Here is a 57,671-nt window from a genome sequence, read left to right as displayed (position 1 = left end):
ATGTAATTTAATGAATATGATCTGTTTTTGGCTATCGACAATAATTTTCCAGTCAAAAAAAGAAGCGCGCATTTTTAACTGTTCTGACAAGTAATCACTTAATTTTTTCATAAGGGCTCCTTAAAATTTAGCCTATACTAAGTATTTTAACATATTTTTAAAATATAATCTTCATTTTTTGAATAATTGTTCAAAAGCAGGCAATTGTTTAAAAACATTTGATAATTTATCTTCAAAAATAAGATTGGCACCATATGTCTGTCCTAGAGGGGTTTTGTTAATTAATGTAAAATATTTCCCATGAAAATAACGAATCAAACCAGCAGCTGGATAGACAACAAGTGATGTTCCTCCGACAATCAACATATCGGCTTTGGCTATCGCTTCGATTGATTGCATTAAGGGTTGAGTTGGGAGCTGCTCTTCATAAAGAGTAACATCTGGTTTCACAATACCATGACAATGCGGACAGCGTGGAATTTTATTGTCATCTTTTTTTAGTTCTTTTAAAGGAACATATGCTCCACATTGTGTACAATGATTATCAAAAATCGTGCCATGTAGCTCCTGAACATCGGACGAGCCAGCTTGTGAATGAAGGCCGTCAATATTTTGCGTCACAACTGTTACCTTGCGAAATCGCTCTAACTCAGCTAATTTTTTGTGCACGATATTAGGCTGTGCCTCTTCAAATACTAAATGCTCAAAATAATAATCAAAAAACTCTTTTGGATGCGCTTCATAAAAAGAATGCGAAATTATCGCTTCAACGGGCACTTCATATGGAGAATCTTCACGATAGAGTCCTTTTGCTGAGCGAAAGTCTGGAATACCACTTTCTGTCGACACCCCTGCTCCGCCGAAGAAAACAATCCGCTGACTATCTTTCAACTGTTGTGCAAATTGTTCAATTTTATTCATTATGATTCTCCTTTTAAAAAAAGACTCACTTAAAGCTAGGAAACTAGTCGATCAGTGAGTCAATATCTATTAATTCTCATCATCTAAATTCAATACCGCCATAAATGCTTCTTGAGGAACTTCTACGCTACCAATATTTTTCATGCGTTTTTTACCTTTTTTCTGTTTCTCTAGAAGTTTTTGGCGTCGTGTTACGTCTCCACCATATAACTTGGCAGTAACATCTTTGCGATAAGCTTTGACTGTTGAACGCGCCACGATATGATGACCAATCGCCGCTTGAATAGGCACTTCAAATTGTTGACGCGGAATTGTTTTTCGTAATTGATCAACAATTGCACGTCCTCTTTCATAGGAACTATCCTTATGAACTATGAAACTCAAGGCATCAACTGGCTCACCATGGATTAAGATATCCATTTTTACGAGATTACTTTCACGATAACCCGCTTCCTCATAACTTAATGAGGCATAGCCTTTAGTATTTGATTTTAGTCGATCAAAATAATCAAAGACAATCTCAGATAGTGGCAATAAATAGATAACATTCACACGAATATCATCCAAATATTCCATAGTTACGAATTCACCACGTTTTCTCTGTGAGATCTCCATGACAGCCCCTACATAATCATTAGGAACCGTTACAGTAGCTTTAACATATGGTTCTTGAATATGATCAATCTCTGTTGGCTTAGGCATCTCACTAGGGTTTGAGACTTCGACCATTGTACCGTCTGTCTTATTTACACGATAGATAACAGAGGGAGCTGTCGTAATCAGATCAATATCGAATTCTCGCTCCAAACGTTCTTGAATAACGTCCATATGTAGCATCCCTAGAAATCCACAACGGAATCCAAAGCCTAATGCATGCGATGTCTCAGGTTCATAATGTAATGATGCATCATTGAGTTGAAGGCGTTCAAGTGCCTCACGTAAATCTTCATAATCATCCGAACTTGATGGATAAAGTCCAGCAAACACCATAGGCGTCATCTGGCGATAGCCAGGTAATGCTTTTTCAGCAGGATTATCAACAAGTGTGATAGTATCCCCTACACGTGTGTCGCGGACTGTCTTAATATTAGCAGTAACATATCCTACCTCTCCAGCAGCTAAATAATCGCGAGCTACTGGCGTTGGTGAGAAGACACCCACTTCTGTTACTTCAAAACGTTTGCCCGATCCCATCAATTGAATGGCATCACCTGTTTGCAAAATGCCCTCTTTAATTCTTACACTTAACACAACTCCGCGATAAGAGTCATAAACAGAGTCAAAAATTAACGCTTGCAAAGGATTATCTATGTCTCCTTCTGGTGCTGGAACATATTTCACAATTTGTTCTAAGACATCTTCAATTCCAATCCCAGATTTAGCACTTGTCTGGACAGCATTCGCCGTATCTAGTCCAATAATCTCTTCAATTTGCATAGCGACTGCTTCGGGATCAGCAGCAGGTAAATCAATCTTATTAATGACTGGCAAAATTTCCAGATCATTATCTAGTGCTAGATAAACATTCGCCAAGGTCTGGGCTTCCACGCCTTGTGCCGCATCCACTATTAAGATGGCGCCTTCACAAGCCGCCAAGCTTCGAGAAACTTCATAAGTAAAATCGACATGTCCTGGGGTATCAATCAAATGCAAATAATAGGTCTCGCCATCTTTTGCTTTGTAGACAACTTCCACCGTATTTAATTTGATCGTAATGCCACGTTCACGTTCGAGTTCCATAGAATCGAGAATCTGGTCTTCCATTTCGCGATCGGCGATGGTATCCGTAAATTCAAGAATACGGTCAGCCAAAGTCGATTTCCCATGGTCTATATGAGCAATAATGGAGAAATTTCGCATATGTTTTTGTCGCTGGCGAATTTTTTCCTTGTCAATCATCTATTCACTTCTCCTTATTCAAAATCCATCACTTTACTATTATATCAATGTTTTTCATAACTTTCAATATGAAGCACAACCTCATAAAATGACCATAATCCACAATAGCACACCACATATAAAAAATCGACATTTGAACTTTATCATACCCAGCTCAAATGTCGACCAATTCAGAAATATTTTATTTTAATATTATACTTATTCTTTTTTTCTTAGATTGAATACTACAAGAAGGACACCCAATGCACCAAATAATCCAAAATATCGAACGGATTTAGTATGCATTCCTGTTTTTGGTAATATCATACCTTCTTGATGATCCTCTTCTCTTGGTGTCAATTCTTTTTTATTAGAATTTCTGCCAGTATTTAGATCAATAGGTTCTTTTTCAGCGACTATTACGGTAGCTTTTTTCGTTACAGTTGCACCGCCTTTATCTTTTAAAGTAAAGATGATCTTATATGTACCTACTTTTGTATGATCGAAGTTACCTGCATCAATTACAACATTATCCTTAAGGTCTGGACCATCTTCTGCATCTTCTGCTTTCACTATTAGCGTACGAAGGTCAAGTTCATCCCCCGCTATAATTGTCTTATCTGCCACTTCAAGTGTTGGGGTATGATTGAGGACCATTGCTTTTGGATTGACTATTACGGTAGCTTTTTTCGTAACAGTTGCACCATCTTTATCTGTCAAAGTAAAGGTGATCTCATATGTGCCTACTTTTGTATGATCGAAGTTGCCTGCATCAATTACAACATTATCCTTAAGGTCAGGACCATCTTCTGCATCTTCTGCTTTCACTATTAGCGTATGGAGGTCTAACTCGTCCCCGCTATAATTGTCTTATCTGCCACTTCAAGTGTTGGAGGGGTGTTATCTTCAACCACACTCACTGTAACCCTCACTGTAGCCCACGGATGTTCTAAGGTTGAGGTCCCCCAGTGAGACTTAGTTACTGCCAATTCCACCCTTGTCTGTTGACCGGGACGGTTCAAGGCTTTCACTTTATTAAATGCGTCATCGCCCAGCTCAATATATTTAGTTAAATCAGTATCAAGCTCGTCCGTTGCAGAAGCTTTCACAAGTTTCAATACATCTTCTTTTGTGAGAGTAGCAATCTTGCTTAATTCAATAGTCGCATCCGAAGCTTTAATCCACGGTAACCCAATACCAACTACAGAAATATCAGTCTCATGCACTCCCCCCAACTATCAACTCCTGTAAAAGTCAATGGACCGTCATATTTTACTCTGAATACATTGGGGTTAGAACGGCTTCCCCAGTTCTTATCATTCACATTGAACTTTTGGCCTCTTACACTAATACTTTTAATCGTTCCTTCGTACCCATTATGCCCGATAAATTCCGCCCAAACCGAAACATATCGCGCATATTCACCACGCACCTTCTCTATTTCGTAATCAAACACTATCTTACCACGATGAATATATATGGAACCATTTGAATTGTCCTGTACTTTGTTAATATCCTCTAGATTTTCAAGTGAGTCAATGCCTATCTTAGCAGAAGAACCCAAAGGGTCCACTCGATTATCCTCGAGAGTTTGTTGATGATGGAATACATTGAGCAACTGATCTTCTTCAGCATCAGGTGTGGCTTGGACAATATCTTTTTGCAACGCCAATATTGCAACCAGCATCAACAATAGCATCGTTAAGTACTTTCTAATCTTTTTCATATCCATCTTTACCTTTCTATATATTTTAAGTAGGATGAATTACTTTTTATAAATTAAAAAAGTTATATCCATTATATATATATATATAGAAAGCAATATATTTTTAGAAAACTTTTATCTTTTTTTAAATGATCTCTATTTATTTTCGTCATTTTATTTTGGCTTGTTATTTTATAATTTCAAAAATACACATTTTAATCTGACCTCTAATCCCATTAAAAGTCGGTGTATCATGCTTCTTAGGCTTTATGATTTAAATAATGTTCATTTACTTTTAGTAATTTTTTATAGTAAAATTATTATCCTTTTTCGCTACTTTAATTTTCTGCCTATCACTCTTATAATGCGACACAAAAAAACCCACAACTTTAGTCGATAATTTTCGTTCAATTGATGAAAATCATTCACATTGTTGTGGGTTTTCTTTTATTTTTTAAATGCATCTTTTACTTTTGAAAAGAATGATTCTGGTTCTTCTTGAATATCATGCAAGTCACTTGCTTTAGCAAATAAACGTACCGCTTCCAGTTGCTTTTCATTTAGTTTTTTTGGAACTTCAACATTCACTGTGACCAGCTGATCGCCTACGGTTCCCGTTCGGAAGCTAGGACCGCCTTGACCTTTCATTCGTAGCATCGTACCTGAAGCAGTTCCAGCTGGGATTTTTAATTTTGCTTTTCCATTGACAGTCGGAACTTCAATAACATCACCGAGTGCTGCTTGAGCAAAATTAATTGTTAAAGTGTAATAAATATTGGATCCGTCACGATCAAAGATATCTGATGGTTTCACGCGGAAGACGACATATAAGTCCCCATAAGGTCCATTATTTTTTCCTGCATTACCTTGTCCGCGCAAACGAATTTGTTGTCCTGTCTCAACTCCAGCGGGCACTTTAATTTTAACTTGGTGGGAAGTGGATTGCAGACCCTCCCCATGGCAGGTTGAGCATTTGTCTTTAATGACTTTGCCTTGGCCATTACATACTGGACATGTTCTCTGTGTCATAATACGACCAAATGGCGTATCTTGTTGGATATTCACTCTACCCTGACCATGACATTCCGAACAGACTTCTGGATGTGTACCAGGTTTTGCACCGGATCCTGAACAAGTCTTGCACTGATCTAGGCGAGCATAGGTAATGACTTCTTCTTTTCCAAAGATAGCTTCTTCAAATGTTAAATCCATAACATATTCTAAGTCCGAACCAAGTTGTGGCTTTGTGGGATCATAGCTTGATTGACCACCACCAAATAAGTCACTGAAAATATCACCAAATCCAGAAAAAGCGTCACCACCGCCACCAAAATTACCGAATCCGCCATAATTACCATAACCGCCACCTGCTCCACCATAACCAGAATTTACTCCGGCATGGCCGTATTGGTCATAGGCAGCTCTTTTATTTTCGTCTGAGAGTACTTCATATGCTTCGGTAATTTCTTTGAATTTTTCTTCGGCGCCTTCTTCTTTATTGATATCGGGGTGATATTTTTTTGATAATTTGCGGTAAGCCCGCTTAATTTCTTGATCACTTGCATCACGACCGACGCCTAAAATATCATAAAAATCTGCTTTTTCAGCCAACAAAATCCCTCGCTTACTTCCATCAATTGTTCGGAAGAATTATCATAAATATTGAGCCAAAAGAAAGCTTCTGGCTCAATATTATATTATTCTTCGTCATCTACCTCTTCAAAATCAGCATCAACAACATTATCTTTTTGATTTGCTGTCTGGTCAGTAGCCGTATTGCCAGCATTTTCTTGTTGTTGTGCCGCTTGCGCTTGTTCATAAAGTTTTACTGTCAAGTTTTGAACAATTTCGCTTAATGCATCGCGTTTTTCTTTAATTTCTTCATTATTATTTGCATCCAGTGCTTTTTGAAGTGCATCGCGTGCTTCTTCAGCTTTTTTAATTTCTGATTCGTCTACTTTGCCTTCTAAGTCTTTCAAGGTTTTTTCGACTTGGAAAACTAATTGTTCACTTTCATTACGTAACTCGACTTCTTCTTTTCGTTTTTTGTCTGCTTCCGCATTAGCTTCTGCATCTTTTACCATACGTTCGATTTCTGAATCATCTAAGCCACTTGAAGATTTAATCGTAATATTTTGCTGTTTACCAGTTCCTTTATCTTGAGCAGATACTTTTACAATTCCATCTTTATCAATATCAAAAGTAACTTCAATTTGAGGGATACCACGTGGGGCAGGTGGAATATCCGTTAGTTGGAATCTGCCTAAAGTTTTATTATCAGCAGCCATTGAGCGTTCCCCTTGAAGCACATGAATGTCTACTGCAGGCTGATTATCTGCTGCCGTTGAAAAGATTTGCGACTTGCTCGTAGGAATCGTCGTGTTGCGGTCAATTAATTTTGTAAATACGCCACCCATCGTTTCAATTCCTAAAGAAAGTGGTGTAACATCTAGCAATACGACATCTTTCACATCACCAGAAATAACGCCCCCTTGAACTGCAGCTCCCATCGCAACAACTTCGTCTGGGTTTACAGAACGGTTCGGTTCTTTGCCAGTTTCTTGTTTGACAGCTTCGATAACTGCAGGAATACGTGTAGAACCACCAACGAGAATTACTTCATCAATTTCGCTAGTTGTAATTCCAGCATCTTTAATAGCTTGACGTAATGGTTGTTTTGTACGTTCAACAAGTTCATGGGTTAATTCATCAAATTTTGCACGTGTCAATGTAACTTCCAAATGTAGTGGTCCTGCTTCGCCTGCTGAGATAAATGGTAGGCTAATTTGTGTTGAGCTTGTGCTTGAAAGTTCTTTTTTCGCACTTTCAGCTGCATCTTTTAGGCGTTGGAGTGCCATTTTATCTTGAGATAAATCAATACCATTATCTTTTTTGAATTCGGCTACTAAATATTCGATAATTTTCTCATCAAAGTCATCGCCACCAAGTTTATTGTCACCCGCTGTCGATAGCACATCAAAGACACCGTCACCTAATTCCAATACAGAAACGTCAAAAGTTCCTCCACCTAAGTCAAAGACTAAAACTTTTTCTTCAACATCTACTTTTTCTAGTCCATAAGCCAAACTTGCAGCAGTCGGTTCATTCACGATACGGTCCACTTTTAATCCCGCAATAATTCCAGCATCGCGTGTTGCTTGACGCTGTGAGTCATTAAAGTATGCTGGAACAGTAATAACTGCATTCGTTACTTTTTCTCCCAAATAGTCTTCAGCATAACCTTTTAGATGTTGTAAAATAAATGCCGAAATTTCTTGTGGTGTATACTCTTTTCCATCAATATTCACTTTATGATCCGTTCCCATGTATCGTTTGATTGACATGACAGTATTCGGATTCGTAATGGCTTGGCGTTTTGCAACTTCTCCAACTTGAATTTCACCATTTTTAAAAGCGACAACTGATGGTGTCGTACGATTTCCTTCATTGTTTGCGATAATTTTAGGTTCTCCACCTTCTAATACTGCAACGGCAGAGTTAGTTGTTCCTAAGTCAATACCAATAATTTTAGACATAATGCTCAAACTCCTTTTATCTATTTAATTCGTCACAGCAACTTTTGCTGCACGTAAAATGCGGTCATGAATCATATAACCTTCTTCAAAAACTTCTGCAATCACTCCAGAATCTTGTCCTTCTTTCGCTGCAACCATTGTATAGGCTTCATGAAAATTAGGATCAAAGGGTTCATTTAAACAGTCCATTTTTTTAACGCCTTGTGAATCTAGTGCCGTTAAAAAACCAGTACGTACCATTTCTATTCCATCTTTGAGTGCCTGACCTGACTCATCATCGACTTCTATCTCCAATGCGCGATTTAAATTATCCATAACAGGTAATATTGCCGAAGCCAGATCTTGGCTACGATATTTTGCATATTGTTCGCGCTCTTTTTGATTGCGCTTTATAATATTTTGAATTTCTGCTTGCAAACGCAAATTCTGATCTTCTAAATCATCAATTTTTTGTTCTAATTGTTCCAACTCATTCGTAACAATTTCCTCTTGCGGCGTTTGCTCGTTAGAAGCTTCAAGTTCATTATCTTTTACTCGCTCCTCAGATTCATCATGCTTTGGATTGATTTTCTTTTCAGACAATTTAATCCCTCACTTCTATTCACTATTTTTATGTTTTATATCGATCATCTTCATTAAAATAATCATTCATTAATTTTGCTTTTAATTCATCTTTTAAATAATTCATCATGCCAAGTGTCAGATCATAACTCATACGCGTCGGACCTAATATGGCAATCAGCCCTGTGCGATTTTCTTCTAAGTTATATGAAGTCGTCATCATCGACAGATCATCATATAATCGCGAAGAGAGCTCTGCACCAATCTGAATATTGACTTCCTGTTGGCGATCAAAAGGAAGCAGCAGTGACTTCAAACCACTCTCATTCTCAAGCAAACCATAAATATCCTTCACTTTTGCAGCATCAATTTCTTCCATAAAATCGAGAATATTACCTTTACCAGATATATAAATCTGATCATCTTCTTGCTTGTTCAATAAATATTTAATGACCGCAAATAATTTATTCTCATACTGTTTAGAAAATATCTTATCCAAAACTAGCGGAACTTCATGCTGCAGCTTGTTATATATTTCCCGTAAAGGTCGGCCTAGTAATAACTTACGCAACACGTTAGTTACAACTTGTAAATCTTTTTTGCTGACAGAACTTGGCCAGCGGAAGAGATGGCTTTTCAAATCAACCTCATCAAATTCCATAATGAGTAAAAATTGCTCATTGCTAACGGCCAGTAGCTTTAAGTCCGTTAAGATATTATCTTGGGATTGGGGACCTAAGATAATTACTGTATAATTCGTCAAACTTGAAAGCAATGAAGCCGTCTGATCGAACAAATCATTCAATGAATGTGTTGACGTTTGAATAAATTGAGTAATTTGTTGCTTTTCAGAAAGACTCGGCGCTTTAGGATGCATTAAATTGGCCACATAAAAACGGAAACCTTCTATCGAAGGAATTCGTCCACTTGAACTATGCATCTTTTCAATTAAGCCTAAATCTTCTAAATGACTCATCTCATTTCGAATAGTTGCCGAACTCACAGATAGTTGCTCATCTTGCGCTAGTACTTTACTGCCTACTGGTTCGCCCGTTAATGTGTAGATTTCGATTATTTTTTGAAGAATGAATAATTGTCTTGCAGTAAGCATATCAATACTTCCTCTCATACTATAAGCCAATTATCTCCAACAAATTAGCACTCAAATAATTTGAGTGCTAATTACAGTATTAATTTAACATGATTCATTAGCAGTGTCAATAGTTAGCTGCTAATTCATCTTATTTTTGAGCCATTTTTTTGAAAAAATTTCATCACATTCCAGCTGATGTATTAATTGATCAATTGATGCAAATTTTTGTTCTGGGCGAATATAATGGAGCCACTCTACTTCTACTTCTTCACCATAAATTTCATCTTTAAAATGGAATAAATGTACTTCAACTGTTTGAGAGTGATTAGGGCCAAATGTCACATTATAGCCAATTGATGCCATACCCTCATACCATATACCCTTTACTTTCATCCGTACGACATATACGCCCACTTCTGGAATCAGAGTATATGGATCCGACAAAATATTGGCCGTTGGGTAGCCGAGTTGTTTGCTACCACGATTTTTCCCATGGACTATTGTTCCAGATGTCTTATAGGGATAGCCCAGCGCTTCATTTGCGTCTTCTGGACGACCTTCTAATAAGTACTGACGAATAAGTGTAGAGCTCACATCTTTACCGTTTATAACTTGCTTTGGAACAGTCATAATCTCAAAGCGGTCCTGAGCATAATAAGCAAGATGTTCCATTGTAGCAATTTCTTTTTTTCCATAGGTGTAATCATATCCTGCAACAACTACCACACTATGCCAGTCAACAATATAGCGATCGACGAACTCTTGCGGTGTCTGATGGCCAAAGTCCGCAGTGAATTCCACTTCATATAGAATATCAATGCCAAGTTCAGCCATTTTTTCATATTTCAAATGTGGAGGAGTTAGCAAGGTCAGTTGACCATCTTCAAGTGGCTGATAGACCATTCGAGGTGGATGATTAAATGTCATTAGCGCAGCCTTAATACCTTTCTGGCGTGCAGTAGCAACTCCTTTAGCTATCACTGCTTGATGTCCGATATGAACACCATCAAAGTATCCTAAAATTAACACAATCGGCTCTTTTATTATTTGAGTAGGATCATAAGGATGTTTTAATTGAATTCGCTGCATTTATTCCACCTCTTGCGGGAAAACTTTTTTCGGCTTCATCCATTCCGGCCGACTCGGATGTTCAATATAAATTGCTGCCACATGCTGTGCATATGTCATCACTAATGGAAATGTTTTTTTACCAAAATAATCAATTGGCAGCACACTTCCATTTTTCACTTTAGAAAACGCTTCGTCCGTTAACTCAACTTGATCAAAACGATTCAATACTTTCTTTAAAGGTATAAAATATTGATGAACTGCTTCCATTCCTTGTTGTTGAATAATTTTTTCTAATTCTTCCAATGTAAGGGTTTGTGCCTGTGTAATATGTGAGGCAACTGTTCGCGTTAATTGGGACATATGAGCAGGATAACCTAACTTATCTCCCAAGTCTACTGCAAGGGTTCGTATATATGTCCCTTTTCCACATGACACATCAAATTGAAAACAAAGCGTATCAGAAGTTGGTCTGCTAATATCACTCGTTCGCTTAAATGAAAAAATGTCAACAAAACGGACGGGACGTTCAACAGGAATATTATGGCGAGCATATTCATATAATCGCTTGCCATTCACTCGAACAGCTGAATAAAGTGGCGGTGTCTGTGCTACATTCCCGATAAATGTCTGCATTGCTTGATCAATGGACGCTTCATTCACTTCTTTACCGACCGCTTTTCTTTCGACAATCTCGCCGCTGCTATCTTCCGTAGTGGTCGAAAAGCCAAGCGTTATCTCTCCTGAATAGCCTTTATTACCATCTAAAATAAATTCCAACGCTCTAGTTGAGGCACCCACTGCAATCAGTAACACGCCTTCAACATCAGGATCTAATGTTCCTCCATGTCCAACTTTTTTAGTATGAAATAAATGGCGTACTTTATTCACTACATCGTGGCTCGTCATTCCTTTAACTTTCCAAATTGGTAAAATTCCGTCCATACTTTCACTTCATTTCTGTATACTTCTTGTTTATTCTACCATAGTTCTTATGAATTCCCTTTGAATTTCTATCAAAAAAAGGAAGCCACAATGACTTCCTTTTATTATATTATTCATTTTCACTATGTAGTTGTTTGAGTAGTTGATCAATTCGATTGCCATACTCAAGCGACTCATCTCTGCGGAATAACAATTCTGGTGTATGATAGGTTGTCAAGTATTGCCCTAATTCCTTACGAATTAAGCCACTTGCTTGTTCTAGACCTTCTTGTGTTGCAGCTTTTTTCTTATCGCTATCGTCCAATGTACTATAAAAAACTTTTGCTTGTTGTAAGTCTCCTGTAACTTCTACATCTGTCAGTGTAACACCTTCTACACGTGGATCACGCACATTTTCATTTAAGATTTGTGTCACACGTTTCAAAATTTCTTGTGCAATTCTTCCTTGGCGATGGTTAGACATTTAATCACCTATTCCTATGTTATTGTCTTACAATTTCGACCATTTCATATGCTTCAATCTGGTCATCTACTTTTATATCATTATACCCTTCTATTGTAAGTCCACACTCGTAGCCATTAGAAACTTCACTGGCATCATTTTCAAAGCGTTTCAAACTGCCTAATTCACCCTCATAAATCACGATACCATTACGAATAAGGCGAACGGAGCTATTTCTGCGAATTACGCCATCATTTACATAGCAGCCCGCAATGGTTCCTAATTTCGAAACTTTATATGTTTCACGAACCGTTAAAGTTCCGATAACTTTTTCTTCATATTCTGGATCAAGCATGCCTTTCATAGCGGACTCGATTTGATCAATTGCATCATAGATAACACGATATGTACGAATTTCTACTTGCTCTTGTTCTGCAGCATCTTTTGCGATAGTCGTTGGACGAACGTTAAAACCTATGATGATACCATTGCTTGCACTTGCTAAAGTTACATCACTTTCGTTAATAGCGCCAACTCCTGTGTGAACAATATTCACTTTAACGCCCTCAACATCAATTTTTTGGAGCGAGCTGGCTAATGCCTCGGTAGAACCTTGAACATCTGCTTTTATGATGACATTAACTTCTTTCAGTTCGCCTTCTTCCAAACTTTCAAATAAGTTTTCAAGCGTAACTTTATTTGTATTCTTACGCATGGATTCAATCTCTTGCGTGGCACGTGCTTCACCAATTTGTCGTGCAGTTCGTTCATCTTCAAATACAACAAAACGATCTCCCGCTTGTGGCGTTTCGCTGAGCCCAGTAATTTCTACAGGAGTTGATGGTCCTGCATCTTTGATTCGGCGGCCTTTGTCATCAGTCATCGTACGCACTCGGCCAAATGCCGTCCCTACAACAATCGGATCCCCTTGGTGTAGCGTTCCTTGCTGGACAAGAACCGTTGCAATAGGGCCTTTCGCTTTATCTAATCTTGCTTCAAGAACAGTTCCTAATGCAAGACGTGATGGATCAGCTTTTAGCTCAGAAACTTCTGCCACCAAAATAATCATCTCGAGCAACTCTTCAATATTTTGATTAAATTTAGCAGATATTTCTACAAAAATGGTGTCCCCACCCCACTCTTCAGGAACAAGATTATATTCCATTAATTCTTGTTTTACCCGATCTGGATTGGCAGCTGGCTTATCAATTTTATTTACTGCTACAATTATCGGAACGTTTGCAGCTTTCGCATGGTTAATGGCTTCAACTGTCTGTGGCATGACACCATCATCAGCAGCAACAACAATAATAACGATATCCGTCACATCTGCTCCACGCGCACGCATTGTAGTAAATGCAGCATGCCCTGGGGTATCTAAGAATGTAATCGTTTCACCATGAACATTTAATTGGTATGCTCCAATATGTTGCGTAATTCCACCTGCTTCACCTTCCGCTACACTACTCTCGCGCAATGTATCAAGCAAGGTCGTTTTACCATGATCGACATGTCCCATAATTGTCACTGTTGCTGGACGCGACACTAATTTATCTTCGTCAACTTCTTGATCAAAATATGTATCGAAATCTGTCACATCTACTTCAACTTTTTCAATCGGCTCAATGCCATAATCTAGCAATAATAATTCAATTGCATCTTTTGAAAGTGAGTCATTTTGAGTAGCCATTACGCCAGATAAAAATAATTTCTTGACAAGTTCCGCTGGTTCACGATGAATTTTTTTAGATAATTCCGCTATATTCATTCCTTCTGTGTATTCAACAGATGTTGGTAGTGGTTTATCTTTTCTCGGAGTAGCTGGTGCTGGTCTTCCTTGATTTTTATTTCGTTTATTTTTGCGGCGATTTCCTGCTGGTCCACCATTAATACCACGAAATTGTCTGGATTGTTTTTTACTTTGGTTTTGTTTTTGGCGATCTTTTTTCAACTCTTGTCTTTCCTGCTCATTTGTCGTTCTCTTCGGATGCTGATTTTCTTTTTTCGACTTAGCCGATTCTTGTTTTTGTTTTGAACGATTATCATGAGGTTGCTTGGTAGATTTTTTATTTGCTTTTTTATTTCCCTTAGACATTTTATTCTTTTGGTTATGTTCTTCTTTAGGACGATTTGCTTTTGAGCGATTATCTTTTGAGATATTCTTTTTCTCAGCCTTCATTTCAGATTTGTTCTGAAAAGCTTGGCGTACTTTAATCATTTCATCATCTTCCATAGAAGACATGTGTGATTTAAATTGAATGCCCAATTCTTTTGCTTTTTTTAGGACATCTTTACTTTCAATATTGAGTTCTCTTGCAAATTCATAGACGCGTTTTTTGCTCATTGAATCACCTTTCTTTCACATCTGCAATTTTTTAAAGGATCTAGCAAATCCATCATCTGTGAATGCACATACCATCCTTTCCTTCCCAATGGCCCGACTTATATCGCATTGGGTAAAATGAATATAATAAGGAATCTTGTAATATTCACATTTATTTAAAAATTGCTTTCTCGTATTCTGACTGGCATCGGATGCAATGATTACTAATTTTGCTTTGCCACTTCGAATGGCTTCCAATACTACGGCACTTCCCGTTGTAAGTGCTCTTGCTCTCATTGCCAGTCCCAACAAATTTAATGCTTTTTGTTTATTTTTCATTTTGTCTCAATAATTCTCTTCTAGCGATTTGATAGTCAATATAATCAATCAATTCGTCATAAAATTCTTCTGTCACTTTTGCATTGAGTGCTTGCGCTAATGCATTTTTTTGTTTAGCTATTTTCGCTACTTCAACATCTAAACTCACATAAGCACCTCGACCATTTTTCTTACCCGTTGGATCAATTGACACACTTTGATCTGAATTTCTAACAATTCTCACTAACTCTTTTTTACTCTTGCGTTCAAAAGTCACGACACATTTTCTTAAAGGTTCTTTTTTCTTCATCGCAAAGTACCTCTATTCTTCTAATTCGTCATCCGTTTTATCTTGAATTGTCTCAAAAAAGTCTTTTGGCTCTTCTTGATCCTCTTCACCGAAATCGAAATCTGCAAGTGCTTCAAAAAATGGTGATATTTCTTCTGATGTATCAGCTGACATTTCTTCAATGACTACATCACTTTCTGAAAGTGGTTGGATATCAATTTTATAATCCGTTAATTTTGCCGCTAAGCGAACATTTTGTCCGCGACGTCCAATCGCAAGTGATAATTGATTGTCAGGAACTACGACTGTACATACTCTTTCTTCATGCTCATCGAATGTTACAGCTAAAACTTCTGCTGGATTTAGTGCATTTTTGATGAATATGGCGGGATCTTTGTCCCATTGTACGATGTCGATATTCTCACCATGAAGCTCATTTACAATTTGTTGTACGCGAGCACCCCGCGGTCCAACACAGGTACCTACTGGATCTACGTTAGCATCGTGAGCTGTCACCGCTAATTTAGAACGATCCCCTGCCTCTCGGGCAATAGAAACAATTTCAACAATACCTTCATAAATCTCAGGAACCTCTTGTTCAAATAGTCGTTTGATCAGCCCGGGATTAGTTCGGGAGACGAATATTTGTGGTCCGCGCATGGAATCTTCAACTTTACTAACGTAGACTTTAATGCGGTCATGAATATGATATTCTTCACCTGGCATTTGATCTCGGACAGACATTACCGCTTCAATTTTTCCAATATTTACATAGACAAATCGGCTGTCTATTCTTTCAACAGTACCATTAAGAAGTTCTCCTTCATATTCAATATATTCGTTATAGATCACATTTCTTTCTGCTTCACGTAATCTTTGCGTAATCACTTGCTTAGCTGTTTGTGCAGCAATTCGTCCAAATTGTTTAGGTGTAACTTCAAAACGAATAATATCTCCTGGTTCATAGGCACGATTCATTTCTTTTGCTTCTGCTAAAGATATTTCCAGTTGTGAATCCGTTACTTCTTCAACAACTTCTTTTAATTGATAAACTGCATATTCCCCTTTCGTTTCATCCAAAACGATTTCAACATTTTGGCTAGTGCCATAGTGTTTTTTATATGCAGATACTAGTGCGGCTTCTAAAGCTTCTTTTATAATTTCAATAGAAACACCTTTTTCTTGATTTAAAGCTTCGAACGCTTTCACTAAATTTTCGTTCATTCTTTGATACTCCTTGTTCTAAAATTTAATCGCTAGACGTGCTTTTGAAATTAATTTTCTTGGAATAGAAATTTCTTTTACTCGTGTTTTGTCTTGATAGCTGATTGTTAATGTCTCTGCTTGCAATTCTTCTAAAATACCTTCGTATGTATTTTGACCTTCAACAGCTTGATACAATGAGATATGAATGTAACTGCCAACTGCTTCGCGTAACTGCTCATCCGTTTTTAAAGGACGTTCTGCACCAGGCGAAGACACTTCTAAAAAATAAGCGTGTGGAATGGGATCTGGTTCTTCTTTGTCTAAAGCTGCACTCACCACTTCGCTGAATTGTGTACAGTCATTCAAACTCACGCCACCTTTTTTATCTATATATATGCGCAAATACCAATGGCTCCCTTCCTTGACATATTCAATATCAAAGATCGAAAAATCAAAGTTATGCGTCAAAGATTCAACAATATTCTTTACACGCTCAACAGTATTCAAAACATCCACCTCCTATTAGATTTGCTCGATAAAAAGAGTGAGACACAATTTATGCGCTCACTCCTCACTACTTTATCCTTTGCTTACATATACTACCACATGTAGCGAATATTATCAAATACTTCTAGTTATTTTAAAATAAACTAAGTTGGTTTTCATCGGGAAGATCTCCCGTTACATTGTGACGGTCCAAATACTCAATAACAGATCGCGTTACACGTGTACGTTGCATTAAATCTTCTTTCGACAGAAATTCACCATCTTTACGTGCTTCAACTACCGATTCTGCAGCACTCGCTCCAAAAGATGGCACCGCTCTGAATGGAGCTAGCAATGTTTTATCATCTTTAATGAGAAAATGATTTGCATCCGAAGTATTTAAATCAACCATTTCAAATGAAAATCCTCTTTCCAGCATTTCATTGGCAATTTCGAGTACAACGAGAAGGTTTTTCTCTTTGGCAGATGCATCATTGCCTTTGTGGTAAATTTCTTGAATTAGATTCTTAACGGCTGCTTTTCCATTACACATCGCCTCTAGCTCAAAGTCATTTGCACGAACTGAAAAATAAGCTGCATAATAATAGAGTGGATAGTGAACTTTAAAATAGGCAACTCTAAGAGCCATAATAATATATGCTGCGGCATGCGCTTTTGGAAACATATATTTTATCTTTAAGCAAGAATCAATATACCATTGCGGAACATCATGGTCTTTCATAATTTGAATCCATTCATCCGAAAGGCCTTTTCCTTTACGAACACTTTCCATAATACGAAAAGCGACCACCTCTTCAATACCCGCCTGACTTAAATAAACCATAATATCATCGCGGCAGCCGATCACTTCGGACAATGGAATATTATATTCATCAATTAGCAATTCAGCATTTCCTAACCATACATCCGTTCCATGCGAAAGACCAGAAATCTGTAACAATTCCGCAAATGTAGTAGGCAATGTCTTCTCTAACATTGAGCGAACAAAGTTTGTTCCAAACTCAGGAATTCCTAAAGTCCCCGTCTTAGAATAAATCTGTTCTGGAGTGACACCTAGCACTTCTGTTCCTTGAAATAACTTCATTACATCTGGATCATTCAATGGAATCGACTGTGGGTCAATTCCTGATAAATCTTGCAATACACGGATCATTGTCGGATCATCATGTCCTAGAATATCAAGTTTCAGCACATTATTGTCAATTGAGTGGAAATCAAAGTGCGTTGTTCGCCAATCTGCAGTTTGATCATTTGCTGGATATTGGACTGGTGTGAAGTCATAGACTTCCATATCTTCAGGAATAACAATAATTCCACCAGGGTGTTGGCCTGTAGTTCTTCGTGCTCCTGACACTCCTTTGGTTAAGCGGTCAATTTCAGCCTTATTATAATTTTTATGTAAGTCACGCTCATAACCTTTTACATAGCCAAAAGCCGTCTTATCGGCAATCGTTCCAATTGTTCCAGCTTTATAAACATGATCTTCACCAAATAATACTTTTGTATATTCATGGGCTGCTGCTTGATATTCCCCAGAGAAATTCAAATCAATATCGGGAACTTTTTCCCCATTGAATCCTAAAAATGTTTCAAATGGGATATTTTGACCATCGCGTTCCAACTCTTTATCACAATTTGGACATTTTTTAACAGGCAAATCAAAACCTGATCCGATTGAGCCGTCATTATAAAATTCAGAATAGTTACACGATGCGCAATGATAGTGCGGCGGTAGAGGATTCACTTCAGTAATTCCTGTCAAATTTGCTACAAAACTTGAACCGACAGACCCTCTGGAACCTACTAGATAACCATTTTCCATACTTTTATCCACTAATTTTTGGGCAATTAAATAAATAACTGCAAATCCATTCCCGATAATACTCGTTAATTCTTTGTCAATTCTTTTTTGAATAATTTCTGGTAAAGGATCGCCATATCGTCTTTTAGCTTCAGCATATGTTAGTTGCGTTATTTCTTCTTCAGCATTTGGCATTTTAGGTGTATATAGTTTAGACTTCACTGGAACAATGCCCTCATCTACGCGATCTGCAATATGTTGCGAATTCACAACAACAACTTCATAAGCTTTGTCATGACCTAAAAAAGAAAATTCATTTAGCATTTCTTCAGTCGTTTTAAAATCTAAATCAGGATAAACAATGTGCTTATCACCTGTTTGATGCAAAGTCGTTAAAATGATTTCACGATAAATTTTATCTTTTTCATCAAGATAGTGAACGTTGCCCGTTGCAACTGTTGGAATTTCTAGTTCTTCTCCTAAATGAACGATATTTTTAATAATGTCTTCCAAATCTGCTTCGTTACGAATTAACTCATTGGCAATAAGATTTTTATAGCTTCCTTTAGGCATAATTTCTAAATAGTCATAATTTTTTGCCACTCTTTTGGCTTCGTCATAACCCTTTTGCATCATTGCTTCAAAAACTTCACCTTCAGCACAAGCACTTCCTACTAGCAAGCCGTCACGAAACTTGTGAAAGACGGAGCGCGGAATACGCGGTACACGATAAAAATAATCAACATAAGAAGCTGACACTAATTTAAATAAATTTTTCAATCCTTTTTGTGTGTGAACAAGCAGTGTTGCATGATATGGACGACTTCTTTTATATGCATCACCTTCACCAATGTAATCATTCAATTGATTTAAATTTACAATATTAAAATCAGCTGCTGCTTCTTTTAAAAAGATATCCAATAATCGTCCTGTAGTTTCTGCATCATAAATTGCGCGGTGATGTTGTTCTAAATAGACATCATAACGCTTGGCCAAAGTATTTAAACGATGACTTTTAATATCTGGATGAAGCATACGTGAAAGAGCCAGAGTATCAATTACTGGTTCTGTTACTTCGTCAATCTTATATTTAGCATAGCCCGCATTCAAAAAGCCGATATCAAAACTAGCATTGTGTGCCACGATAATCGTATCTTTTGTAAAATCTTTAAACTCTTTTAACACTTGTTCTTCCGATTTTTCAGCATTTTGTACCATTTCATTCGTGATATTAGTTAAATTAATAGTAGTTTCTGAAAGTGGATGCCCTGGATCTATGAATTCTTGAAATGACTCGATAACATTTCCTTTGTACATTTTGACACCAGCTAATTCAATAATAGAATCATAGATTGCTGACAGTCCTGTCGTTTCCACGTCAAAAACAACATAGGTTGCTTCACTTAAATTCATATCGCTCAAATGATATGCAACAGGCTCGCCATCATCAACGAGGTATGCTTCCATACCATAGATGACTTTGATATCTTTTCCTTGTGCTGCTTTATAAGCTTCTGGGAAAGCATATACAGCTCCATGATCTGTAATAGCAACGGCTTTATGTCCCCATTTTGATGCACGATTGACCAAATCTGTTGCACTATTTGTTGCATCCATTTGACTCATTTGCGTGTGTGCATGAAGCTCGACGCGCTTATTCTTAGCATGATCCATTTTCTCTTCGACTTGCACTTCTTCAATATTGCTTGCTAAGAGGACAAGATCATTCAAGTAATTGTCTTCTTGCACATTTCCTTGAACTTTTAACCATATTCCTGGTTTAATTTTTTCGAAAATGGCTTCCTCTTCTTCATTGTTGGAAAATCTTTTGCAAGTGAAGCTTGATGTATAGTCAGTGATTTTAAATGTAAGAATTTGACGCCCTGACCGTAAATTACGAACTTCTGTATCAAAGACATATCCCTGCAGTACAACGTTTCGTTCCTCTTCAAGTAGATCTTTCATTTGCCAAATGTTTTGATGGCTACTTATATTTCGGCCGAGCTGAATTTTGCCAGTGTAAGAACGTTCATTTTTGTTTTTTTCTTGATTTTTTTGTTCTTTTTCGTGAGCTTTTGTTAATTTCTCATGCTTGATGGACAATTCTTCTGCCACTTGCTGGTTTTCTTGAGCCGTTTTTTCAATAAATGATTGAATGGACTCTTCCGAAGCATGTTCATCAATCGTTGCTATAATTTTTAAATGCGGTGGAAAACCAACTTTTATATATTCTTTTGCTAAAATTGGTAAAAATTCATCCGAAAATTTATTAGCGAGCACCTGATGTTCAATTTTAAAATAAATTGACTGATCTTTCATATAAGGAAAATTACGTGCAAAAGCATCATTGCACAGTGGCGAATCTATCTGACTTTTTTGACAGATATATGGCCAATATTCCACTAATGTTTTTTGATTTATAATAGGTTGCACTGTATGGAGGACTAGCTCAATCTCTGCAATCTGTTGAAAGCTATAAACCAAGCGCTGATAAAATTCATCAAATATTGGAAAAGGTAAAATATCTTTTACCTTGATCTGAAAAATCCACTTTTTCTGTTTAGGATAGACATCGACCGACTGAACTTCAGCCCCTTGAAATACCTCAGATGCTAAATCTGTCAGCGGAAATTTAATTTGTTCAAGTAAAAGTTTGAAGCGGCCATGTGCTGTGTCCGACATTTCAATCCCTCTTTTCTAAAATAGATAAATAAAAGAGAGTTTGGAAACTCTCTTTTAAATTTATATTAATCGCGTGACGTTAAAATAGAAATTGTATCCAAGATATCTTCTTTTTTCGTTTCAACCATTTCACCAGTTTTTCGAATGGTTACTTCTACAATTCCTTCACTTGCTTTTTTACCGATTGTAATTTGGAGAGGAATTCCGAATAATTCCGCATCATTAAATTTTACACCTGCACGTTCATTTCGATCATCCAAAAGCACATCATAGCCTCTAGCTTCAAATAATTCAACAAGTTCTGAAGCAAGTTGTGCTTGATCCTCATTTTTCAGTTGAATTGGAATAATATGAATATCAAATGGTGCAATGCTTGTAGGCCATACAATACCTTGATCATCTGCATTCTGTTCAACGACACTTGACAATAAGCGGCTAATTCCAATTCCGTAAGAACCCATAATAATTGGAATATTGCGACCATTCTTATCTAACACTGTAGCATTCATCGACTCGCTATAACGGGTGCCAAGTTTGAAGATATGTCCAACTTCAATTCCTTTGGAAAATTTCAAAACACCTTCGCCATCAGGGGATTCATCACCTTCTTGTACCATGCGAATATCTGCATATTTTTCTGGTTCAAAATCTTTTCCTGGATTAACATTTATATAATGATGATCTTTCTGGTTGGCACCGCATACTGCGTCGACCATATTTTGAACATATAAGTCTGCAACAACAGCCACCGCTTCTGGTACATCTACTGGTCCGACAAATCCTGCAGGAAGGTCGTCAAATAACTCTTTAATTTGTTCATCTGTGGCAGGAGCAATTTCTTGTGCATTGACAGCCATTCTTACTTTTATCTCATTAACTTCATGATCGCCTCGAACGATAGCCATCACTGGTGTTTGCTCATCAGCAACGAATAATACTGCCTTCAGCAATTGACGAGTAGGTACATTTAAATAATTTGCCACTTCCTCAATTGTTTTCATATCAGGTGTGTGAGAAAGTTCTTTATCATGTTTGATGGCTGTATTTGTTTTCTTGCGAAATTTGCTTGTTGCCATTTCTAAATTTGCTACATAGTCACTTTCTGTTGAATAGACAATCGTATCTTCGCCGATACTGCTAAGTGCCATAAATTCTTGCGATTCGCGACCGCCCATTGCGCCAGCATCAGCTGTTACAACTTGAAAATTAAGCCCCACTCTTTCAAATATATTCTTATATGCATTACGAATTTGAACATACATTTCATTCAATGACTCTTCTGAATCATGAAAGGTATATGCATCTTTCATAATAAATTCTCTACAGCGAAGCAAACCAAAACGCGGTCTTTTTTCATCGCGATATTTTGTTTGAATTTGATACAGATGTAAAGGAAGTTGTTTGTATGAACGAATTTCATCACGAATTAATTTAGTAAAAGTTTCTTCGTGCGTTGGTCCTAATATAAAATCGCGTTGGTTGCGATCTTCCATCTTCATCATCTCTGGACCATATGTGCTGAAACGGCCAGATTCTTTCCATAAATCTGCTGGAACTAGAGTTGGAAGAAGCATTTCTACTCCACCTATTGCATCTAATTCTTCACGCACAATTTGTTCTATTTTTTTTATGACTCGAAAAGCTAATGGTAAATAAGTGTAGACACCTGAAGAAATTTGGCGAATATATCCAGCACGAAGCATCAGTTGATGACTGATTACTTCCGCATCATTTGGAGTTTCTCTAAGTGTTGGTGCAAATAATTGAGATTGCTTCATTATGTTGATTCCCTTCTAATTCAAAAATAATCGGCTAATATCTTGCCATGTGACGATGAGCATTAATATTAAAATACATACTACACCAATCAAAGTAATCATATATTCTTTATCTTTGCTTATTGGTTTTTTGCGGATAGCTTCAAATAGAAGTAAAAATATCTTACCCCCATCAAGTCCTGGAATAGGAAGTAAATTCATTGTTCCTAAGTTTACACTCAAAAATCCTAAAAAGCTGAGAACTCCTATAAATCCAGTAGAATGTGTCACTTCTCCAGTAGCTTGGAAAATTGCGATTGGTCCACCTAATTGATCAAGTCCTAATGAACCCGTCAGCATTGAATAAATCACTGTAAATACTGAAGCAATAATTCCCCAAGTTTGTTTTAAGCCATAAGTAATTTTTGCTCCAAAGCTTTTATCAAAAAATATATGAATACCAATTTGACCATGGGAAGTACCATCTTCATTTTCAATTAATTTTGGGGTTATAGTAACCGATTCAACTGATCCATCTTTCTTTTCAACTTTCATTGTTGTTTCTATATTTCCGCGGTCAGATAAGATACTTACCATTTCATTCCATGATGAAACTTTTTGATCTTCAATTGCAACAATCTGATCGCCTTCTTCAAGTTGTGCTTGTGCAGCAGGACTATCAGGAACAACTTCTCCCACCACCGCTGAATTCGAAGGAATTCCCGGTAGGAAAAAAGCAATTCCTGTAAAAACGATGATCGCCAGTAAAAAGTTAAAAAGCGGTCCTGCCAAGTTAATCAAAAAGCGATTCAATAAATGGGCAGAAGAATACTTACGCGCTTCAGGAACAATCTGAATTTTTTTGTTATCTTCCGTTATGATATATGATTCTTTCACAATTGGAAGCGATTGTAGCACATCATTTTCTGGCCAAAAACCACGAATACGTCCATGCTCTAACTGAATATCTTTCAAATAAAAGGGTAGCAATGTTAAAGAAGCATTGTCCGTCAAGTGAATCATTGTAATCACTTGCTCTTCATTCACCTCTAAATAGATGAACTGGTTTTCTTCTAGGTAGTCCTCTTCATCATCGCCCGCCATCATCACGTAGCCACCCAAAGGTAACATTCGCAATGTATATAATGTTTCACCATATTTCGTTTGATAAAGTTTCGGGCCGAAGCCAATCGCAAATTCGCGAACGAATACACCTGCACGTTTTGCGAAAAGAAAATGGCCCAACTCATGAATAAATACTAATACTCCAAAAATGAGTATAAAGCTAATAATTGTTTTTAACATAAGGTCTCCTTACAAACCATAAATCCATAGTACACTGAGTCCAAATAAAAAGCTGTCAAACCGGTCCAATAATCCGCCATGACCTGGTAAAAGTTTTCCCGTATCTTTGATGCCAAAATAACGTTTCACGCAACTCAAAATCAAATCTCCCAATTGGCCAACAATTGAAAGAAGCACACTCATTAACACAAGTGAAAATGACACATCTGGTAACGGATAAAAGCGAGAAAAAAGTAGACTTAATGCTGTGCCAAAGACTATTCCTCCAATTGCTCCTTCAATTGTTTTATTCGGAGAAATCTCGGGCGCCAACTTATTCTTGCCAATAGTCCGCCCAACAAAATATGCTCCTGTATCCGTCATCGTAATGGCTACTATAACATATAAAATCAGTGGCAGGCTGATCTCTCGAATCATAGTGGCACTCATTGTTCCAAGTCCAATATATAATGCCCCAATAAAACTATATCCAGCATCTTTCACATGAAATGACCGCGACCAGACTGTTTCTGTCAAGAATATAATCATTATAACAAATACTAATTGTACTAAATTAATTGATAGTGAGAAAATTGATAAAATTGTTTGGAAATGAATCATCATAAGTACACTCACGAAAGAAAGTATCGTGTCAAAATTATAAATTTTTCTCTGATTCATCCGTTGCCATTCATAAACAGAGCCAAGACCGATAAGAGAAATGAGCACATCCCAAAAAATCCCACCAACTATTATGGCAGGAACTAAAACAAAAACTAAAATCAATGCAGTGATTATTCGCTGCTTCATGATCTATTCCTTCTCCTTCTTATCGCTTACGCCTCCGAAACGACGATTTCTTTTTTGATATGCTGCAATTGCATCGAAAAACATCTCAGTTGTAAAATCTGGCCAATAAACATCCGAGAAATAAAACTCGCTATAGGCATTTTGCCATAATAAGAAGTTACTTAAGCGCTCTTCATGACTTGTACGAATTAGATAATCCACATCATCAAAAGGCATGAGGGGCGCTGTCAACAAATGCGTGCGAATGGTTTCTTCATTAATTGATTCTACTTGTAATGTTCCCACACTTACTTTTTTAGCAATTTCTTGAACAGCATGCACAATTTCCGCGCGACTGCCATAGTTAAATGCAAAATTAAGTTGCAATCCTTTGCAGTGCATCGTTCTTTTTTCGGCTTGTTTGATAACTGATTGGGTAAGTGGTGGCACTTTTTCTTCAAAGCCAATCACTCGTACTTTAATGTCATGTTCAATTAATTCAGGTAAAAATTTATTGAAAAATAATTCGGGTAGCTGCATTAAATATTTTACTTCTGCTAATGATCGTTTCCAATTTTCAGTAGAAAAAGCATATAAAGTTAAAGCTTTCACCCCGATTTCGTTGGCAGCAAGTGCAATTTTTCGGATGACTTCAACGCCCTCTTTATGTCCTGCTGAACGTGGTAAATTTCGCGCTTGTGCCCAGCGACCATTTCCATCCATAATAATTGCAACATGGTTTGGAATAGAATTTAAATCAATTTTTTGTCCCATAGCATGGCTCCTTCACATATTACCGAATTATTATAACATATCCACAAAAAACTTACATACCTTCCCATTCATGATTATTATCGCTTATCAAAAAAAGGAATGCAAAAGCATTCCTTTTTTCTTTATATTATTTATTTGGAATATTTTAATTGCCCATCTAAATAAGTAGCTTTTAAATTAGCATGCTCATCAATGACAATGAAGTCTGCAGCATACCCTGGTGCAATTCTACCGCATAAGTCATCAATTCCGATTGACTTAGCTGCATTCAAACTTGCCATACGAATGGCATCGGACAAACTCGTTAATTTCCACTCTACAAGATTATGAACCCCTTGAATTAACTCTAAAATAGAACCTGCTAAATTCCCTGATCCTGCTAAGCGTGCAGTGCCATTTTCAACAATAACATCAAATTCTCCTAATTTAGAATATCCTTCTTCAATTCCGCCTGCTCGCATACAATCGGTTACTAAAATAGTTTCATCTTTGCGACATTTTATAATAATTTTAATTGCTGCTGGATGAACATGATGTCCATCACTGATCACTTCAGCAAATACATTATCTAATGACAGAGCCGCCCCTACCATTCCTGGCTGACGATGGTGTAAACCGCTCATACCATTATAAGTATGGACAAAGATATTTGCGCCAGCATCCACTGCTTTTTTCGCTTCTTCAAATGTTGCATCACTGTGAGCTAATGAAACATAGACACCTAATTCTTTTGCGGCTGGAATAAATGATGCCACATGCTGGCGCTCTGGTGCAATCGCTATTTTTTTAATGAGGCCTTGAGCGCTCTCTTGCCATTGCTTCAGCACTTCAATTGATGGGTCGCCCATATACTTTGGATTTTGTGCTCCTTTATATTTTTCTGTAAAAAATGGGCCTTCTAAAAATATCCCTTGTATTTTTGCACCTTGAACACTTGTGGCATTTTCTGCAACAATTTGACATGCTATATTAATATTTTCATGTGTGTCTGTTAATGTCGTAGGTAGCCAAGAAGTCACCCCGCATTCTAACAATCCTTCTGAAATAGTATGAATGCCTTCTGCTGATAGATCCATCACATCAAATCCATGATACCCATGAATATGAGTATCCACCAATCCTGGTGCTATAATATATTCCGAATAATCTATCACATTAGCATCAGTTGGAACACTTTGAACGATTTCACCAAATGTACCATCTGCATTTATTTCTAAAAAGGCATTGGAGACTTCATGGTCATCTAAAATGACAGATTTTGCTTTTATATAATTCATAGAAACCCTTCTTTCATTTGATATGCTTCATTTTTAGTATAGAACGTGCTCAAAATAAAAACAATGAAAACAAATAAAAAACGTCGAAGAAGCATCTTCGACGTTTTTAGCATTTTATTGGTCCATAATTTCTTTTTCTTTTTCATCTGCATGCTGATCAACTTCACCGACATATTTATCCGTTAAGTCTTGGATATCTTTTTCATATTGGCGTTGTTCATCTTGAGAAATATCGCCTGCTTTTTCAGCTTTTTTCACTTCATCAATAGCACTGCGACGAATATTGCGAATGGCAACTTTTGCATCTTCGGCCACTTCGCCTACTTGTTTAGCAATTTGACGACGGCGCTCTTCAGTAAGTGCAGGAATTACTAAACGAATCACATTACCATCATTGGCTGGTGGAATATCTAAGTCCGATTGATTAATTGCTTTTTCAATTTCACTTAAAGAACTCTTATCATAAGGGCTGATCATTAAGACGCGTGCTTCAGGCACAGTAATTTGGGCCATTTGATTCAAAGGAGTTTCAGCCCCATAATACATAACATTAATACGGTCAAGCAAGCTCGCATTGGCTCGGCCAGCACGTATGCCTCCTAATTCATGCAAGAGTGACTGAATTGACTGTTGCATGCGTTTTTCTGTATCTTTTAAATTTACATCCATTTCTAATCCTCCTAGTTAATTTCTGTTCCGATCGGTTCACCTAAAATGGCTTTTTTAATATTTCCAGGTTCATTCAAATTAAAGACAACCAATGGAATCTTATTATCCATACTCATTGTTGAAGCAGTCGTATCCATGACTTTTAATGATTTATTAATAATATCGAGATATGTCAAGCTATCATATTTGACTGCTTCTTTATTCTCACGAGGGTCATCTGAATAGACGCCATCAACGTTATTTTTAGCCATCAAAATAACATCTGCTCCAATTTCTGCAGCGCGCAATGCACTTGTTGTATCAGTAGAAAAATATGGGCTACCTGTCCCTCCTGTAAAGATAACAATACGTCCTTTTTCCAAGTGTCGAATTGCACGTCGACGAATATAAGGTTCAGCTACTTTTTGCATTTCAACAGCCGTTTGCACACGTGTTGGTACACCCAAATTTTCGAGAGCATCTTGAAGAGCCAAACCATTCATCACAGTTGCTAGCATTCCCATATAATCTGCTTGCGAACGGTCCATTCCTAACTCTTCGCCCGTCTGGCCACGCCAGATATTGCCGCCCCCTACAACGATAGAAAGTTCTATACCTAAATCGTGGACTTCTTTTAATTCTTCACTTAATGCTTTAATGACGGGAGGATGAATACCAAACCCCGTATTGCCCGCCAAGGCCTCTCCACTTAATTTCAAAACCACTCGATGATAACGTGGCTTGCCCATATTTAATCGCCTCCTAAAGTTCTTTACTTATTCTATCATATTTATATTTGACTTACACAACTTTTTCTAATAATCACCCACACATCTTTCAAAAAGATAACACATCATATTATTCCCCAAAACCTAGTCCTAGCTTGTCACTTATTATTCATTCATAAAATAATATAATAAAACCAATATTCATATATTGTGTTATATCTATTCCCTAATTTAGGCATAAAAAAAGACAAAAGCAAAAACTTTTGTCTTTCAAATTATTTTATTTATTTCATCTGGCTGGCAACTTCAGCTGCGAAATCTTCTTTACGTTTTTCAATACCTTCGCCAACTTCAAAGCGAACGAATTCTTTAATCGTTGCACCATTAGCTTTTGCATATTGACCGACTGATTGGTCATTATCTTTAACATAAGGTTGATCAACCAAACTAATTTCGCCTAGCCATTTGTGTAAACGACCTTGAACCATTTTTTCTACGATGTTTTCAGGTTTTCCTTCATTTTTCGCTTGTTCAATCAATACACTCATTTCATGTTCACGAATTTCAGCAGGAACTTGTTCGCGGTCCAAGTATTCAGGGTTAATTGCTGCAACGTGCATTGCAATATTACGTGCAACTTCTTCATTTCCGCCTTCTAATTTGACTAAGACAGAAATTCTTCCACCCATATGAATATATTCGCCAATCACTTCGCCTTCAGCAGCTTCTAATGTTTTGAAGCGGCGGAAAGTGATTTTTTCACCAATGGTACTCGTAGCACTTGCTACTGTGTCCGCAATTGATTTTCCATCAATTTCAAGCTGTTCTGCTTCTTCCATTGATGATGGATTATTTTCTAAAACGGCGGTTGCGATATTATGGACTAACGTTTGGAATTTTTCATTTTTAGCAACAAAGTCAGTTTCTGAGTTAACTTCTACAACTGTTGCAGCTGAATCATTTGCTACAACTTCAGTTAAACCTTCAGCAGCAATACGACCTTGTTTTTTAGTAGCTTTAGCCATTCCTTGTTCGCGGAGAAGATCGATAGCTTTATCCATATCTCCATCTGTTTCAACAAGTGCTTTTTTAGCATCCATCATACCTACGCCAGTTTTATCACGTAATTCTTTTACTTGAGCTGCTTTAATTTGTGCCAAAATAAATCCCCCTTAATATAATTTAAAATTTCAATTATTCTTCGTCGTTGTCGCCTTCCACTGCTTCGATCATTTCTTCAATTGATTCTGTTTTGGCTTCTTCTTCATAAGTTTCGCCTTGGCGTCCTTCAATATAAGCGTCTGCCATTACAGATGCAATCAATTTAATAGCACGAATTGCATCATCATTTGATGGAATAATATAATCAATATTATCTGGATCGCAGTTGGTATCTACCATTGCAATGACTGGAATATTTAATTTTTTCGCTTCACTAACAGCAATTGCTTCTTTACGAGGGTCTACAACAAACATCACATCTGGTTTTCCTGGCATATCTTTAATTCCGCCAAGTGTTTTTTCGAGTTTGTTACGTTCTTTCATTAGAAGGCTCACTTCATTTTTAGGTAGAACGTCAAATGTCCCATCTTCTTCCATTTTTTCTAATTCTTTTAAGTAGTCAATACGTTTTGAGATTGTGTCCCAGTTTGTTAAAGTTCCACCTAACCAGCGATGGTTTACAAAATGAACACCTGCACGCAATGCTTCTTCTTTAATTGAGTCTTGTGCTTGTTTTTTTGTTCCAATAAATAATACATGGCCATTATTTTGACCGACTTCACGAATCACTTCATAAGCATCTTCAATGAATTTAACGGTTTGTTGTAAATCAATAATATAAATACCGTTTCTTTCTGTGAAAATGTACGGTTTCATTTTTGGATTCCAACGACGTGTTTGGTGACCAAAATGAACTCCTGATTCTAAAAGTTGTTTCATTGTAACTACTGCCATTTCAATTCCTCCATTTGTTTATTCTTCCTTGAACTTCATGGGCCTTACACTCTAAAGTAGAGAACAATCAGCCATCCATTCAAGTGATTATTTTGTTGACTAATGCAACATCAATCATTATACCTTGTATAAAGAGTATTTGCAACCATTTTACGTGAAGAAGAGTGACAATTTGTTTTTTTAAAATTTCCCTTTATAATAAAATTCAAACTAAATTCGAGGTGATGTCATGTATGCATTCTTATTTTTTGTTGTAAGATGTCTACTATTGCTGCTAAATGGCCCAATTAAAATTGAAGGGCGTGACAATTTACCACAAGATGAAAGCTTTATATTAGTAGCGCCTCATCATTCGTGGATAGACCCTGTCATGTTAGCAGTCGCTGCTTATCCTAGACGTTTTATGTTTATGGCGAAAAAAGAGTTATTTGAATATCCAATCTTAGGGTGGCTTATTCGAAAAGTGAACGCTTTTCCAGTAGATCGCGAAAATCCGCAAGTTTCTTCAATTAAGACCCCCATTAATGCCTTAAAAAAAGATGAATTAAATTTAATTATTTTTCCAACAGGATCACGCCACTCAAGTGAAATTAAAGGGGGCGCAACAGTAATCGCTAGACTATCCAAACGACAAATCGTGCCCGCTATCTATAAAGGTCCCCTAACTTTTTCAAAATTATTAACACGACAACAAACCGTGGTAAAATTCGGCGAACCTTTTTATGTAGAGAAAAAAATTGAAGGCATTGATGATCCAGAAACTTACTACAACGAAAAAATTGACCATGCTTTTAAACAATTAGGTGATAAATAAAAAAGCTGCTCTTTTAGAGCAGCTTTTTTATTGTTATTTACGTTGACTTTTTTTCATTTGATTCATGATTTGTTGGATTTTTCGCTCAGATGGTTTTTGACCCATCGACAGCATCATCGTACGAATCATGTTTTCGTCAATAGGTGGATTTTCTTCAAAATAATTCATCATGTACTTGCGTGACATGAAAAAACCTCCAGCAAAACCGCCAACTAAAGCCAATATAATCAAAAAGATGGCTAAACCTAAGTTCACAAACATTCACTCTCCTCATCGATTTTTCTGATGTTTATCTTACGGGAAAATAAAGAAAAAATAAACTCTTTTCAAATATTTATTACATATTATTCTGAACGCAGCTTATGCATTCAAGTCTAGAAATTGTTGAACAATATTTTCTGCTGTAAATCCGAAATATTCAATCACTTGATCGCCATTACCACTTTCTCCAAATCGATCAATTGCGATAATTCTTCCTTCAGAACCTACATAACGGTCCCATCCAAAACTAGAACCCATTTCAATAGCAACACGCTTTGTAACACCTTGAGGGAGCACTGATTCTTTATATTGTGCGGATTGTTTGTCAAAGCGTTCCATTGCAGGCATTGATACAACTGAAACAGAAAGACCTTTTTCGCCTAATAATTTTTGAGCTTGTACTGCAAGATGTACTTCAGAACCTGTAGCAATCAAAATGCCGTCTGGCGTCTCTTTCTCAGCAGGAGAAACTACATATGCCCCTTTTTCTACTCCGTCAAAAGCTAAAGTATCTGTATGTTCTAAAGTAGGTACATTTTGACGCGTTAATACTAATAAAGTAGGCGTTGATTTTGATTCAATTGCTAACTTCCATGCTGCAGATACTTCATTACTGTCAGCAGGACGAATAACATTCACATTTGGCATTCCACGATAGCTGGATAAATGTTCAACTGGCTCATGCGTTGGACCATCTTCTCCTACAGCAACCGAATCATGAGTCAAAACAAATATAGATGGCAATTTAGATAAGGCTGCTAAACGTATCGCTGGGCGTAAATAATCGCTAAAGACAAAGAAAGTCGCTGCATATGTTATAGTGCCTCCATGCAAAACAATTCCATTCATGGCAGCTGCCATTGCGAATTCACGGACGCCATACCAAATATTGCGCCCATCATAGTGATTAAATTGGAAATCTTCTGCACCATTAATCATCGTTTTGTTAGAGCCAGATAAATCCGCTGAGCCACCCCACAAATTAGGCAATGTGTTCGCGATGGCATTAATTACTTCTCCGCTGACATTGCGCGTCGCTAGATTCTCACCTGCTTTATAAATTGGTAAGTTTTCTTGCCAATTTTTAGGAAGATGTCCTGCAATAGCTTCTTCTAGTTGCTGTCCTAGCTTCGGATATTCATGTTTATAAGCAGCAAAAAGTTCTTCCCATTTTTCATAAGCTTTTTTACCTTTTTCTACAAGTGCATCATGGAATCGATCCGCAACTTCTGTAGGGACTTCAAACGGCTTATAATTCCATTGTAATGCTTTAGCAACAGCATCTACACCTTCAGAACCTAAAGGAGCGCCATGTGCTGCATTTGAACCAGCAACTGGGGAGCCATAACCGATTTGTGTTTTGATTTCGATCAGTGTAGGCTGATCCGTTACTTTTTTACCTGCTTCAATTGCTTCTGAAATTGCTTGGAGATCATTGCCATCTTCAACAAGATGATAATCCCAACCATATGCTTTAAAGCGATCTTTGACGCTTTCTGAAAATGCTAAATTCGTAGGACCATCTAATTGAATATCATTTGAGTCATATAAGACAATCAATTTTCCTAATTTTAAATGACCCGCCAAACTTGCTGCTTCTTGTGTAACACCTTCTTGTAAGCAACCATCCCCTGCTAAACTATATGTATAATGATCAATAATAGGATATGAAGGTTTATTATAGACTGCTGCAAGATGTGCCTCTGCCATCGCCATTCCAACAGCATTCGCAAATCCCTGACCTAATGGACCAGTTGTTGCCTCAACACCATCTGTATGTCCCACTTCTGGATGTCCTGGTGTCTTACTATGTAATTGACGAAAATCTTTCAAATCGTCTATCGAAACCTCAAAACCAGCAAGATGCAACAAACTATAAAGCATCGCTGAGCCATGGCCCGCTGATAAAATAAATCGATCTCGATTAAACCATTTTGATTGTTTTGGATAAATGCATAAATGATCTTTCCATAATGCATAAGCCATTGGGGATGCCCCTAATGGCAAGCCAGGATGCCCAGAATTTGCTTCTTGAATCATTTGAATACTCAGCATACGCATAGTATTTACTGATAATGTGTCAACTTGATCAAACAACTTATTCCTCTCCTTTATTTTCTTCTTTTAATTCTTTTAATTTTGGTGGCGTAACGTCTTGACCCTCTTCATCTACGATTTTTATCGTACTTATTTGAGATTTAAAATTTTTGCGAAAAGCTTCAAGATATTGCTGACGAAGTTCTTGTTGTTCAGCTTTTTCCGCTTCACTCAAACCAATTGTTTTTTCTTTGTGTGCAAGATGATTAATTTTGTTAATTAGCTCTTCCATTCCGTCACCAACTCCTTATATAATCTTATTCATTTTATCATAGAATCCTATAATTTTAAAATTTTTGTAAAATGAAACAATAAATAAAAAGGATCCAGGTGAATCTTCTCACCTAAATCCTTTTAACTTTTTTCAGCATTATTAAAAATCATAATGAATGGTGTCGCGATATTCTTGTATTATTTTTTTGTTTAATATGTCGCCACCATAAATATTTGCACTATAAAAAATTGGAGGTTTTCTTATTCCTTTTTTTGAAAATCGAAATCCGAACAAAAAATATACATATCGAAAAAATTTTTGGATACATAATAAAATATTCTTAGGAGAATAAAGATGTACTAATCAATATTCATGGTATAATATCAACAATTATATTAACAGGGAAAGGAGAGCTAATATGGCCTAAATTACAAACCATTAGATGTTGATTTGATAAGGGATTATTAAAAATAAAGGAGAAAAATATGAAAAAAAATAAAAGTAACAACCATTGCTTTAATACTAGCACTATCACTTACTGCATGTGGTGATAAAAACAATGATAATGATACTACAAAAAATGAAACAAATGTAGAAGAAACCAAAAATAATCCAGGAAAAGTATCCTATGACGCATTGATGGCAATGCAACCTTCCCCAGCAGAAGATTTTAATGTGCAAAAAAATCAAGAAGGTGGACAAACCGTAACAGGCTATGTAGGGAAAGCGGAAATGGTATATGTACCAGATGAAATAGACGGGCTGCCTGTGACGGAAATATCAGAATATACTTTTGCAAATGATCAAACGCCAAAGGCGATCCGTTTAGGAGATAACGTAAAAAGCGTTATGTTTGGGAGTTTTGAAACAAATAAAACACTTGAGATATTTGTAGCTGGTAAAGGGTTGGAAGTGATAGCTGATTCTGCATTTTTACAAGCAGAGGCATTAAAGGATGTAAGACTAAATGAAGGATTAAAAGAAATTGATGATTTCGCTTTCGCAGGTACAGAAAACTTAAAAGAAATAACAATTCCTAATTCAGTTGAGAAAATAGGGACTGCAATTTTTCATTTTGGGAATGAAAGTTTAGTTATAAAAGGAACCGCACAATCTAAAGCAAAAGATATTGCAGAATATGATGAAGTAACATATGAGGAAATTAATTAATAAGATACTAAGATAAAAAACTATATGCAAGATAGTGACAATGTTGAGAAAAAATGCAAAGGGGCAATTGTTGTTAAAGCGGCATTGTCATTGACTATATATAATATTTAAAAATTTATAAATTTGTTCTCTCCTTCTTATTGGGTTCATGTCGGGATATCCTCCTTCAATATCAAAGATACCGCTTACATTCATTATATTTAAATCGATTAGAATAGTAATGACAAATAGTTGCAAGAAGTACAAATACTTCTTGCAACTATTGAATAATAGCGAACAAACGTTTGATTTGTAGTTAAAACTTTGTTATAATACGCTTAATTAAATCTAAAGAGGTGGGACATATGAAACCAAGAGGGCGTGGCAAAAAAGGGGAAACGCGTGACGAAATCTTATTATATATATATGAAACAGTTATGGACCAAGGCTATCCTCCGACTGTTCGCGAAATTGGAGAAGCCATGAATCTCTCATCAACTTCAACTGTACATGGCCATTTAACTTCTTTAGAAGCACTAGGCTTTATCGAAAAAGACCCGACTAAACCACGTGCAATTGGGCTAACAGAAGCTGGACTAGAGAAATTAGGTGTATCTCAAGAATCATTTGAAGGACAAATTCCTATTGTAGGCACAGTAACTGCTGGAACGCCTATTCTAGCGACACAAAATATTGAAGACTTCTTCCCACTTCCAGATACTTTAGCCTATGAAGAGGGTAATTTATTTATGCTGACCATTAGCGGAGATAGCATGATCAATGTGGGGATTTTTGATGGTGATCAAGTGATTGTTCGACAACAAGCAACTGCTCGCAATGGTGAGATTGTTATTGCAATGACTGAAGATGATGAAGCAACATGTAAGAGATTTTATAAAGAAGAGGACTATATCAAATTAATGCCTGAAAATGATTTATATGATCCCATTATTCTTCCAAATGTTACGATTTTAGGAAAAGTTATTTCATTATTCCGCTCACATATCTTTTAATATTTAAAAAGTGTAGAAATCTAAGACTGAGATTTCTACACTTTTCTTTTTAATATTCAAGTAGATGAAAGATTTCATACTCTTTAATTTTTTCGCGACCTTTTAAATCGAGTAATTCAATTAGGAAAGCTGTTCCTACGACTATCCCGCCTAAGCGTTCTACTAATTCAATCGTTGCAGCAATTGTTCCGCCAGTAGCTAGTAAGTCATCGACAATTAGAACACGTTGCCCAGGCTGAATTGCATCTTTATGGATTTGTAAAACATTTGTTCCATACTCTAATGCATAACTTACTTCCTCAGTCTCTCTAGGGAGCTTGCCTTTTTTACGAATCGGTGCAAAACCTACGCCTAATTCAACCGCGACTGGACATCCTACAATAAAGCCGCGCGCCTCGGGTCCAACAATCATCTCCACATTTTTATCTCGCGCATATGCCACGATCTGGTTTGTCGCATATTGATATGCTGCACCATCTGCCATCAATGGCGAAATATCTCGAAAAATGACACCTTTTTCCGGAAAGTCAGGAATTGCAGCAATATACTGACTTAAGTCCATAATTACTCCTCTTTTCTTCATCTATTCTTCTATCCATTTTGAAATGAATCGTTTTAATTCACTAAAAGAGCTATAGATTAATTCTTTTTCCGCCTGCAATTCAGACATAAGTTTCTGATAAGTTGCAGTCGTTTTTAAATCTATTTTTGAAGGATGTTTTACTGAATTTAAAACGCCACCATTTATTGTAACAAATTTAGCGTCCAAAAACATCTTCAAAATATCTTGTGTCCTTTTCAATGGGATTTGGATAAATTGTGCAAGCACTTGACCACCGTCTTGTACTGGAATATTTTGATGCTGTACGATAAATTTATATAACATTGACATCTCTTCGCGAGTAGGTAAGCCTTGAATATAAGTTTGATCTTTTTTATAAAAATAAAGCGTCAATGCTTGTGATTCATTACCTTTTATCGTCTCAACAAAAAGTTCAACGCTTGGCGGACAATCTACAAAAATTAACGGACAATTTTTTATAAAAGTTTTTGCTTGCTCGAGTGTTGTGATATCTGCCACTTCAATTTCTGGAAATTGTTCTGTTATATTTTGGGCTAATTCCTGATTATATACAACATATAAGCATTCTTTATCTTTAAAATCATTCAATTGAAGTTGATTTTTTCTTTCGTCATAGATCCATAAATCTTCAACCGCTAAATCTTCTAATATCATTTGTGGTGATCTTTTGCCTTGCCATTCTTTGATTTCTACATGACCTACTATATCCACTGCTTCTCCATTATAAAGTGCTGGAAGTTCATGTCCAAAATTAAATCCAATCACATCAAGTACTTGTTGTCCATCTGTAGCTAAAAGTTTCAGATGGTTATTATCTGTTCCAATCGTTCGGACACTTTGTATAATTGAATGCTGCAAAATAAAAATTGGAGCTTTATTATCTGTACCAAAGGGTTTTAATTGATTTATTTCTTCCAATGCTTGTATCGAAATATCGGCTATCGTCATAGCTTGATCAATAACTAGGGGAGCTTTACTTAATGAGGCTGTATTTACTTTCTCATTAAAAGCTGCTTGAAATGCCTGCAGATTTTCACATTTTAGACTGAGACCTGCCGCCATCTCATGACCACCATAATGATCTAAATATTGCGAAAGACTATTTAATATCTCAAACATATTAAATCCTAGAACGCTACGAGCAGAGCCTTTTACAAGCTCATTTTTTTGATCAATGGTTAGTACAATCATCGGTTTTTTTGTTTTTTCGACCAAACGACTAGCAACAATCCCTAAAACTCCTTCATGCCATCCTTCTTTAGCAATGACATATTTTCGATCATCTGAAAATTTTATCGCTTCTTTTGTCATATCTTCTACTATCTGCTTGCGTTGTTGGTTGATTGTATCTAATTGTTGGGCTATATCTTTTGCTACAAGCACATCCCATGACTGCAATAAATTAACCGCAATGTCTGCTTCATCTAATCGCCCCGCTGCATTAATTCGGGGCGCGATTTGAAAGCCGATTGACTGTTCATCAATTTCACCTAATCGTAGACCGCAAACATTGCACAACTCTTGGAGCCCTATGCGCTCGGTGTGATTAATCATTTGTAGTCCAAATTGAACTAGAATTCTATTCTCATCTGTCAATGATACTAAGTCCGCTACTGTTCCAATAGCGACTAAATCCAATAGCTCGTAAGGAATTTCTCCTAAGAGTGCTGTCGCGAGTTTGAATGCCACACCTACGCCTGCCAAATCACCAAAAGGATAGCGTCCATCAGGATGACGTGGATGAACGACTGCATAAGCTGCTGGCAAATGTTCGGGAAGTTCATGGTGATCTGTGACAATGACATCCACCCCTTGACTCATTGCCCACTCAATTGCCTCGACTCCCGCAACTCCATTGTCTACTGTAATAATAAGCTGCGTACCCGAGGCAACAATTTCTTGAAAAAGTGTTATATTCGGACCATATCCATCACGCGATCGATGGGGAATAACAAAATTAACATTTGCACCTAGAATATGAAAAGTCTCCAAAAGTGTTGTAACACTCGTCACACCATCTGCATCATAATCACCATAAATTGTGATTTTTTCATTTTCCATTATGGCATGATCAATTCTTTTAACAGCTTTTTCCATATCATGCATTAAAAAAGGATCGTGCAAATCTTCTATTGTGGGATTTAAAAATTCTTCAATCGCCTCTTTCGATTGAAGTCCTCTTTGAATACACAACTTTAGAAACAACGGTGAATAAGCAGTTTCTTCTTGAAGTTTCGATAAAATTTGAGGAGAAGCAGGCTCTTTTAATTTCCAATATGTTTTAATAAAAATCGCCTCCTCTTTTACTAAATGTATTATATATTTTCGTTATTTTTTTCAGCTTGGTTGTTTTTTTGTTCATGCATCATATAAGCAGGAATTGATTGTTTTAGATTATGAATTTCTCGTTCATAAGAAGATATTTTCAACGATAAATTCTCAATTTCTTGATCTTTTTCAGTTAATTTTTTATTCAATTCTTGTGCATGTTTTTGTTTCAAATGATCAATTTCTTGATCTAATTTTTGAATTTTTCGATGCTCTTTATAAATTTTGAATGTTGAAAAAAGGGCCGTCACCAAAACTCCAACTAAAAGAGTACCTAAAATTAAAATAATTAAAGGCAATTCTATAATTTGAAATCCTAAATTAATCGGAACAGGGGCGACATTTAATACTGCCAAAGCTGCAACAAGCAAAGATAAAATTAAAGCGATAACTAATTGCCATTGATTTTTCATATGAATTCTCCTTTAGTTTTGAGTGGTTCTGAAATGAATGAGATAGCTATAAATCCAATCCGTCACATGTGGAAATAATGTCGTAAAATGTGCTAATGTCCCCAAGGAACGCGGAATATTTATTTCACGATAATTTTTCTCAATACTGTCAATAATTTTATGAGCGACTTGTTCTGGTGTCAATGCAAATAAATCCATAGTTTTTAAATAATTTCTTTCTGGATCAAATGCATCAAAAAATTCTGTCTTTACTGGGCCAGTATTGATTGTCGTAACCTGAATATTATAAGGTTTTAGTTCAATTCGAATAGAATTTTGGAAAGAGATCAATGCTGCCTTACTTGCGCCATAAAATGCCATATTAGGGCTAGGTACTTTCCCAGCTAATGAAGCAACTGTTATGATTTTTCCTTTTCTTTGATTTATCATTTGAATGGCTATCTTTTGAGTAAGATACATCGTGCCTAAGGTATTAACTTTCATCATTTTGATACCTTGCACTAAATTCATAGAAGTAAAAGGCGACAGATCCCCAACACCCGCATTATTCACCAAAACATCAATAGCTGGTGTAACATCTAAAGCTCGTTCAATAAAATGATCAATACTATCCGCATCAAGCAAATCTAAATATTCAATAACAACCTGCGAGGCTCCTAACTTTTTGCAACGGCAAGCAATTGTTTCTAATCTATCTATATGGCGCGCACCTAAGATAAGGGCAAATCCTTTTTGTGCGGCTTGATAGGCAACTTGTTCGCCAATTCCTCTTGAAGCACCTGTAATTATTACTGTGGGGATAGCGTGCATAATATACCCTCCTTCTAGTCTTCTGGGGCAGGAATCACAACTTCAGTGAAGTCTTTAACGAGAATAGTATTTTGAAAAACATTTCGTGCTTCTTGTGCCATTTTTGCAATGTCTGCACTTAAATAGCGTGAACTAATGTGTGTTAACAATAATTTCTTTGCACATGCATCTTTTGCAAGTTGGGCAGCTTGTACGTTAGTCGAATGCTTGTAATTTCTCGCTAAATCTGATTCTTCGGCCGAAAAAGTACTTTCATGAACCATAACATCGGCATCTTTAGCCAACTCAACAGTTGCGGGAGTAGGGCGTGTATCCCCTAATATGGCAAGAATGCGTCCTTTTTTATCTTTCCCAATATAATCTTTTCCATTGATTATGCGACCATCTTCAAGTTGCACACTCTCGCCTTTTTTGAGTTTCCCATATAAAGGCCCGAATGGCACACCTAGTGCTTGTAAGCGATCGGCATCCAATGTTCCTTCATGGTCAGCTTCTTCAATTCTAAAACCGTATGAAGGAATACCATGCACTAATTTTTTTATCGAAACTTTAAATTGATGATCTTCAAAGATGATGCCCTCTTTTTCAAATTCCACAAATTTTAAAGGATAAGTTGGATATGCACCCGATAATTTCAAACTTGTTAAGACATATTTTTTAATTCCTTTTGGGCCATATATGGTAAGCAAATCTTCACCAGCTTGGAAGGACCGGCTACTTAAAAGTCCAGGCAAGCCATAAATATGATCGCCATGTAAATGCGTAATAAATATCTTTTCGATTTTACGTGGTTTTAATGTTGTATGTAGAATTTGATGTTGTGTTGCTTCACCGCAATCAAAAAGCCAAACTGTATTTCTTTCATTTAACATTTTTAATGCAATAGAAGACACATTCCGATGTTTCGCTGGTACACCAGAACCCGTTCCTAGAAACAATAGCTCCATCCTATCCCTCCTTTTTATTAGTCAACAAATTCAAAGATGAAATCATCAATACGAACTAAATCGCCATCTTTTGCGCCTCTTTCACGTAATGCATCATCAATTCCCATATGGCGCATTTGTCTTGAAAATCTCATCAATGACTCATCAAAATCTAAGTTTGTCATATGATAAAGTCTTTCAATTTCTTGACCAATTATTACCCATGTGCCATCTGGATCACGTTGAATTTGGAATGGCTCAGGTTCTTGCTCCAATGTATATAAAATAGTATCTTTTCCGATGATCTCTTCTGGAGGTTTTGCTTTTTCTTCTGCTAGCAATTCAGCAGTTTTTAAAATGAGTGGTTGTAAATTTTTGTGAGCAACTGCCGACACTTTATAAATTGGTGGCATTTCATTTAAATGCAATTCAGACAGTTGATTCATAAATAATTCATACATTACTTCAGCATCTGGCATATCCATTTTATTTGCTACAATAATTTGCGGTTTTTCGAGTAATGATTCATCATATTCCTGCAACTCTTTTTGGATGGTCATGTAATCTTCAAAGGCATCGCACCCTTCCAATCCGCTCATATCCAATACATGGAGCAAGACATGTGTGCGTTCAATATGTCTTAAAAATTCTAAACCAAGTCCCACTCCTTCAGCGGCTCCTTCAATAATTCCAGGCATATCTGCCATAACGAAATGCCGTCCATCACCTACATCAACCATTCCTAAATTTGGCACGAGAGTGGTAAAAGGATAGCTGCCAATCTTTGGTTTTGCAGCAGAAAGTACGGATAGCAAGGTTGACTTTCCAACAGATGGAAACCCAATTAAGCCCACATCAGCAATTACTTTTAACTCTAATTCGATTTCAAGTTCCTCTCCTGGCTCCCCATTTTCGGCGATTTGCGGTGCAGGATTTTGCGGTGTTGCAAAACGAATATTCCCTCTTCCACCACGACCACCTTTTGCAATAATTGCTTCTTCTTCATGTACCGTTAAGTCTGCAATGACTTCATTTGTTTCTATATTTCTAACAACAGTCCCTGGAGGAACGGCAATATATAAATCTTCAGCACCTTTTCCATGCTTGCCTTTAGACATACCACTTTCGCCATTATGTGCTTTAAAATGTCTACGGTAGCGAAAATCCATCAGCGTATTCAATCCTTCATCTACTTTAAAAATAACATCTCCGCCACGTCCACCGTCCCCACCAGCAGGACCACCAGCAGGTACATATTTTTCACGACGAAAAGCAACCATCCCATTGCCACCGTTTCCAGCTTTTATATATATTCTTGCGTGATCGACAAACAAAAAAACTCCCCCTGTCTAAAAAGCTCAAATGAGAGATGTCGTGTTGCAACCATTCATTTGAGCCACAAGTTATTCATTTAAGTAACGAGTGGCAATTTTTTCCGTTGCCACATCTAATAATTCATCAAGAAAATGTCGTGCTTCTTCTTTTTCTTCAAAAGAATAGTCATCATCGGATCGTATAGTTATTTTTTTAGCGCCACTTCGTTCTTGCAAAAGATTTCCTAGCATTGTGTCGAACTCATCCACAATATATTGTTTTTTAGGCGTTTGACGAATTGCTAAAAGTTGATCCAATTGATAATTTTTCAAATGATTTACCATTTCACTTAACACAACAATAATGTCTGCTTCTGATAAATAATAAGCAGAGTCATCAACGTCCACTGCTCTAACATTTGTCTCAAGCGGGTCAAGTTGCTCCAATAGCTTTTCGCTATATATATCTGTAGGTGCCAATGTTATTGAAGCATTTGTGTAATTTTTGAGTAGGGTTTTTACTTCAAGTAATTGATTCCAATCGCCAATCACAACAAATGTTAAATCTCTAAAACTATTAATGCACTCTTTCAAAGTAACAAAAATTCGCGGAATTATATCATGAATAAGTGGCTGTAACTCCTTTTTGAACCGACTCGTTGAAGCAAATTCCAATGCACTTTCAAAAAGTTCCTTTAACATCTGATGTTGCGTTGAAAATTGATGCAACTCAAATAGACGACGGAGTGAATAATAAAGTAAAAATTCATTCGTCGTATAATCTAAAAACCCTCCCATTAATTCAAATAAGTGTCGAACGACATCTTCGTTGAATTTACTCGATGTTTCTAAAATGATTTCATCAAGAGGCTTAGAAGTATATTCAGCCAAATATCTCAAAAATTCACCATGACTGAATGAATTCTCATCAACATATAAATAATATTCCAACCGTTGGCATTCGGAAAAAATAAAAACTTCCTTAACCCCATCAAATGTTAAAATCATCTGCATTTGTTCATTTCGTGCATCAGAATTCAACCGATAACGCTCAAAATCTTCTTTTGATACAGTTTCTTCTGTAATCCCATACATTAATAGTTTCAATTTTCTTCAATCCCTGTAAATTCAAATATTTTATCCCACACTTCATCAAAACCTTCACCTGTTTCAGATGAAAAAATAACAAGTTCATCTTCTTCATGTTCCTGTAACGATAATTCCTTTAAGATGAGCGCAGTTTGCTTATTCCATTGATTTCTTTTAACTTTATCTGCCTTTGTAGCAACGACTGTGACTGGCAATTCAACGTGTTTTAAAAAATTGTACATTTGAAGATCTAAAGCGCTCGGTTTATGACGAAAATCTATAATTAAAATGGCAAGATGGAGCTGTTCGCGTGTATAAAAATACTCTTCCATCATCTTAGCCCACTTATTTTGTTCGGCTTTAGATACTTTGGCATAACCATATCCTGGAACATCAACAAAAATTAATTCTTCATCTAAATTATAAAAGTTAAGTGTTCGTGTCCGACCAGGTTTACTGGAAGTTCTTGCTAATTTTTTTCTTCCAATTATGCGGTTGATAAGAGAGGATTTTCCAACATTTGATCGCCCTGCTAAGGCAATCTCTGGGAGATCTGTATTGGGATAATCGGCTGCACTAACAGCACTTATCATAATTTCAGCTTGACGTATGGCCTGTCTTTTCATAAAATCCTCCTTCAACACTTGCTTATACCTAGTCATTATAACATATAACAACACTTTTGATAAAGTAATCCCAACTTATGAAAATAAAAGAAACTGTCAAGATCTGACAGTTTCTTTTATTCATTATAATACAAATTCATGTCCTTCTGAGTCATAAAGAAAAGGTTGAACTTGTGCTTCATCAGTTTTTTTAATGATAACTTTCATAATATCATCGCGACTTGGAATATCAAACATTACTTGCTTCATCAGCCCTTCCAAAATCGAGCGCAAGCCCCTTGCACCCGTCTCTCTTTGAATGGCTTGTTTCCCAATGGTATGCAATGCCTGGTCCGTAAATTCAAGAGTGACGCCATCTAATTCCAGAAGTTTTTGGTATTGTTTTACTAATGAGTTTTTTGGTTCAGTCAAGATTCGAACCAAATCATCTTCTTGTAATTGATTCAAAACAGCAATAATCGGCAAACGACCGATAAATTCTGGTATTAAACCAAATTTGTGTAGATCATCTGGCATCACATTTTGGACAATATGCTCTTCATCTTGAATATTTTGAATCGGTTGGCTTGTTCCAAATCCAATCAATTTCTCTCCAAGCCGTTCACGAATAATATTTTCAAGACCAGCAAATGCGCCACCTACAATAAATAAAATATTAGTTGTATCAATTTGGATTAATTCTTGTTGCGGATGTTTCCGTCCTCCCTGAGGTGGAACATTAGCTTCCGTTCCTTCCAAAATTTTTAGCAGTGCTTGCTGTACACCTTCTCCACTTACATCACGCGTGATGGAGACATTTTCAGATTTCTTAGCAATTTTATCAATTTCATCAATATACACGATGCCATACTGTGCACGTTCAATATCATAATCTGCTGCTTGAATTAATTTTAATAAAATATTTTCAACATCTTCGCCAACATATCCTGCTTCTGTTAAATTAGTAGCATCTGCAATAGCAAATGGCACATCAATTATTTTTGCCAACGTTTGAGCAAGATATGTTTTCCCACTTCCTGTCGGACCAATCAAGCAAATATTGCTCTTTTGTAATTGAACATCTTCTTCATTTTCAAGCATATAATTGACACGCTTATAATGATTGTAAACTGCAACAGACAGTGATTTTTTTGCTTCATCCTGTCCAATGACATATTCATTTAATGCATTATAAATTTCAAGTGGCTTCTGTACATTTTCAAATGTTTCTAAAGTAGAATAAGAATTATCATTATCAATAATTTGCTGGCCTAGAGCAATACACTCGTCACAAATAAAAACACCAGGACCAGCAATAATTTTATTCACTTGGTCTTGACTTTTTCCGCAAAAAGAACAGCGGATTGTTTCGTCATGTCCATTCTCATACATCTCTTTTCACCTCTAATTCAGACTTTCGCCAATTTCAATCATATCATAGTAATATTATGCCGTCTACTTTGACCTTTTAATGCCTAGAGCATAAAAATAAAAAGGCTGCGACTTTTGTCGCAGCCTTTGCGTTTTTTATTATTCTTCTTCAGAATCTTCTTCAAAAGGTAATACTGCTTTTGCTGATTCTGTTACTAAATCAATTGCTTTGCGGATAGCTACATCATGTTTTAGCATATCTTCGGACAGAACGCTTTTTACTTGTTCAACAGGCATACTATATTGTTCTGCAAGAGATTCAATTTCTTTGTTCATCTCTTCCTCTGTTGCTTCAAATCCTTCTGCTTTTACAATGGCTTCCAACACTAAATTCATTGCAACAGATGTTTTAGCTTGCTTGCGATATTGATCAAGTAGATCTTCTTTTGTTTGTCCCGTTAAGTTATAATACATTTCTGGATCAATTCCTTGTTGTTTGAACTGTCCTAAGAAAATTTGTACTTGATTATTTGCTTCTTCTTCAATCATAACTTGAGGAATGTCTGCAATTTCAGCATTTTTAACGGCATATTCTAATGCTTTATTTTCAGAATAAGCTTTTGCGGATGCTTCTTTTGACTCTTTTAATTCTTTTGTTAATTTTTCGCGGAGTTCTGCCAATGTTTCAACATCTTCATCGACATCCATCGCAAAATCGTCATCAAGCTCAGGTAATTCTTCAACTTTTACCTCATGAACTTTCACAGCAAATACCGCTTCTTTTCCAGCTAAATCTTCTTGTGGATAATCTTCTGGGAAAGTTACAGTAACATCGACAGCTTCGCCTGATTTTTTACCAACAAGTTGTTCTTCAAATCCTGGAATAAACTGTCCACTTCCTAATTTTAGTGAAAAGTTTTTAGAGCTACCGCCTTCAAACACTTCACCGTCCACTGATCCTTCAAAATCAATAACAACTGTGTCGCCATTTTCTGCAGCTTCAGCATCATCTTTAACTACTAATTCTTTCAATTGTTGACGTTCTTGTTCAAGACGTGCATCTACATCTTCTTCCGTCACTTCGGCATCCATTTTTGGAACTTCTAGCCCTTCATATTGACCTAATTTTACTTCAGGTTTCGTAGTAATCAATGCTTCGATTTCCCAATCTTTTCCTTTTTCCATAGAAATGACTTTGATTTCTGGTTGACCAACGATTTCTAAATCATCGTCTAATTTTGCGAATGCTTCCTGATAAGCAATTGGAAGAAGTGCATTCAGCGTATCTTCATAAAGAGCTTCTTCACCATACATACGGTTAAAAATTTGACGTGGAACGTGTCCTTTTCTAAAGCCTGGCGCAGAAATAGTCTTACGCACACGTGCAAATGTTGTATCCAATCCTTCGCTTACTTTTTCTTTAGAAATGCTAAAGCTAACTTTTGCACTTGTTGGACCTGTTACTTCAAATTTTGATGTCATATCATAAACCTCCACAATTTACTAAATATAAAAATCTTCTATTTACATACTTTTTTATAATACCTGAATCCTATTGAAAAGTAAACTAATTAATGATATTCAATCGTGCACTGATCAATTTTTCTCATATATTCTAAATAATTCTCTTTTAAGATGGGGGCATGCTTTTTATTTTCAAATGCAATATTTCCTATTTTTTCAACTAATGTTTCAATCCATAGTGTGGGGCAATCGATAATTTGTTCGGCAAGTGGATAAAGCATTAGACATTGAAAGGATAGTTCAGCTTGAATAGCTTCTAAATCTCTTATATTGCTTCCAATCAGCTGCTCTGCTTCTTTCATCAGCTGTTCATAAAACTTTTGCTGATTAAATGTCTTATATTCTACTGGATTTATTTCAATAGTCTGCCCTAACCATGGATAGTGATACCACTGATTAACTTTTAATTGAATCAATTGGTCAAGCACCTGAACTTTGGTCATTTGATTCACTAAATTATGAGCAAAAAGTTGATCGGCTAACAAAATAAGTGACTCTGGACATTCTTTACTCCATTTTTTTACCATCGCTATTTGATAAGCAACATTTTGCGAAGGCTCTTTTAAAAATTCTTCAATTGTTTTTATAGAAAGAGACTTTTCTTCGAGGGGAGTGTAATGATTTAACTTCTCTTTTAAAGAAACTTCATACAATTCCCATTTATTAGCTTCTTCTATAGATTGAGCATGTTTCAAGCCACTTTGAATGATGGACTGTGCCTGTAAATATTTTTCATTCGCTATCAAGACTTCAAGATACAGATCTACCGCTGCAACGTCCGCACAGTACCATTCTTCAAACTCTTGGCATATGCTATAGGCTTCAACATATTTATGAGACTTCATTAAATACGTTACATAAATGAAATTAACCTCGAAATTTTTTTCTATCATATAAAGTCGTTGTACATAATGGCAGACTTTTTCAGACTGATCGGCAACAATCGCTTTTATTATCTTATCTCGAAGTATTTCAGGTTGATCAGGAAAATGAACAATATGCCCTGAATTTTCCATATAGTCCTCCTTACTCAAAAAAGCTGCCACCCATTAGTGACAGCCCTTTATTATTCTTCCACAAATTCTTGAATATCTTTAAAATTTACGACTGTTTTTTCTTCCATCAAATCATACATTCGCTTTGCGGAATTTTCCCAGTCAATCACTACAATAGCGCTATTTGTTAGGAGTTTTTCAATGCGACCTTGCATATATTCCCCGCGAAATTGAAATTTTATAACTTGACCTACTTCTGGACGAATATTTTCCTTAATCGTCTCGATAATTTCGACTGCTTTTTTATAAGGCAATTCTAATAAGTTTGCGATTCTGGAGTTACTTGCGCCTTTTCTTAATTCTGTTTCAACCAAGTCTTGCACTTCTTGTGTAATCTTAATTTCAGCCATTAAATGACCTCCTCACTACTGTCTTACAATCATAGCATATTTTTCAAAAAAAATCACCCCTTCATATATGGGGCAATTTAATCGAGCAAACTTCTAAATTCATTTGACATTATTCTTTATTGGCTTTATAATGTATTTCGTTACATTAAGTGTGCGCCAGTAGCTCAGCTGGATAGAGCATTCGCCTTCTAAGCGAACGGTCGGGGGTTCGAATCCCTCTTGGCGCGTCATATCAATTAAACCCATTTTGCATATGCAAAATGGGTTTAATTGATATGACGTACCTTTTAAAAAGGTACGTTTCTTTTATTATTTAACAGCATCTTTAAGTGCTTTACCTGCTTTAAATGCTGGAACTTTTGTTGCTGGAATTTGAATTTCTTTTCCAGTTTGTGGGTTGCGACCTTTACGGGCTGCACGATCACGAACTTCAAAGCTACCAAATCCGATAACTTGAACGCGGTCACCTTCTGCTAAAGCGTCAGTTACCACTTCAAATAATGCTTCAACTGCTGCTGTTGCATCTTTTTTAGTTAAATTTGTTTTATCTGCAACGCGATTAATTAAATCTGCTTTATTTGCCATTTTCTCCTACACCTCCCTAAATAGATAAACTTAAAAAGTTATCTAAACTATCACATAGAAAACATGGCAAGTTTTGCCAATATTTCTTTATCAAAGATATCATATAAACCCCATGACTGCAAGCTTTAAGTCGATTATTTTTATGTTTTATTTTCTTTTACGTTTTATGAACTTCAATGGTGTTCCTTCAAAAGAAAAATTCTGGCGCAATTGGTTTTCTAAATAACGAATATATGAAAAATGAATTAATTCAGGATCATTCATAAATAATACAAAAGTAGGCGGACCTACAGAGACTTGTGTCATATAGTATATTTTTAATCGCTGACCAGAGACTGTCGGTGCTGGATTCATTGCCATTGCATCCATTAGAACATTATTCAAAATATTGGACGGAATTCTTTGCATGCGATGATCATACACTTGTTTCACTAATTCTAGCAACTGAGTTAATCTTGTCTTAGTTTTTGCTGAGACAAATATAATAGGTGCATACTCTAAATAGCGAAAACGTGTTCTTACATCATTTTCAAAGTCGCGCATTGTATTAGTGTCTTTTTCAACAGTATCCCATTTATTGACAACGAGAATAATACCTTTTCCCGCCTCATGTGCATAACCGAAAATTCTAGTATCTTGTTCACGAATTCCTGTATCGGCATCAATTACACATAATACGACATCTGACCTTTCAATGGCACGCAAGGCGCGCAATACACTATAACGCTCAATATTTTCATAGACTTTTCCACGTTTGCGCATTCCCGCAGTATCAATCATAACAAATTCATCACCATTTTCTGTAGTGATAGAAGTATCAACGGCATCTCGCGTAGTGCCAGGTTGATTGGATACAATAACACGTTCTTCTCCTGAAATAGCATTCACTAAACTTGATTTACCAACATTCGGACGCCCAATAAGCGAAAAATGTATCCGATTGTCTGGTTCATCATTCAAATGAATTGATTCAAATTCAGCTATGACAGCATCTAATAAATCGCCTAAGCCTAATCCATGCGCACCACTTATTGGATAAGGTTCTCCTAATCCCAAACCATAAAATTCATAAATATTTGCACGTTGTTCAGGATTATCCGCTTTATTTACGGCAAGAAGTACGGGTTTGTTCGAACGATATAAGATCTGTGCAATCTCTTCATCTTGTTTGGTGATTCCATCTAATATATTGCTCATCATAATGATAATGTCCGCTTCTTCAATTGCAATTTCTGCTTGACTGCGAATCATCACATTCATGGCTTGATCATCCATCGTAATTCCACCAGTATCAATGAGAAAGAATTCTTTTCCTAGCCACTCGGCATCTGCATAAATACGATCACGTGTAACGCCAGGTGTATCTTCAACAATCGAAATACGTTCTCCCGCAATTCGATTAAAAATAGTCGACTTTCCTACATTTGGACGACCAACAATGGCAACAGTTGGTTTTATCATTTCTCTCACCTTCTTTTCCTAAATTTTAACAGAAAAGGACACCCAACGTTCAATAATTCTTCGACCGTTGGGTGTTCCTTTTACTTATTTATTAAAGATTATTCATTGTCTGTATTTTCAAGTAAGCTTGAAAGTTGATCGCCAATTTGATCGCCTAAAGTAAAGGCTGATTCTTCATTTTCATCGCGAAGTGTTGGTTGTTTAACATTTACATGTTTTTCAACTGGTTTTTCTTCACGTTTTGGCGCTTCTTGTAACGCTTTAATGCTAAGTGAGACGCGTTCTTTTTCAGGATCGACACTCAATACTTTTACTTCAACTTCTTCACCGACAGATAATACTTCATGTGGAGTATCGACATGACGATGTGCAAGCTCAGAAATATGAACTAATCCTTCAACGCCAGGTTTTAATTCGATAAATGCACCAAAATCAACGATGCGTTTAACAATACCTTTTGTCACGGTTCCAGCAGCGAATTCTTCATCTACATTATCCCATGGGCCAGGTAACGTATCTTTAATTGATAATGAAATTCTCTCGCGATCTTCATCAATACTTAAGATTTTCACTTCAACTTCTTCGCCAACAGATAGTTTGTCTTCTGCTTTGTCAACACGTTCATGTGCGATTTCAGAGATATGAACCAATCCATCAATGCCACCTAAATCAACAAAAGCTCCAAAATTAGTCAAACGAACAACCGTACCTTTGACGATTGCGCCTTCTTCTAATTGAGCAAGTGCTTCTTCACGTTGTTTTTCTTCTTCTACTTCAAGAATCGCACGACGTGAGAGAATAAGCTGACGTTCTTGTGGATTTAATTCTAAGATTTTGAATTCGTAAGTATTACCTTCAAATTGTTTTAAATCTTTCACAAAATGTGTGGCAAGTTGTGATGCAGGTACAAATCCTCGAACACCAACATCTACAGTAACGCCACCTTTTACAACGCGATTAACGGTTGCTTCAATGGTATCCCCTGCTTGGAATTTTTCAGCAAGTTCATCCCATACTTTACGTTGATCAATGCGTTTTTTAGAAAGAACAAAGCTTCCTTGTTCTTTATCAGCGATTGCACGTAAGACTACAACTTCAACCGTTTCGCCCATTTCTACTTCATCAGCAGGATTATCAATACGTTTACTTGAAAGTTCACGTAATGGAATAATGCCTTCCTGACCTGAGCTAAGTCCAACAACTACGTTTTTGTCTTCGTCAATTGCTAGAACTTCACCTTCAACCAAGTCACCCGGTTTAATTTCATCTGCAGCGCTAAGTGCTTCAGACATTGAGTGTTCCTCGGTAATTTCTAAATCCTTTTTTTCTTCTGACATATATATTGTGCCTCCATTAACATCAAAATTACATCTTTGTTCATTATAAAGGATAGGGTTTTAAAAATCTACAAATATCCCTTATAAAAGATAAAACTTTACCCTTCATTCATTTTTTGCTTAATAATTTCTAGAATTTTTGCAACGACTTCATGAATTGTAAGTGCCGTTGTATCAACTTCAATGGCATCCATTGCTTTTTTTAACGGGGAATGCTTTCTAGAAGTATCTAACGCATCTCTTTCGATGAGATCCGCTTTGATTTGTTCAAATGTGGACGAAATCCCTCGACTTTGATTTTCTAAATGCCGGCGCTGCGCTCTTACGTCAACACTTGCAACTAAAAATATCTTGACTGGCGCATCTGGAAGTACAACCGTACCAATATCTCGACCGTCCATAATAACAGAATGCTTCCCTGCTAATTCTTTTTGAAGTTTTACAAGCGCTTCGCGCACATGTGGATGTGCAGAAACTTCTGAAACATTTTGCGATACTTTATTTTCTCTGATTTCTTTTGTGATATCAGTATCATTGACATATACTTTTTGACCGTCTGCTGTAGGCTTAAATGAAATTGTCATATGTGACAGAAGCTCTAATAGCTTGCTCTCATCTGCCACATCTATACCATGTTCCAATGCAGCATAAGTTAATGCACGATACATCGCACCAGTATCAATGTAGACCAATGATAATTCTTTGGCGATCATCTGGGCAATTGTGCTCTTTCCCGATGATGCCGGACCATCAATTGCGATTTGTAGTTGTTCCAACTTTTGCACTCCTCTATTCAACAGTCAAAACTTGCCCAACAACAATATCAGGACTCGAAAGTCCATTGATCGCCATTAAATGATCGACAGTTGTTCCATGATTTGCTGCGATTCTATACAAAGTATCCCCTGGCTGAACCGTATAGGAACCACCAGTTTGTGCAGGTGCAGATTCTTGTGTTGATTCCGATTCAGGTGCAGGTGCAGATTCTGCTTGCTGAGAATTGTTTGGTTTTTCTTCTTGATTTTCTTTTTTCTCTTTTTCTGCCTTTTCTTTCTCTGCTTTCTCTTTTTCTTCTTTTTCTTTTGCTTCTTTTTCTGCTTCTTCTTTTTCTTTGTCTTTTTTCTCTTTATCTTTTTTCTCTACTACTTCAATATTAGGTTCTGACTTCTTGCTAAATTCTTCTGCATCGCGGTTGTGCAGCCACATGGTGTAAGTAATTGGTGCAATAAACAATAATGCCAATAATAATACAGCACCTGTCAACCATGGTGAAATACCTTCTTTATTTTTTTTGCTATGCGAACGTGCAACACGAGAATTCTGACTTTCAGTAGTAGAATCTTTTGCAGAATCGCTAAATTTTCTCGACCATAATTCCTCTTCTGATTTATGTCGATTGGATCGATTTTGATCTGAACTCATCTGATATCTTCCTCTCAACTTCAATTCTTCCCTATTGTATCATAGTTAGGGTAGGTGTTTGAAATATTTTTAAATAATTTGTCAAGAACTTTCTCCCATTGATAATCATTACGAACACTTTTTGGAATTTTTTGCAAAGGTGCATTAGCTATTCCTTGAACAATTTCTGGTTGACAATGAGAACAACATCGATCAGACACTTTTTTGTTTTCATCAAAATAATTCAACAAACATTGGCGCTTACACCCTTGTTCTTGCACATAATTTAACATAAATTGTAACTGATTTTCTTTTTTTATTCTATGATTTTGAATAACTTCCCATGTATGGGCCATTGAAAAATTATTCTTTGCATGAAAATATATTAAACGCTCCAATGGTTGCTTCATATCTCGCATATTTAAATGTTGAAAGTTTTGATAAATATTCAAAAATGTCGTCTCATCCATTTTCGCTTGATTTTGAAAGTAGTGATGAACAGATTCATCACCTGACTCATAAAATAAGATAGCATAACCAGGTAAATGATCCCGGCATGCACGTCCTATTTCTTGCAGATACATTTCAGGACTTTCAGGCAAATGATAATGAAAAACAAAACGAATATTCTCCTTATCAACGCCCATCCCAAAAGCACTTGTTGAACAGATAATATCAATATCACCATGCAAAAATTGCTGCTGAATTTTTATCCGCTCGACTCCATCAATATCCCCATGGTAGCTTGCCACACTTTTTCCTAATGCTTTTTCCAATATAAGCGCTAAAAAATCACATGTTTCTTTATTTCGAAAATAGATAATGCCCTGCCCTTCTATACGTTGCAAATAATGAATCAAACGCTGTTGTTTATCTTGTGCACATTTTTCGACATGATAAAAAATTTCTGGACGGTCAATGGGATAAATAATTTCTTTAAATGAACGACTTCTTAAGTGCAGTTGTTCTATAATTTCTTCCCGAACTCTCTTCGTTGCAGTTGCAGTTAGAGCCATTATAGGTGGGGACTTCAATTCTTTTATACGGTCACCCAAAAGTAAATATTCTGGTCTAAAATCAACACCCCACTGAGAGATACAATGTGCCTCGTCCACAACAAATAAATTAATCTTCTGCTGCTTCAATTGATTTATAATATGTGGTTGAACCAGCATCTCTGGTGACAAAAATAAATATCTAAAGGTATGAAGATGTTGTAATACATAGCGACGTTCTTCATTTGAAATCAAACTATTGAGTGTTGCGACATGATGTTCCCCCCGCATTTTAATGGATTCAATCTGATCATACATTAAAGATAATAATGGCGAAATAACAATTGTAAGCCCCTCTAAAAAATAGCTCGGCAGTTGGTAGCAAAGAGATTTTCCTGTACCAGTAGGAAGCATCACAAGGGAATTTTTTCTTTCGACTGCAGCTGTTACTGCCTCTTCTTGCCCAGGGCGAAACTTTTCAAATCCAAAGTATTTCTTCAGTATATTTCTCATGAATTGATACCCTTTCTTTTATTTCGCAATTGTTCCAGCTGTACGAGCCGATATTCCATAAATAGCACTTCAGGTACTTCCATTTTTAAGCTCTTAAAGCCAAGGAGCGGCCGTTCTTGTAATATTTGTATAATCTTATATTTCACTTCTGGTCTTATATAGCAATCGAATTCAAATTCAGGATCGATCAAAGCAGCCTCTAACAAATGTTCATAAATTGTGCCAACTTTTATTCTACGTATTTTCGCCACTTCAAAAAATGACTGATTATGTTGCAAATATTTGAGGCTTTCCCATGTACTTTTTGATAATCCATTATAATAAAGTAACTTCAAATTATCTAAGAAATTTTTATGTAAAGGCAGTGCAGTTGAATAATTAATAATGTTCATCATTTTTTGGACTGTTGCATTTAAATAAATAGCATATTTATCAAGCGGTTCATTTAGTTCATGCATAATCTGCGTACGAATCCATCCTATTCTTTCATGTCCCGACAAATGCATACTTATAAAATTGGCTTCCGTTTCCTCCAAATGAGATAATATGTGCCGCAATTCTTCCTGCCACTGCGGGGAGTTCTCATGCACTGTCCCTTGTTGAAGATGAAGCCATCGCTTCACCCACTCTTGAATAAAATGATTCGTCACCACAGGACGATAACGTATATTTGCAAAACTCGCTTCAGAAAAAATCTGCGTTAGAAATTGCCAATATTCAAAAAAATGGTGCCAATAAGAATTCCAACGCAAATGTGATACATGGTAAATTTTTTCCTGATTGCAAAAAGCATGCGTTATTTGAGTTCCTTCTGACATCAAGCGGTAGCCTTTTTCATGTTGTTCAATCCAATTTTTTCTTTCAAATTTTAAAAAAAGTCCATCTAATGCATCCTTTTTTACCAGTGGATAAAGATTGAATAAAGGATGTAACTGTTGGATTTCTACCCTATATAAAATGGAAGGGGTTCGTTTTCCTTGGAAGATATGAATGAGTTGATTCGACTTCAACACATTTTCATTAAAAAAACTCAGGATATATTTTTCACTATATGACATTTGCTCCCCTCCTTCGCTATTATATTATCATATCTATTTAACGTTATTCACAACAAAAGCCACCGACAATTCGGTGGCTTTTATTAATTTATTTTCTTTATGAATTTAACCAGCTTCGGCCATACCATTGCAATAAGTGCATATAAAATGATTCCTTTTAATAAATTAAAAGGAATGACACCTGTTAAAATATAATTCAGAACTGGGCCAACTGAAATACCTAAAATCATTGTATAAAGTGGAAGTACCACCCATATATTGAGTATCGTCATCATAATCGTTAAAAGAACAATTGCACTCATTCCTGCGAAGTGTTGCTTTTTAATATTGTCTGGATATTTCTTAAAAGTATGAGCAAGTGGAAGTATCACACACAAAGAAGCGATAAAGGCAGTAACATCTCCTATTGGATAACCCATTTCACCAAAGCTCATCGCATAAGACAGTCCTGAGCGAATTGCTGTCGCAATAATTCCTACATGAAAACCATAGCCTGCAGTTACTAAAAATAAGATAATATCACTGAAATCAATTTTTAAAAAAGGAAATGCTGGAATTAATGGGAAAGAAAAAATAGAAATAACCCATGCCAGGCTTCCAAATATTCCAATTGCAGCAATCTTTTTATTTTTCATTTATAAATCCCCCATCTGGATTCAATTCAGGGATTGGGGATTAAGGCAAACTCAAAAAAGCCTCATCTTCTTCCATCCAGACTATACGGTCGGTCTTGGAATCTCACCAAGTCAGCTATATGCTCGTGGACTTTACCACCGGTCGGGAATCACGCCCTGCCCTGAAGATGAATCATTCATTATTTTTATTATAGCGTATCACTTTTTTCGATACGTTCAAATTGTTTCAATTGTTGAATTTCAAAAGGTTTTAAATATCGCCACTGTCCATTTGGTAAGTCATGAACATCTAACGGTCCAAATTTTTCACGTGTTAGCGTTTCAACGGGATGACCAATATGTTCAAACATATTTTTCACTTGATGATTTCTTCCCTCATGAAGAGTAATGCGAACAGTTGTCTGATTTTTCTTTGCATTTCGCTCAATAATTTCAACTTGTGCTGGAGCAGTTTTCACGCCATCAAGCATAATTCCTCGGCGCAACTGATTGCTTTCTTTTTCAAGAAGTTTGCCACTAACTTTAGCAACATATGTCTTAGAAAATTCAAAACTTGGATGGGTTAACACATGTGTCAATTCCCCATCATTCGTTAAAAGTAGGGCTCCCGTTGTATCCCAATCCAAGCGGCCCACTGGATAGATTCGCTCTTTTACCCATTTTTCAATGTTGTCGACTACTGTATCACGCCCATGTGGATCATTGACGGTGCTTATTTCATAGCGCGGCTTATTATACAAAATGTACACTAACCGTTCCTTAACAATTGGAACATCATCCACTGAAATAATGTCGTGAGCACTCACTTTATAGCCTAGCGTTGTAATCGTTTCGCCATTGACTTTAACTCGTCCATCAAGAATTAGTGCTTCTGATTTTCTTCGAGAAGCTACTCCAGCATGTGCCATTACTTTTTGCAATCGTTCCATTTAAGCCTCCTCCTGCGAGTCACCTTTGTAAAAATGATCATAAAACAAACTTGTAGGTTCTGACGATGGTGTATCTTCCAAAGCTGGGAGCTCACTTAAATCATTTAATCCAAAATAATCTAAAAAAGTAGTCGTTGTGCGATATAGGACAGGTCTTCCTGGTTGCTCCAATCGCCCAGCTTCTTCAATTAAATTGCGAATACGTAATTTTTTTAAGTTATTGGAAACTTGAACGCCACGTATTTCTTCAATTTCCATCCGCGTAATTGGCTGTTTATATGCGATAATTGTCAATGTTTCTAACATGGCTGATGTCAGATGTCTAGAATAAGAGGATTGTGCAAATTTCTCGAT

Annotated in this window: 56 protein-coding genes, 1 tRNA gene and 1 riboswitch (2 of these 58 cut by a window edge); of the genes, 4 read left to right on the top strand and 53 right to left on the bottom strand. The window is 36.5% G+C overall.

Annotated features, from left to right (window positions below; translation table 11 throughout):
* The 28 genes from C231_RS0100550 to rpsB form a co-directional block, all read right to left on the bottom strand.
* On the bottom strand, nucleotides 1-111 hold the 5' portion of the coding sequence (locus C231_RS0100550) for a DUF3013 family protein (RefSeq protein WP_018658706.1). 435 nt of this gene lie to the left of the window's left edge; 111 of the gene's 546 nt are visible here — the first part of the coding sequence; the start codon lies at nucleotides 109-111; the stop codon falls past the left edge of the window.
* Nucleotides 112-171: 60 nt separating this feature from the next.
* The gene (locus C231_RS0100545; RefSeq protein ID WP_018658705.1) at nucleotides 172-921 is read right to left on the bottom strand and encodes an NAD-dependent protein deacylase; all 750 of its coding nucleotides are present in this window, start codon (nucleotides 919-921) and stop codon (nucleotides 172-174) included.
* A gap of 69 nt (nucleotides 922-990) precedes the next feature.
* Nucleotides 991-2,820, bottom strand: coding sequence for a translation elongation factor 4 (gene lepA, locus C231_RS0100540; RefSeq protein ID WP_018658704.1), 1,830 nt, complete (start codon nucleotides 2,818-2,820; stop codon nucleotides 991-993).
* A gap of 198 nt (nucleotides 2,821-3,018) precedes the next feature.
* A complete protein-coding gene (locus C231_RS0100535; protein WP_018658703.1) occupies nucleotides 3,019-3,627 on the bottom strand; it encodes an immunoglobulin-like domain-containing protein in 609 nt (202 codons plus the stop codon).
* A 17-nt stretch (nucleotides 3,628-3,644) separates the two neighbouring features.
* On the bottom strand, nucleotides 3,645-4,034 hold the full coding sequence (locus C231_RS0100530; RefSeq protein ID WP_018658701.1) for a hypothetical protein: 390 nt from the start codon (nucleotides 4,032-4,034) through the stop codon (nucleotides 3,645-3,647).
* Nucleotides 4,001-4,531 carry a hypothetical protein gene (locus tag C231_RS0100525; RefSeq protein WP_018658700.1) on the bottom strand — a complete coding sequence of 177 codons (531 nt, stop codon included), beginning with the start codon at nucleotides 4,529-4,531 and terminating at the stop codon, nucleotides 4,001-4,003. The genes C231_RS0100530 and C231_RS0100525 overlap by 34 nt, the downstream gene beginning before the upstream one ends.
* 420 nt (nucleotides 4,532-4,951) lie before the next feature.
* Nucleotides 4,952-6,115, bottom strand: a complete 1,164-nt coding sequence (gene dnaJ, locus C231_RS0100520) for a molecular chaperone DnaJ (protein ID WP_026314264.1) — start codon at nucleotides 6,113-6,115, stop codon at nucleotides 4,952-4,954.
* An 86-nt stretch (nucleotides 6,116-6,201) separates the two neighbouring features.
* Nucleotides 6,202-8,040, bottom strand: coding sequence for a molecular chaperone DnaK (gene dnaK, locus C231_RS0100515; protein ID WP_018658698.1), 1,839 nt, complete (start codon nucleotides 8,038-8,040; stop codon nucleotides 6,202-6,204).
* Nucleotides 8,041-8,064: 24 nt separating this feature from the next.
* Complete coding sequence (gene grpE, locus C231_RS0100510) at nucleotides 8,065-8,622, bottom strand: nucleotide exchange factor GrpE (RefSeq protein ID WP_018658697.1); 558 nt, start codon at nucleotides 8,620-8,622, stop codon at nucleotides 8,065-8,067.
* A 28-nt stretch (nucleotides 8,623-8,650) separates the two neighbouring features.
* A complete protein-coding gene (gene hrcA, locus C231_RS0100505; RefSeq protein WP_018658696.1) occupies nucleotides 8,651-9,712 on the bottom strand; it encodes a heat-inducible transcriptional repressor HrcA in 1,062 nt (353 codons plus the stop codon).
* Nucleotides 9,713-9,832: 120 nt separating this feature from the next.
* Complete coding sequence (ribF, locus tag C231_RS0100500) at nucleotides 9,833-10,783, bottom strand: riboflavin biosynthesis protein RibF (protein ID WP_018658695.1); 951 nt, start codon at nucleotides 10,781-10,783, stop codon at nucleotides 9,833-9,835.
* Nucleotides 10,784-11,707: a tRNA pseudouridine(55) synthase TruB gene (gene truB / locus C231_RS0100495; protein WP_018658694.1), complete on the bottom strand. Its 924-nt coding sequence runs from the start codon at nucleotides 11,705-11,707 to the stop codon at nucleotides 10,784-10,786.
* Between the two features lie 109 nt (nucleotides 11,708-11,816).
* A complete protein-coding gene (gene rbfA, locus C231_RS0100490; protein ID WP_018658693.1) occupies nucleotides 11,817-12,170 on the bottom strand; it encodes a 30S ribosome-binding factor RbfA in 354 nt (117 codons plus the stop codon).
* 19 nt (nucleotides 12,171-12,189) lie between these two features.
* Nucleotides 12,190-14,493 (bottom strand): translation initiation factor IF-2, encoded by a 2,304-nt coding sequence (gene infB, locus C231_RS0100485; protein ID WP_018658692.1) that lies wholly within the window; start codon nucleotides 14,491-14,493, stop codon nucleotides 12,190-12,192.
* A gap of 15 nt (nucleotides 14,494-14,508) precedes the next feature.
* Complete coding sequence (locus C231_RS0100480) at nucleotides 14,509-14,811, bottom strand: L7Ae/L30e/S12e/Gadd45 family ribosomal protein (protein WP_018658691.1); 303 nt, start codon at nucleotides 14,809-14,811, stop codon at nucleotides 14,509-14,511.
* Entirely contained in the window at nucleotides 14,801-15,100 is a 300-nt protein-coding gene (gene rnpM / locus C231_RS0100475; protein WP_018658690.1) for an RNase P modulator RnpM, read from the bottom strand. Before rnpM ends, C231_RS0100480 begins: the two co-directional genes overlap by 11 nt.
* 12 nt (nucleotides 15,101-15,112) lie before the next feature.
* The gene (nusA, locus tag C231_RS0100470) at nucleotides 15,113-16,303 is read right to left on the bottom strand and encodes a transcription termination factor NusA (protein ID WP_018658689.1); all 1,191 of its coding nucleotides are present in this window, start codon (nucleotides 16,301-16,303) and stop codon (nucleotides 15,113-15,115) included.
* 18 nt (nucleotides 16,304-16,321) lie between these two features.
* Nucleotides 16,322-16,792 (bottom strand): ribosome maturation factor RimP, encoded by a 471-nt coding sequence (gene rimP / locus C231_RS0100465; protein WP_018658688.1) that lies wholly within the window; start codon nucleotides 16,790-16,792, stop codon nucleotides 16,322-16,324.
* 133 nt (nucleotides 16,793-16,925) lie between these two features.
* Nucleotides 16,926-21,275, bottom strand: a complete 4,350-nt coding sequence (locus C231_RS0100460; RefSeq protein ID WP_018658687.1) for a PolC-type DNA polymerase III — start codon at nucleotides 21,273-21,275, stop codon at nucleotides 16,926-16,928.
* 65 nt (nucleotides 21,276-21,340) lie between these two features.
* Complete coding sequence (locus tag C231_RS0100455) at nucleotides 21,341-23,053, bottom strand: proline--tRNA ligase (protein ID WP_018658686.1); 1,713 nt, start codon at nucleotides 23,051-23,053, stop codon at nucleotides 21,341-21,343.
* A 15-nt stretch (nucleotides 23,054-23,068) separates the two neighbouring features.
* Nucleotides 23,069-24,337 (bottom strand): RIP metalloprotease RseP, encoded by a 1,269-nt coding sequence (gene rseP / locus C231_RS0100450; RefSeq protein WP_018658685.1) that lies wholly within the window; start codon nucleotides 24,335-24,337, stop codon nucleotides 23,069-23,071.
* Nucleotides 24,338-24,346: 9 nt separating this feature from the next.
* A complete protein-coding gene (locus tag C231_RS0100445; protein WP_018658684.1) occupies nucleotides 24,347-25,126 on the bottom strand; it encodes a phosphatidate cytidylyltransferase in 780 nt (259 codons plus the stop codon).
* A gap of 3 nt (nucleotides 25,127-25,129) precedes the next feature.
* Complete coding sequence (locus C231_RS0100440) at nucleotides 25,130-25,879, bottom strand: undecaprenyl pyrophosphate synthase (RefSeq protein WP_018658683.1); 750 nt, start codon at nucleotides 25,877-25,879, stop codon at nucleotides 25,130-25,132.
* A gap of 131 nt (nucleotides 25,880-26,010) precedes the next feature.
* A complete protein-coding gene (gene nagA / locus C231_RS0100435; RefSeq protein ID WP_018658682.1) occupies nucleotides 26,011-27,156 on the bottom strand; it encodes an N-acetylglucosamine-6-phosphate deacetylase in 1,146 nt (381 codons plus the stop codon).
* Between the two features lie 114 nt (nucleotides 27,157-27,270).
* Complete coding sequence (frr, locus tag C231_RS0100430) at nucleotides 27,271-27,825, bottom strand: ribosome recycling factor (protein WP_018658681.1); 555 nt, start codon at nucleotides 27,823-27,825, stop codon at nucleotides 27,271-27,273.
* Nucleotides 27,826-27,836: 11 nt separating this feature from the next.
* Nucleotides 27,837-28,553, bottom strand: a complete 717-nt coding sequence (gene pyrH / locus C231_RS0100425) for a UMP kinase (RefSeq protein WP_018658680.1) — start codon at nucleotides 28,551-28,553, stop codon at nucleotides 27,837-27,839.
* A 263-nt stretch (nucleotides 28,554-28,816) separates the two neighbouring features.
* On the bottom strand, nucleotides 28,817-29,692 hold the full coding sequence (gene tsf / locus C231_RS0100420) for a translation elongation factor Ts (RefSeq protein ID WP_018658679.1): 876 nt from the start codon (nucleotides 29,690-29,692) through the stop codon (nucleotides 28,817-28,819).
* A 34-nt stretch (nucleotides 29,693-29,726) separates the two neighbouring features.
* Complete coding sequence (gene rpsB, locus C231_RS0100415; protein ID WP_018658678.1) at nucleotides 29,727-30,488, bottom strand: 30S ribosomal protein S2; 762 nt, start codon at nucleotides 30,486-30,488, stop codon at nucleotides 29,727-29,729.
* Between the two features lie 229 nt (nucleotides 30,489-30,717).
* On the opposite strand from rpsB, the gene C231_RS07480 reads away from it, so the two are divergent.
* The gene (locus C231_RS07480; protein ID WP_018658677.1) at nucleotides 30,718-31,302 is read left to right on the top strand and encodes a lysophospholipid acyltransferase family protein; all 585 of its coding nucleotides are present in this window, start codon (nucleotides 30,718-30,720) and stop codon (nucleotides 31,300-31,302) included.
* Between the two features lie 33 nt (nucleotides 31,303-31,335).
* Here C231_RS07480 and C231_RS0100405 read toward each other — a convergent pair whose 3' ends face one another.
* The 3 genes from C231_RS0100405 to C231_RS0100395 form a co-directional block, all read right to left on the bottom strand.
* Nucleotides 31,336-31,557 (bottom strand): YneF family protein, encoded by a 222-nt coding sequence (locus C231_RS0100405; RefSeq protein WP_026314262.1) that lies wholly within the window; start codon nucleotides 31,555-31,557, stop codon nucleotides 31,336-31,338.
* Nucleotides 31,558-31,662: 105 nt separating this feature from the next.
* Complete coding sequence (gene tkt, locus C231_RS0100400) at nucleotides 31,663-33,660, bottom strand: transketolase (RefSeq protein ID WP_018658675.1); 1,998 nt, start codon at nucleotides 33,658-33,660, stop codon at nucleotides 31,663-31,665.
* A gap of 1 nt (nucleotide 33,661) precedes the next feature.
* Nucleotides 33,662-33,892: a DUF896 domain-containing protein gene (locus C231_RS0100395; protein WP_018658674.1), complete on the bottom strand. Its 231-nt coding sequence runs from the start codon at nucleotides 33,890-33,892 to the stop codon at nucleotides 33,662-33,664.
* A gap of 621 nt (nucleotides 33,893-34,513) precedes the next feature.
* On the opposite strand from C231_RS0100395, the gene C231_RS07475 reads away from it, so the two are divergent.
* Nucleotides 34,514-35,044: a leucine-rich repeat domain-containing protein gene (locus C231_RS07475; protein ID WP_018658673.1), complete on the top strand. Its 531-nt coding sequence runs from the start codon at nucleotides 34,514-34,516 to the stop codon at nucleotides 35,042-35,044.
* Between the two features lie 344 nt (nucleotides 35,045-35,388).
* Complete coding sequence (gene lexA / locus C231_RS0100385) at nucleotides 35,389-36,036, top strand: transcriptional repressor LexA (protein ID WP_018658672.1); 648 nt, start codon at nucleotides 35,389-35,391, stop codon at nucleotides 36,034-36,036.
* A gap of 49 nt (nucleotides 36,037-36,085) precedes the next feature.
* On the opposite strand, the gene C231_RS0100380 is transcribed toward lexA, so the two are convergent.
* From C231_RS0100380 to C231_RS0100325, 12 genes are all read right to left on the bottom strand, one after another.
* A complete protein-coding gene (locus tag C231_RS0100380; RefSeq protein ID WP_018658671.1) occupies nucleotides 36,086-36,598 on the bottom strand; it encodes an adenine phosphoribosyltransferase in 513 nt (170 codons plus the stop codon).
* A gap of 21 nt (nucleotides 36,599-36,619) precedes the next feature.
* Nucleotides 36,620-38,812 (bottom strand): single-stranded-DNA-specific exonuclease RecJ, encoded by a 2,193-nt coding sequence (recJ, locus tag C231_RS0100375; protein WP_018658670.1) that lies wholly within the window; start codon nucleotides 38,810-38,812, stop codon nucleotides 36,620-36,622.
* Between the two features lie 122 nt (nucleotides 38,813-38,934).
* Nucleotides 38,935-39,360, bottom strand: coding sequence for a LapA family protein (locus tag C231_RS08140; RefSeq protein WP_018658669.1), 426 nt, complete (start codon nucleotides 39,358-39,360; stop codon nucleotides 38,935-38,937).
* A 12-nt stretch (nucleotides 39,361-39,372) separates the two neighbouring features.
* Entirely contained in the window at nucleotides 39,373-40,170 is a 798-nt protein-coding gene (locus tag C231_RS07465) for an SDR family NAD(P)-dependent oxidoreductase (RefSeq protein WP_018658668.1), read from the bottom strand.
* 14 nt (nucleotides 40,171-40,184) lie between these two features.
* A complete protein-coding gene (gene rnz, locus C231_RS0100360; protein WP_018658667.1) occupies nucleotides 40,185-41,117 on the bottom strand; it encodes a ribonuclease Z in 933 nt (310 codons plus the stop codon).
* A gap of 17 nt (nucleotides 41,118-41,134) precedes the next feature.
* Nucleotides 41,135-42,376: a GTPase ObgE gene (gene obgE / locus C231_RS0100355; RefSeq protein WP_425386739.1), complete on the bottom strand. Its 1,242-nt coding sequence runs from the start codon at nucleotides 42,374-42,376 to the stop codon at nucleotides 41,135-41,137.
* Nucleotides 42,377-42,499: 123 nt separating this feature from the next.
* Entirely contained in the window at nucleotides 42,500-43,516 is a 1,017-nt protein-coding gene (locus C231_RS0100350) for a hypothetical protein (protein WP_018658665.1), read from the bottom strand.
* Nucleotides 43,513-44,124, bottom strand: a complete 612-nt coding sequence (yihA, locus tag C231_RS0100345; RefSeq protein WP_018658664.1) for a ribosome biogenesis GTP-binding protein YihA/YsxC — start codon at nucleotides 44,122-44,124, stop codon at nucleotides 43,513-43,515. The genes C231_RS0100350 and yihA overlap by 4 nt, the downstream gene beginning before the upstream one ends.
* Before the next feature lie 123 nt (nucleotides 44,125-44,247).
* A complete protein-coding gene (gene clpX / locus C231_RS0100340) occupies nucleotides 44,248-45,495 on the bottom strand; it encodes an ATP-dependent Clp protease ATP-binding subunit ClpX (protein WP_018658663.1) in 1,248 nt (415 codons plus the stop codon).
* A gap of 138 nt (nucleotides 45,496-45,633) precedes the next feature.
* Nucleotides 45,634-46,956, bottom strand: a complete 1,323-nt coding sequence (gene tig, locus C231_RS0100335) for a trigger factor (protein ID WP_018658662.1) — start codon at nucleotides 46,954-46,956, stop codon at nucleotides 45,634-45,636.
* 89 nt (nucleotides 46,957-47,045) lie between these two features.
* Nucleotides 47,046-48,014 (bottom strand): hypothetical protein, encoded by a 969-nt coding sequence (locus tag C231_RS0100330; protein ID WP_018658661.1) that lies wholly within the window; start codon nucleotides 48,012-48,014, stop codon nucleotides 47,046-47,048.
* Nucleotides 48,015-48,064: 50 nt separating this feature from the next.
* Nucleotides 48,065-48,403 (bottom strand): DUF2187 family protein, encoded by a 339-nt coding sequence (locus tag C231_RS0100325; RefSeq protein ID WP_018658660.1) that lies wholly within the window; start codon nucleotides 48,401-48,403, stop codon nucleotides 48,065-48,067.
* A gap of 153 nt (nucleotides 48,404-48,556) precedes the next feature.
* Between C231_RS0100325 and C231_RS0100320 the strand changes: the two genes are divergently transcribed.
* Nucleotides 48,557-48,630 (top strand) — tRNA-Arg (locus C231_RS0100320).
* A gap of 82 nt (nucleotides 48,631-48,712) precedes the next feature.
* Here the strand turns inward: C231_RS0100320 and C231_RS0100315 are convergent.
* The 10 genes from C231_RS0100315 to scpB form a co-directional block, all read right to left on the bottom strand.
* Nucleotides 48,713-48,988 carry an HU family DNA-binding protein gene (locus C231_RS0100315; protein WP_018658659.1) on the bottom strand — a complete coding sequence of 92 codons (276 nt, stop codon included), beginning with the start codon at nucleotides 48,986-48,988 and terminating at the stop codon, nucleotides 48,713-48,715.
* A 147-nt stretch (nucleotides 48,989-49,135) separates the two neighbouring features.
* Nucleotides 49,136-50,449 (bottom strand): ribosome biogenesis GTPase Der, encoded by a 1,314-nt coding sequence (gene der / locus C231_RS0100310; RefSeq protein ID WP_018658658.1) that lies wholly within the window; start codon nucleotides 50,447-50,449, stop codon nucleotides 49,136-49,138.
* A 98-nt stretch (nucleotides 50,450-50,547) separates the two neighbouring features.
* Nucleotides 50,548-51,786: a 30S ribosomal protein S1 gene (gene rpsA / locus C231_RS0100305; RefSeq protein ID WP_018658657.1), complete on the bottom strand. Its 1,239-nt coding sequence runs from the start codon at nucleotides 51,784-51,786 to the stop codon at nucleotides 50,548-50,550.
* A gap of 98 nt (nucleotides 51,787-51,884) precedes the next feature.
* Nucleotides 51,885-52,562 carry a (d)CMP kinase gene (gene cmk, locus C231_RS0100300; protein WP_018658656.1) on the bottom strand — a complete coding sequence of 226 codons (678 nt, stop codon included), beginning with the start codon at nucleotides 52,560-52,562 and terminating at the stop codon, nucleotides 51,885-51,887.
* Between the two features lie 13 nt (nucleotides 52,563-52,575).
* Nucleotides 52,576-53,208: a LysM peptidoglycan-binding domain-containing protein gene (locus tag C231_RS08135; RefSeq protein WP_018658655.1), complete on the bottom strand. Its 633-nt coding sequence runs from the start codon at nucleotides 53,206-53,208 to the stop codon at nucleotides 52,576-52,578.
* Nucleotides 53,209-53,228: 20 nt separating this feature from the next.
* Nucleotides 53,229-54,695: a RecQ family ATP-dependent DNA helicase gene (locus tag C231_RS07455; protein ID WP_018658654.1), complete on the bottom strand. Its 1,467-nt coding sequence runs from the start codon at nucleotides 54,693-54,695 to the stop codon at nucleotides 53,229-53,231.
* Nucleotides 54,692-55,753, bottom strand: a complete 1,062-nt coding sequence (locus C231_RS0100285) for a helix-turn-helix domain-containing protein (protein ID WP_018658653.1) — start codon at nucleotides 55,751-55,753, stop codon at nucleotides 54,692-54,694. The genes C231_RS07455 and C231_RS0100285 overlap by 4 nt, the downstream gene beginning before the upstream one ends.
* An 83-nt stretch (nucleotides 55,754-55,836) precedes the next feature.
* Nucleotides 55,837-56,388, bottom strand: coding sequence for an ECF transporter S component (locus tag C231_RS0100280; protein ID WP_018658652.1), 552 nt, complete (start codon nucleotides 56,386-56,388; stop codon nucleotides 55,837-55,839).
* 60 nt (nucleotides 56,389-56,448) lie between these two features.
* A riboswitch (FMN riboswitch) is annotated at nucleotides 56,449-56,561 on the bottom strand.
* 15 nt (nucleotides 56,562-56,576) lie between these two features.
* Nucleotides 56,577-57,317: a pseudouridine synthase gene (locus tag C231_RS0100275; RefSeq protein WP_018658651.1), complete on the bottom strand. Its 741-nt coding sequence runs from the start codon at nucleotides 57,315-57,317 to the stop codon at nucleotides 56,577-56,579.
* Nucleotides 57,318-57,671, bottom strand: partial view of an SMC-Scp complex subunit ScpB gene (gene scpB / locus C231_RS0100270; protein ID WP_018658650.1) — the 3' portion only. It continues 234 nt past the right edge of the window; 354 of the gene's 588 nt are visible here — the last part of the coding sequence; its start codon lies off the right edge, out of view; the stop codon is at nucleotides 57,318-57,320.

It is taken from the genome of Allofustis seminis DSM 15817, from assembly GCF_000374325.1.
Lineage (GTDB): Bacteria > Bacillota > Bacilli > Lactobacillales > Carnobacteriaceae_A > Allofustis > Allofustis seminis.
The sequence above is the reverse complement of the archived record's forward strand: the minus strand, read 5'-3'. Positions and strand labels throughout refer to the sequence as shown.

What these genes read in the sequence shown, in the direction of transcription:
- C231_RS0100545 (WP_018658705.1), bottom strand. Translation starts at nt 921, where the DNA reads ATGAATAAAATTGAACAATTTGCACAACAGTTGAAAGATAGTCAGCGG.
- lepA (WP_018658704.1), bottom strand. Translation starts at nt 2,820, where the DNA reads ATGATTGACAAGGAAAAAATTCGCCAGCGACAAAAACATATGCGAAAT.
- C231_RS0100525 (WP_018658700.1), bottom strand. Translation starts at nt 4,531, where the DNA reads ATGGATATGAAAAAGATTAGAAAGTACTTAACGATGCTATTGTTGATG.
- dnaK (WP_018658698.1), bottom strand. Translation starts at nt 8,040, where the DNA reads ATGTCTAAAATTATTGGTATTGACTTAGGAACAACTAACTCTGCCGTT.
- hrcA (WP_018658696.1), bottom strand. Translation starts at nt 9,712, where the DNA reads ATGCTTACTGCAAGACAATTATTCATTCTTCAAAAAATAATCGAAATC.
- ribF (WP_018658695.1), bottom strand. Translation starts at nt 10,783, where the DNA reads ATGCAGCGAATTCAATTAAAACATCCTTATGATCCTACTCAAATAATA.
- truB (WP_018658694.1), bottom strand. Translation starts at nt 11,707, where the DNA reads ATGGACGGAATTTTACCAATTTGGAAAGTTAAAGGAATGACGAGCCAC.
- rbfA (WP_018658693.1), bottom strand. Translation starts at nt 12,170, where the DNA reads ATGTCTAACCATCGCCAAGGAAGAATTGCACAAGAAATTTTGAAACGT.
- infB (WP_018658692.1), bottom strand. Translation starts at nt 14,493, where the DNA reads ATGAGCAAAAAACGCGTCTATGAATTTGCAAGAGAACTCAATATTGAA.
- C231_RS0100480 (WP_018658691.1), bottom strand. Translation starts at nt 14,811, where the DNA reads ATGAAAAATAAACAAAAAGCATTAAATTTGTTGGGACTGGCAATGAGA.
- rnpM (WP_018658690.1), bottom strand. Translation starts at nt 15,100, where the DNA reads ATGAAGAAAAAAGAACCTTTAAGAAAATGTGTCGTGACTTTTGAACGC.
- nusA (WP_018658689.1), bottom strand. Translation starts at nt 16,303, where the DNA reads ATGAACGAAAATTTAGTGAAAGCGTTCGAAGCTTTAAATCAAGAAAAA.
- C231_RS0100460 (WP_018658687.1), bottom strand. Translation starts at nt 21,275, where the DNA reads ATGTCGGACACAGCACATGGCCGCTTCAAACTTTTACTTGAACAAATT.
- C231_RS0100455 (WP_018658686.1), bottom strand. Translation starts at nt 23,053, where the DNA reads ATGAAGCAATCTCAATTATTTGCACCAACACTTAGAGAAACTCCAAAT.
- rseP (WP_018658685.1), bottom strand. Translation starts at nt 24,337, where the DNA reads ATGTTAAAAACAATTATTAGCTTTATACTCATTTTTGGAGTATTAGTA.
- C231_RS0100445 (WP_018658684.1), bottom strand. Translation starts at nt 25,126, where the DNA reads ATGAAGCAGCGAATAATCACTGCATTGATTTTAGTTTTTGTTTTAGTT.
- C231_RS0100440 (WP_018658683.1), bottom strand. Translation starts at nt 25,879, where the DNA reads ATGGGACAAAAAATTGATTTAAATTCTATTCCAAACCATGTTGCAATT.
- nagA (WP_018658682.1), bottom strand. Translation starts at nt 27,156, where the DNA reads ATGAATTATATAAAAGCAAAATCTGTCATTTTAGATGACCATGAAGTC.
- frr (WP_018658681.1), bottom strand. Translation starts at nt 27,825, where the DNA reads ATGGATGTAAATTTAAAAGATACAGAAAAACGCATGCAACAGTCAATT.
- pyrH (WP_018658680.1), bottom strand. Translation starts at nt 28,553, where the DNA reads ATGGGCAAGCCACGTTATCATCGAGTGGTTTTGAAATTAAGTGGAGAG.
- rpsB (WP_018658678.1), bottom strand. Translation starts at nt 30,488, where the DNA reads ATGGCAGTAGTTACAATGAAACAACTTTTAGAATCAGGAGTTCATTTT.
- C231_RS07480 (WP_018658677.1), top strand. Translation starts at nt 30,718, where the DNA reads ATGTATGCATTCTTATTTTTTGTTGTAAGATGTCTACTATTGCTGCTA.
- C231_RS0100395 (WP_018658674.1), bottom strand. Translation starts at nt 33,892, where the DNA reads ATGGAAGAGCTAATTAACAAAATTAATCATCTTGCACACAAAGAAAAA.
- C231_RS07475 (WP_018658673.1), top strand. Translation starts at nt 34,514, where the DNA reads ATGGCAATGCAACCTTCCCCAGCAGAAGATTTTAATGTGCAAAAAAAT.
- lexA (WP_018658672.1), top strand. Translation starts at nt 35,389, where the DNA reads ATGAAACCAAGAGGGCGTGGCAAAAAAGGGGAAACGCGTGACGAAATC.
- C231_RS0100380 (WP_018658671.1), bottom strand. Translation starts at nt 36,598, where the DNA reads ATGGACTTAAGTCAGTATATTGCTGCAATTCCTGACTTTCCGGAAAAA.
- C231_RS08140 (WP_018658669.1), bottom strand. Translation starts at nt 39,360, where the DNA reads ATGAAAAATCAATGGCAATTAGTTATCGCTTTAATTTTATCTTTGCTT.
- C231_RS07465 (WP_018658668.1), bottom strand. Translation starts at nt 40,170, where the DNA reads ATGCACGCTATCCCCACAGTAATAATTACAGGTGCTTCAAGAGGAATT.
- rnz (WP_018658667.1), bottom strand. Translation starts at nt 41,117, where the DNA reads ATGGAGCTATTGTTTCTAGGAACGGGTTCTGGTGTACCAGCGAAACAT.
- obgE (WP_425386739.1), bottom strand. Translation starts at nt 42,376, where the DNA reads ATGGTTGCTTTTCGTCGTGAAAAATATGTACCTGCTGGTGGTCCTGCT.
- yihA (WP_018658664.1), bottom strand. Translation starts at nt 44,124, where the DNA reads ATGAAAAGACAGGCCATACGTCAAGCTGAAATTATGATAAGTGCTGTT.
- clpX (WP_018658663.1), bottom strand. Translation starts at nt 45,495, where the DNA reads ATGTATGAGAATGGACATGACGAAACAATCCGCTGTTCTTTTTGCGGA.
- tig (WP_018658662.1), bottom strand. Translation starts at nt 46,956, where the DNA reads ATGACATCAAAATTTGAAGTAACAGGTCCAACAAGTGCAAAAGTTAGC.
- C231_RS0100330 (WP_018658661.1), bottom strand. Translation starts at nt 48,014, where the DNA reads ATGGAAAATTCAGGGCATATTGTTCATTTTCCTGATCAACCTGAAATA.
- C231_RS0100325 (WP_018658660.1), bottom strand. Translation starts at nt 48,403, where the DNA reads ATGGCTGAAATTAAGATTACACAAGAAGTGCAAGACTTGGTTGAAACA.
- C231_RS0100315 (WP_018658659.1), bottom strand. Translation starts at nt 48,988, where the DNA reads ATGGCAAATAAAGCAGATTTAATTAATCGCGTTGCAGATAAAACAAAT.
- der (WP_018658658.1), bottom strand. Translation starts at nt 50,449, where the DNA reads ATGATAAAACCAACTGTTGCCATTGTTGGTCGTCCAAATGTAGGAAAG.
- rpsA (WP_018658657.1), bottom strand. Translation starts at nt 51,786, where the DNA reads ATGTCAGAAGAAAAAAAGGATTTAGAAATTACCGAGGAACACTCAATG.
- C231_RS08135 (WP_018658655.1), bottom strand. Translation starts at nt 53,208, where the DNA reads ATGAGTTCAGATCAAAATCGATCCAATCGACATAAATCAGAAGAGGAA.
- C231_RS07455 (WP_018658654.1), bottom strand. Translation starts at nt 54,695, where the DNA reads ATGAGAAATATACTGAAGAAATACTTTGGATTTGAAAAGTTTCGCCCT.
- C231_RS0100285 (WP_018658653.1), bottom strand. Translation starts at nt 55,753, where the DNA reads ATGTCATATAGTGAAAAATATATCCTGAGTTTTTTTAATGAAAATGTG.
- C231_RS0100280 (WP_018658652.1), bottom strand. Translation starts at nt 56,388, where the DNA reads ATGAAAAATAAAAAGATTGCTGCAATTGGAATATTTGGAAGCCTGGCA.
- C231_RS0100275 (WP_018658651.1), bottom strand. Translation starts at nt 57,317, where the DNA reads ATGGAACGATTGCAAAAAGTAATGGCACATGCTGGAGTAGCTTCTCGA.